We start from the raw sequence: 55063 nt of genomic DNA, 5'->3' as shown, positions 1-55063 counted from the left end.
GCCGGGCACGACCTCAGCGACGAGCTGTGGTCGGCCCGGCTGCTCGCCGAGCAGCCGGAGGCGATCACCGCCGCGCACCGGGCGTACTACGAAGCAGGCGCCCAGGTCGCCATCACGTCCAGCTACCAGGCCACCTTCGAGGGCTTCGCGCACCGCGGCATCGGCCGTGAGGAGGCGGCCGGGCTGCTGCGCCGCAGCGTGGAGCTGGCCCGGGAGGCCGCCGGGCTCGCCATGAAGGACGGCGTGCCGGGGCCGCTCTACGTGGCGGCCTCCGCCGGCCCGTACGGCGCGATGCTCGCGGACGGCTCCGAGTACCGCGGCCGCTACGGCCTGAGCGTCGCCGAGCTGGAGCGGTTCCACCGACCGCGGCTTGAGGTGCTGGCGGCGGCGGAACCCGATGTGTTCGCGCTGGAGACGGTGCCGGACGCCGAGGAGGGGCAGGCCCTGGTGCGCGCGGTGCGCGGCCTCGGAGTGCCGGCGTGGCTGTCGTACAGCATCGAGGGCGACCGGACGCGGGCCGGGCAGCCGCTCGCGGAGGCGTTCGCGCTCGCCTCCGAGGCGGAGGAGATCGTGGCCGTCGGGGTCAACTGCTGCGTACCGGAGGACGCGGACGCGGCGGTGGAGCTGGCGGCGCGGGTGACCGGCAAGCCGGTCGTGGTCTATCCGAACAGCGGTGAGGAGTGGGACGCGCAGGCACGCGCCTGGCGCGGGCGGGCGACGTTCACTCCGGAGCGGGTGACGGCGTGGACGGCGGGTGGCGCGCGCCTCATCGGTGGCTGCTGCCGCGTGGGCCCCGACTCCGTCTCCGCCCTCGCCGGTCTCGTCTCGCCCTGACTCCCCTCTGATGTGCTGCGGCCCCGCCCCGTAAGTGGCGGGGCCGTTTCGTGCGTGTGACGGATCAAGGTCGTTATGCAGACGCAACCCCCACGGCGGAGACAGCGGACACGGCCGGTGGCAGGATCCATCCCAACTCGCCGTCGGCAGGTCACTGTTGATTTTCAACGCTTCCCTGGAGGACCGGTGTCAGCTCGCTCGTCGCTGCCTGTCATAGCCGTCGTCGCGGCCGTCGCCCTGGCGGCCGGCTGCACCAGCACGAAGTCCGAGGGGAACCAGGGTTCCGGGTTGCAGCTGGTGTCCAAGGGGTTGCTCAAGACCTGCACGCACCTGCCGTACCCGCCCTTCCAGGTGAAGAAGGGCAACAAGATCGTCGGATTCGACGTGGACCTCATGGACCTGGTGGCCAAGGACCTGAAGGTCCAGCAGGAGATCGTCAACACGCCCTTCGAAGGCATCGAGACCGGCCAGGACTTCAATATTCGCAAGTGCGACCTGGCCGCGGCGGGCATGACGATCACGCCGGAGCGCAAGAAGGTCATGGACTTCTCCGATCCGTACTTCAACGCCACCCAGGCGCTGATCACGAAGAAGGGCAAGCCCTACAAGAAGGTCGAGGACCTCAAGGGCCGCAAGCTCGGCTACCAGAAGGCCACCACCGGCGGCATCTACGCCAAGAAGCACGCGGGCAAGGACGTGGACCTCGTGGAGTACGAGGACCTCGGTCTGCTGCTGACCGCCGTGAAGACCGGCAAGGTGGACGCCGGCATCAACGACAACGGTGCGCTGTTCGACTACGTCAAGTCCAACCCCGACACCGAGGTGACCGCGGAGTTCGACACGGGTGAGCACTACGGCATCGGCATGGGCAAGGGCAACGACGCGCTGCGCAAGCAGATCAACGCCGCTCTGAAGAAGGCCAAGGCCGACGGCAGCTACGACAGGATCTACAAGAAGTGGTTCGGCACCACGCCGCAGAGCTGACCCGCGCCGTCCACCCCTGAGGAGCTCTGCACGCATGTCGCTGTCCAAACGGCAACGGACCCGGGTGATCCGTGGGTCGCAGTACGCCCTGCTGGCCGCCATCGTGGTGGTCGTCGCGCTGGTCGCCGACTGGGGACAGCTGCGGCGGGCGTTCTTCGACGTCGGCATCGCGCGTCAGCTGTTCCCCGACATCCTCACCACCGCGCTGGTCAACACGGTCCTCTACACGCTGCTCGGCTTCGGTTTCGGGCTGCTGCTCGGGCTGCTCCTGGCGCTGATGCGGCTGTCGTCGGTGCCCCCGTACCGCTGGATCGCCGTCACGTACATCGAGTTCTTCCGTGGCGTGCCCGCCCTTCTGGTCTTCATCGCGCTCGGCTTCGGTGTGCCGCTCGCCTTCGAAGTGGCGCTGGACCAGTACGTCACCGTGATGCTCTCCCTGGGGCTCGTCGGCGCCGCCTACATGGCGGAGACCATCAGGGCGGGCATCCTGGCCGTGCCCAAGGGGCAGTCGGAGGCGGCCCGTTCGCTCGGCATGTCGCACGGCCGGGCGATGGTCTCCATCGTCATCCCGCAGGCGTTCCGCATCGTCCTGCCGCCGCTGACCAATGAGCTGATCCTGCTGACCAAGGACTCCTCGCTGGTGTACCTCCTGGGGCTCTCGCTCGGCCAGTACGAGCTGGCCAACTTCGGCCGGGACGCGCTCAACGAGTACAAGAGCCTGACGCCGATCCTGGTCGCGGGCCTGCTCTATCTCGTGATCACCCTCCCGCTCGGGCATCTCGTCCGGCGGCTCGAGGCCCGAACGGCGAAGGCCAGGTGACCGGCATGACGACCGACAGAACGACGACGGGCGGGGCGCCGGTGGCCGGGGACGCGACCGCGATCCAGGTCACCGGGCTGCACAAGTCCTTCGGCGACCTCGAAGTGCTCAAGGGCATCGACTTCACGGTGCGGAGCGGCGAGGTGGTGTGCGTCATCGGGCCGTCCGGCTCGGGCAAGTCGACGTTGCTGCGCTGCGTGAACCTCCTGGAGGAGCCGACCTCGGGGACGGTCACGGTGGCCGGTACCGAGGTCACCGGCCCGGACGTGGACATCGACCGGGTGCGGCGCCGGATCGGGATGGTCTTCCAGTCCTTCAACCTCTTCCCGCACCTGACCGCCCTGGAGAACCTGACGATCGCCCAGCGGCGGGTGCTGCGCCGGGACAAGGCCGGGGCGGAGCGGACCGCGCGGGCGAACCTGGCGCGCGTCGGGCTGAGCGACAAGGAGCGCTCCTACCCGGCGCAGCTCTCCGGGGGCCAGCAGCAGCGGGTGGCGATCGCCCGCGCCCTGTCCATGGACCCCGAGCTGATGCTCTTCGATGAGCCGACCTCGGCGCTGGACCCGGAGCTGGTGGGCGACGTGCTCGCCGTCATGCGGTCGCTGGCCGACGAGGGCATGACGATGCTGGTCGTCACGCACGAGATGAGCTTCGCCCGGGAGGTCGCCGACCGGGTGGTCTTCATGGACGGCGGAGTGATCGTCGAGGAGGGCCCGCCGGACCGGGTGGTGGGCGCCCCGCAGCACGAGCGCACCCGCACCTTCCTGGCGCGCGTACTGGACCCGGCGGCGGCGGAGGTCGGCGAGGTGGCCGACACGGGCCCCGGGGGCAAGCGCGTGGACCGGTAAGCCGTACGGAGCACACAGAGGGGCGGGGCGGCGTGGAGATGCGCGCCGTCCGCCGGGGGTCGACCACCCGCTCTCGGGGCATGGTGAGCGGTGATCGGTCTTCCCCCAGGCTCAGGAGCCGCCGGTGTTCGTCGACATGCCCCTCGAAGACCTGCGCACCTACCGTCCCGAAAGGCCAGAGCCGGCCGGCTTCGACGTCTTCTGGCAGCGCACTCTCCAAGAGACGCGCGCCTGCCCGCTCGACGCCCGCTTCGCCCCGGTCGACGTGGGCCTGGACCTGCTGGACACCTACGACGTGGAGTTCTCCGGCTTCGGCGGGCACCGCATCCGCGGCTGGTTCCTGCTGCCGCGCGGCGCGGGGCGGCCGCTGCCGTGCGTCGTGCGGTACCTCGGCTACGGGGGCGGGCGCAGCCTGCCGCACGACTGGCTGCTCTGGCCGGCCGCCGGGTACGCCACCCTCGTGATGGACCCGCGCGGCCAGACCGGGCCCAACCGGCCCGGCGACACCCCCGACCCGGTCGGATCCGCCAACCCGTCCGTCGGCGGGATGATGACGCGTGGGGTGCTCGACCCCGACGCGTACTACTTCCGCCGGCTCTACACGGACGCCGTACGGGCCGTGGAGGCCGCCCGCGAGCACGCCGGGGTGGACCCGGACCGCATCGTCGTGGAGGGCAACAGCCAGGGCGGCGCGCAGGCGCTGGCGGTGGCGGGGCTGGTGCCAGGGCTCGCGGCGGCGCTGGTCCGGGTGCCGTTCATGGCGCACATCCGGCGCGCCGTCGAGGTGGCCGAGGCCGGCCCGTACACCGAACTGGCCGCGTACTTCGCCGGGGAGCGGCTGCACATCGATGCCGCGCTGGACACCCTGGACCACTTCGACGGGCTGAACTTCGCCGCCCGCGCCGAGGCTCCCGCCCTCTTCGGTACGGGCCTGACGGACACCATCACGCCGGCCTCCACCGGCTTCGCCGCGTATCACCACTACGCGGGACCGAAGGACCTTCGGGTGTGGCGGTTCAACGGCCACGAGGGCGGCGGGGTGCACCATCAGGCGGACGAGATCCTGTTCGTACGGGAGCTGCTCGCGTGACGGGGTGTCAGCGGGCCGCGTATCTGAGGGCGGGAACCGGGCACGTGGAGGGCAGGAACCGGGCACATGAGTGAGGAGTGGTGATGGGCGCGTGGGGAGCGGGGCCGCTCGTGGCCGGCGTGGACAGTTCCACGCAGTCCACGAAGGTGTTGATCGTGGACGCGGCGACGGGAGAGGTGGCGGCACGCGGCCAGGCGCCGCACACCGTCTCCGCCGGGCCCGGCAAGGAGAGCGACCCCGAGGAGTGGTGGGAGGCGCTGGGACGGGCGCTGGCGGCCTGTGGTGACCCCGCCAGGCAGGCGTCCGCGGTCTCCGTGGCGGGCCAGCAGCACGGGCTGGTCACCCTGGACGCGGCCGGCCGCCCGGTGCGCCCCGCGCTGCTGTGGAACGACGTGCGGCCGGCGCCGCAGAGCCGCCGCCTCATCGAGGAGCTGGGCGGCCCCGAGGCGTGGGCCGCGCGGGCGGGCAGCCTGCCCGGGCCGTCGTTCACGGTGGCCAAGTGGGCGTGGCTGCGGGCGCAGGAGCCGGCGGCGGCTCAGGCGGCCGCAGCGGTGCGGCTGCCGCACGACTACGTGACCGAGCGGCTGACGGGCGAGGCCGTCACCGACCGCGGCGACGCCTCGGGGACGGGCTGGTGGTCCTCGGCCACCGAGTCCTACGACGCGGAGGTCCTCGAGCACGTGGGGCTGCGTACGGAGATGCTGCCGCGAGTGGCGCGCCCCGGAGAGGCGGCCGGGACCGTGCGCCCCGAAGGGCTGCCGCTGCCCCATGGGGCGCTGGTCGCGGCCGGTACGGGGGACAACATGGCGGCGGCGCTGGGACTCGGGCTGCGCCCGGGGCGCCCGGTCATCAGCCTCGGCACCTCGGGGACGGTGTACGCGGTGACCACCCGGCGCCCGGCCGACCCGACGGGCACGGTCGCGGGCTTCGCGGACGCGCGCGGCGACTGGCTGCCGCTGGCCTGCACCCTGAACTGCACGCTCGCGGTGGACCGGGTGGCGGCGCTGCTCGGCCTGGACCGGGAGACCGTGGAGCCGGGCGGCTCGGCGGTGGTGCTGCCGTTCCTGGACGGCGAGCGCACGCCGAACCTCCCTCAGGCCACGGGCCTGCTCCACGGGCTGCGGCACGACACCACGGGCGGGCAGGTGCTGCAGGCCGCCTATGACGGCGCGGTGTTCGCGCTGCTGCGGGCGCTGGACCTGGTGGCGGGGCCGGAGACCGCGGCGGACGAGCCGCTGCTGCTCATCGGCGGCGGGGCACGCGGGCGGGCCTGGCGGGACACCGTACGGCGGCTGTCCGGGCGGGCCGTCATCGTGCCGCGGGAAGGGGAACTGGTGGCGCTGGGCGCTGCGGCGCAGGCGGCGGGGCTGCTGCTGGGCGAGGATCCGGCGGCGGTGGCGCGGCGCTGGGGGACGGACCGGGGCGAGCGCTACGAGGCGGTGGAGCGGGACGCGGCAGCGTGGGAGCGGCTGACGGGGACCCTCACGGCGGCGGGCCCGCTCTTCGGGGCGTGAGGCCCGCCGTTCGGGTCGTGAGGTCCGCCCTTCGGGGTCTCCGCGGCGGTCCGCCTCTGGGCGGCGTCCCGCGGCGCCCTTCAGGGTGAGCACCCGGGCGGGCCCCGTAAGCGCCGTCGTGCGCCCCGCGCGGCATTCCCCCGGGCTCGCGCGTTCCGTGCGCCCGAAGAGCTAGCTGTTCCGCTGAGCCTATCCACTCAATTCCCTTTCTACGCCACTCATTTGAGGGATTGTGCGGATAAAATCAGTGCGACTACCTTCTCTGTTCGGCGGATAGGCCGATTTCAACTTCTTCCAGAGATGGGTGGGGCAGCTGTGACGGTTCCGGAAGAAACTCTCTCCGACACCGGAGGCGAAAGCCAAAATACGAACCTGACCAGTCTGGCCACGACCGCGGCGCGCAATCTTGCGACCACCACCAAGACGCAGCCGCAGATGCAGAACATCACCTCCCGGTGGCTGCTGCGCCTGCTGCCCTGGGTGCAGGTGTCCGGCGGCACGTACCGGGTGAACCGCCGCCTGACGTACACCGTCGGCGACGGCCATATCGACTTCGCCGCGGACGGCGGCGAACTGCGCGTCATCCCCGACGAGCTGCGCGAGCTGCCCGCACTGCGGGATTTCACCGACACGGAGGTCCTCAGCGCGCTCGCCGAGCGCTTCGAGAGCCAGGAGTACGCGGCGGGCGAGGTGATCGCCGAGGCGGGCGCGCGGGCCGACCGGGTCGTGCTGATCGCGCACGGCAGGGTGGACCGGATCGGCACGGGCAAGTACGGCGACGAGGCCACGCTCGGCGCGCTGGCCGGCGGCGACCATCTCGGTGACAAGGCGCTCACCACACCGGAGCCGACCTGGGAGTTCACCTACCGTGCCGTGACGCGGGTGACCGTACTGACGCTCGCCGCGAGCGCGCTCGGCGAGGTCACGGGCCGCTCGGAGGCGCTGCGGACGCATCTTGAGGCGGTGCGGGACGAGGCCCCGGCCCCGCACAACGAGAGCGGCGAGGCGGCGCTGGAGATCGCCTCAGGGCACCACGGCGAGCCGGTCCTCGGCAGTACGTTCGTGGACTACGAGCTGGCGCCGCGGGAGTACGAACTGAGCGTCGCGCAGACCGTGCTGCGCACCCACACCCGCGTCGGCGACCTGTACAACGACCCGATGAACCAGGTCGAGGAGCAGCTGCGGCTGACCATCGAGGCGCTGCGCGAGCGGCAAGAGCACGAGATGATCAACAACCGCGAGTTCGGCCTGCTGCACAACGCCGACCCGCGCCAGCGCATCCCCACTCGCAGCGGCCCGCCCACCCCCGACGACCTGGACGAACTGCTCGCGCGGGTATGGAAGGAGCCGTCCTTCCTGCTGGCACACCCCAAGGCCATCACGGCCATCGGTCGCGAGTGCAGCAAGCGTGGCCTGTATCCGACGGCCGTGGACTTCATGGGCCACTCGCTGCCGTCCTGGCGCGGCGTGCCGCTGTTCCCCTGCAGCAAGATCCCGATCAGCGAGGACGGCACCAGCTCCGTCCTCGTGATGCGCACCGGCGAGGAGCGCCAGGGTGTCGTCGGGCTGCACCAGACCGGAATTCCCGATGAATACCAGCCAAGCCTGTCGGTCCGTTTTATGGGCGTCGACGACAAGGCCGTTCTGAACTACCTCGTGAGCGCCTACTACTCCGCGGCCGTCCTGGTCCCGGACGCACTCGGAATTCTCGACGATGTGGCGATCGGCTACTGAACCGCGAATTCCAGCCACGACCGCGGCAATTCAAGCCGCAGCGTGACGCACATCACCGGGGGACCTCTGCCGAATGGCGCCCGGCCCCGCAGGCCGGGCCTTCGGCCGCACGTTTCACACTGGCACAGGAATAGGTGAGCATCTCCATGACCACTTCGCTCGACCCGACGTCCGGCCTCGGCGACTCCGCGAACGACCAGGCCCGGTCGAGCCTCGCCACGGCGGCGGCACGGAATCTGGCGACCACCACGAAGACCGTGCCGCAGATGCAGGGGATCTCCTCCCGCTGGCTGCTGCGCATCCTGCCCTGGGCGGAGGTCTCCGGCGGCACGTACCGGGTGAACCGCCGGCTCACCCACACCCTCGGCGACGGCCGGGTGGAGTTCACCAGCACCGGCAGCGAGGTTCGCGTCATCCCCGTCGAGCTGCGCGAACTGGCGCCGCTGCGCGGGCTGACCGACCAGGCGGCGCTGGAGGCGCTGGCCGGTCGCTTCGAGCAGCAGGACTTCGCACCGGGCGACGTGCTCGCCGAGCGCGGCGGCTCCACCGACCGGGTGCTGCTGATCGCCCACGGCAAGCTGGAGCGGGTGGGGCAGGGCAAGTACGGCGACGACACCGTGCTCGGTGTGCTCGCCGACGGCGACCACGTGGGCGCCACGGCCCTGCTGTCCGGGGACGGCACCTGGGAGCACACCGTCCGCGCCGTCACCCGGGGCACGGCGCTGGTACTGCCCCGCTCCGCCTACGAAGAGGTGGCCGGCCGGTCCGAGGCGCTGCGCAGCCACATCGAGCAGTTCCGCGCCGCACTGATCCCCGCGCAGAACAAGCACGGCGAGGCGGCCATCGATGTGGCGTCCGGCCACGTCGGCGAGCCGCAGCTGCCGGGCACGTACGTGGACTACGAGCTGGCGCCGCGGGAGTACGAACTGAGCGTCGCGCAGACCGTGCTGAAGATCCACAGCCGGGTCGCCGATCTGTACAACGACCCGATGAACCAGCTGGACCAGCAGCTGCGGCTGACGGTCGAGGCGCTGCGCGAGCGGCAAGAGCACGAGATGATCAACAACAAGGAGTTCGGCCTGCTGCACAACGCCGATCTCAAGCAGCGCATCCACACCCGCTCCGGCCCGCCCACCCCGGACGACCTGGACGAGCTGATCGCGCGTCGCCGCAAGACCCAGTTCCTGCTGGCGCACCCGCGCACCATCGCGGCCATCGGCCGGGAGTGGAACGCCCGCGGCATCTACCCGACGGGCGTCGAGTTCGGCGGCCAGGAGGTCCGGGCCTGGCGCGGCATCCCGCTGCTGCCCTGCAACAAGATCCCGATCAACCCGGACCAGACCAGCTCGATCCTGGCCATGCGTGTCGGCCAGGAGAACCAGGGCGTGGTGGGTCTGCACCAGACGGGCATTCCGGACGAGTACCAGCCCGGCCTGTCGGTGCGCTTCATGGGCATCAATGAGCAGGCGATCATCAAGTACCTGGTCAGCGCGTACTTCTCGGCCGCCGTGCTGGTGCCGGACGCGCTGGGCATCCTGGAGGACGTCGAGATCGGGCACTGAGGGGCCCGCCGGTCCCTGCGGAGCGTGCAGCGCCGCGGGGACCGGTCCCCGCTCCGTAGGCGCTCTTCCGCCTCCCCCGTCCCGTGCCTACTCTCAGGGGAATGGGGGACACGGGGAGACATGAGACGCGGCTGCGCCGCGATGCGGTGGGGCTGCGGGAGATCCTCTTCCAGAGCGTGACGGCGATGGCCCCTGCGGCGGCCATCGCCGCGTCCATTCCGGCGGGCGCCGCCTTCGCGGGCGGCAGCCTGCCGCTGTCCGTGCTGATCGCGCTGGTGGCCTGCCTGTTCACGGCCTCCTCGGTGGCGGAGCTGGCCCACCGGATGCCGGCCGCGGGATCGGTGGCCACGTACAGCGCGCAGGGCCTGCACCCGGCGATCGGCTTCCTGGTGGCCTGGGGCTATGTCTTCGTCGAGGCGCTGGTGCCGGCCCTGCTCCTGCTCCAGCTGGGCTTCACGGTCGCGGGCACGCTGCACCAGGAGTGGGCCGCGTATCCGGCGGACCTGTGGTGGCCGTGGGTGCTGGCGGGCGCGGTGATCATCGCGTTGGCGGGCTACCGCGGCATTCGCGCCTCCGCCCGCCTCGGCACCGTCCTCGGCCTCTTCGAGGTCCTGGTCTTCCTGGTGTTCGCGGCGCTGCTGATCATCGGGGCCGGTGACGCCAACACCCTGAGCGTCTTCGGTACGTCGCACACGCCGGACGCGTACGGCGGCGTCGGCGGGGTGATCGCGGGCTCGGTCTACACGGTACTGGCGTTCGCCGGGTTCGAGGCGGCGGCGCCGCTGGCCGAGGAGGCCAAAGACCCGCGCCGCAACATGCGTCGCGCGGTCCTGGGCGCCGCGCTCTCCATCGGCCTCGTCTACCTGATCACCACGTACGCCATGGCGGTGTTCTACGGGCCCGACGCCTTCGCGAAGTTCTCCGCCTCCGGGCCGGGCTCCTGGGACGGCGTGGCGCGCGCCTCCTTCGGGGCGTTCTGGATCCTGGTCTTCCTGGCGGTGGCCAACTCCACCGTGGCCAACGCCAACGCCTGCGCGAACGTCTCGACGCGTACGGCCTTCGCGCTGGGCCGCATCGGCAGCTTCCCGCGCGCCTTCGCCCGGCTGCACCCGGTCCGCCGCTCCCCCGTGTACGGCGTGCTCGCGCAGTTCGTCATCGCGCTGGCGGCGGCGCTGGGGCTGGGCTTCGCGTACGACCCGGTGACCGCGTTCGTACTGCTGGCCACGGTCATCGTGACGGTCGTGATCTCCGTCTACATCGTCACCAACCTGGCCTGCGTGGGGTATTTCCTGCGGCGCCGGCGCGCGGAGTTCAGGTGGCTGCGCCATCTGCTCTTCCCACTGCTCGGCATCGCCGCGTTCGTGCCTGCGCTGCTCACCGCCGCCGGGCTGCCGGTGTTCTTCTTCGTCAGCGAGCTCACCGCGCCGGTCTCGTACGCGGGGCCCATCGTCGGCGGCTGGATGGCGCTGGGGGCCGTGGCCCTCGCCGTCCTGTGGCGCCGGCATCCGGACCGGATCGCGGCGACCGGACATGTCCACCTCGATGAGGAGCCCGTATGACCGACCCGCGGATCTGCACCGTCCGGCCCGGACCCGAGGACTACGCCTGGACCTTCGGGGGCGCCGCGCCGGTGGCCAGGGTGGCGCCCGGCACCGTTCTGGACGTCTTCACCGAGGACTGCTTCGGCGGCCGGGTGCGCTCGGACAAGGACCTGGTGTCCGAGGTCTGCGAGTTCCCCTTCCTCAACCCGCAGACCGGGCCGTTCTACGTGGAGGGGGCGGAGCCGGGCGACACGCTGGCGGTGCACTTCGTGTCGATCACGCCGCGCCGGGACTGGGCCGCGTCCTCGACGGTGCCGCTGTTCGGCGCGCTGACCTCGACGCACGCGACGGCCTCGCTGCAGCCTCCGCTGCCCGAGGCGGTGTGGATCTGGGAGCTGGACCGGGAGCGCGGGCTGTGCCGGTTCAGCGCGCGGGACAGCGACCTGACGCTGGACCTGCCGATGGACCCGATGCACGGCACGGTGGGCGTGGCGCCCGCGAACCTGGAGGTGCGCTCGGCGCTCGTACCGGACGCGCACGGCGGCAACATGGACACGCCCGAGATGCGCGCGGGCGTCACCTGCTACCTCGGCGTCAACGTCGAGGGCGCGCTGCTCAGTCTGGGTGACGGGCACGCGCGTCAGGGCGAGGGCGAGACGTGCGGCGTGGCCGTGGAGACGGCGATGCACACCGTGGCGGTCGTGGAGCTGCTCAAGGGAGTGGCGACGCCCTGGCCGCGGCTGGAGTCCGACACGCACCTCATCTCCACCGGTTCGGCCCGCCCCTTGGAGGACGCCTTCCGCATCTCGCAGCTGGACCTGGTGCAGTGGCTGGCGCGCGACTTCGGGCTGAGCGAACTGGACGCCTACCAGGTCGTCACGCAGGCCGTGGAGGCGCCGCTCGCCAACGTCTGCGACAGCAACTACACCTGCGTGGCCAAGCTGCGGAAGGAGTGGCTGCCGGCGGCGACGGTGTACGGCGGGCTGCATGCGGAGTTGCGGGAGCGGGCCGCGCAACTGCGCTGAGCGGGGCGGGAGTACCGTCCAGAAGATTTTCCGCCGTTCTTGGTCGAGCCATGAGCGGACCGGGCAGAACGTTGGCAGAGGCCGTGCGGTTCCGGACGATGGCGGGACCGCATGCGCCTTTCGTCACGCCGCGGCCCGCAGGCCGTGGCAGGTTCGCGAGCATCCCCCTCCCCCCATGAACACCGGCAGGAGATCGCATGCAGCACGACATCCCCCGGCCGTCCCGCCGCCGCCTGCTCACCGGAGCAGCGGCGGCGGCCGCCGCCCTCGTCCCCCTCGGCACCGGCCTGGCGCAGGCCGCCCCCCACCGCTCCCGCGCCGCCGCCTACCCGGACATCCACTGGACCCCCGCCGCTGCCGCCAACTACACCGCGGCGAACCGCCCGGCGCAGTACGGCATCGACATGGTGATCATCCATGTCACGCAGGAGACGTACGCCGACACGGTCAAGATCTTCCAGAACCCCGACGCCCAGGTCTCCGCGCACTACTGCGTGCGCTCGGCAGACGGGTACATCGGCCAGTTCGTCCGCGAGGACGACGTCGCCTGGCACGCGGGCAACTGGAGCTACAACACCCGCAGCGTCGGCATCGAGCACGAGGGCTGGGTGGACCAGCCGAAGTGGTTCACGGACGCCATGTACGAGCAGTCCGCGCAGCTCACGGCCGCGGTCTGCGCACGGTACGGCATACCGAGAGACCGCAAGCACATCATCGGCCACGTCGAGGTGCCCGGGACCGACCACACGGACCCGGGCCCTTACTGGGACTGGGCGCGCTACATGAGCCTGGTGAAGGCCGCCTCCTGAGGGGCGGGCGGCCGCCGTTCCCCCGGGGCGGCGGCCGCCAGCAGAGCGGCGCGCACCGGTACCACGGCGCTTCTGCGTGTGCTCGGCCCGCCAGTGGTGTACTTCGTTGGCCCAAGGAACAGTCGGCGTGACAACTGGGGTGATCGTGAAGCAGCGATTCGGTCGTGTCCGCGCGGTACTGACGGTTCTGCTGGCGGCCGGTGCACTGGCCGGCGGAGGGGTGGCGGGCGGCGGGAGCGCCGCCGTCTCGGCGGACGTGCTCCGTAAGGGCCGGGCGGCCCCGGCGGCGTCCGGGGTGACGTACACACAGTTCTCGATGGCGGTGCCGCGCGGCACCGTACGCGGTCACCTGCTGACCGTGGACCTGGCGAGACCGGACGTCTCGGTCGATCTGCTGTACGCGGGCGCGGTCGGCGCCCGCAAGGCGGTGTCCGCGATGGCCGACGCGCAGGGCGCGGTGGCCGGGGTCAACGGGGACTTCTTCAACATAACGGAGGGTCAGCACCCGGGTGTCGAGCCGACGGGCGCGTCCGACGGGCCCGCGATCGCGTCCGGGCGGTGGCTGAAGTCGGCGGTGCCGGACGGGCAGCGGTTCGGGCCCGCGTTACCGCCCGGCACGACGGCCGAGGACGTCATCGCGGTGGGGCCGGACCGGCGGGCCCGGCTGGACCGGCTGTCGCTGCGCGGCTCGGTGGCCACGCCGGACGGCCGGCTGCCGCTGCGCGGGCTGAACCTGTACGCGCTGCCGGTCGACGGCATCGGCGCGTACACCCCGGAGTGGGGCACCACCTCACGGGTGCGCGCCACGTGCGGCACGGACACCGACCGGGCGGCGCCGTGCAGTGCGGACACCACCGAGGTCACGGTGCGCGGCGGCCGGGTCGAGAAGGTCGCGGACGCGCCGGGGCGCGGCGGCGTGCCCGAGGGCTCGACGGTACTGGTCGGGCGCGAGGAGGGCGCGCGGCAGCTGCGGAAGCTGTCGGTGGGCGAGCGGGTGCGCGTCACCGACCGGCTGGTGGGGCAGCGGCCGGGTCCCGCGCGGTTCGCGGTGGGCGGCTTCCCGGTCCTGCGGGACGGTGCGCCGCTGCCGGGCCTGGACACGGTCGCGTCGGCGGTCCGTACCGCGGCGGGCGTCGGCGGGAACGGGCGGGTGCTGTATCTGCTGGCGCTGGACGGCACGAAGGGGAACGCCGGGCTGACGATCGACGAACTCGCCGGGCTGATGACGCGGATCGGCGCCCGGGACGCGGTGAACCTGGACGGCGGCGGGTCCTCGACGCTGGTCCTGCGCGATCCGGGGAGCGGCGCGGCGACCGTACGCAACCATCCTTCGGGCGGCGCGGAGCGACCGGTGCCGAACGGGATCGGGGTCTTCGCGCGGCAGCCGTGAGGGGCCCTGGGAGGGCCGTATCGGGCCCTGGGGGCCCTGGCGGGCCCTGGGGCGCTCCTCTCAGGGTCGTACGCTGCTGACGAGGTCCGCGGCGCCGGAGAGGCCGTTGCTGATGTCGGGCGCGAGACTGCTGCCGGCGAGGAAGAAGCCGAGGAGCACGCACACGAGGGCGTGCGAGAGCTTCAGCTGTCCGCTGCGCAGAAAGACGACGGCCAGCACGACGAGCAGCAGGACGACTGAGATCGAAATAGCCATGGCGAACCTCCCTCGATGGCCCGAACGGGCCGTCACCGGCGCCAGTTTGGCGTATTTCGCGGCCTTGACCCGCCTATCAGGCGTCCGCCGAACGGGTGATCACTGCGGGTCACCGGACGGCTGCCGGGGTCGCCGCGTACCACTGCCGCGCCGACCGCCGCGTACCGCTCAGGACGCCTGCTGCGCCAGCGTCTCCCACCCCACCGTGCGGTCGCACCACCGTTCGAGCAGTACCCGGTCGTGGCCGACGGCCAGGAGGCCGGCCCCGGACTCCGCGCGGTACTCCTCCACCACCGCGACCAGCGCGGCCGTCGTGGAGGCGTCCAGCATCGCGGTCATCTCGTCGCAGATCAGCCAGCGTGGCCGCAGGATCAGCGCGCGGGCGAGGCAGGCACGCTGCAGCTGGCCGTCGCTGACCTCGTGCGGGCGGCGGCCGAGCAGTTCGGCGCCGAGGCCGACGCGCGGTACCAGCTCCGCGAGCCGCTCGGCCGCCTCGCCGCGGCGGCCGGCCGCGCGCAGCGGCTCGGCGATCAGGTCGGCGAGCCGCAGCCGGGGGTCGGCGGCGAGCCGGGGCTGCTGGAAGACGACGCCGAAGGCGGTGCGCAGCTCGCGCGGGGCGCGGTGCCGCCAGCCAGGCGCCCTCCGTCCGTCCACGACGACGCTCCCCCGGTCGGGCCGGTGCAGCAGGGCCGCGACCTTGGCGAGGGTGGACTTGCCGCAGCCGCTGGGGCCGAGCAGCCCGACCGCCTCACCGGGTGCGACGCGCAGGGAGACGCCGCGCACGACGGGCCGGATCCGGTCGTACCCGGCGGTGACGTCCATGAGGTCAAGCATCGGCGGCCTCCCGAGTGGCCGGGGCGCCCGTCGGTACGTGGTGGCAGGCCACCCCGTCGACCGGCTCGGGCACGACGTCGCACGCCGCCGTCGCGTAAGGACAGCGGGCGGCGAACGCACAGCCTTCGGGGAGCGCGCCGAGCTCGGGCGGCTGGCCGGGGATGGGCATGAAGGCGCGTTCCGGGAGCGCGTCGAGCAGGCCGCGCGCATACGGATGCCGGGGGCCCGGCGCCCCGAAGAAGTCCGCCGCACCGGCGAGTTCGACGATCCGGCCCGCGTACATGACGGCGACCCGGTCGGCGATCCGCTCGGCCGCCGCGAGGTCGTGCGTGATCATCAGCAGCGCGCGCCCGTCGTCCGCGTGCCGACGCAGCTCGTCCACCGTACGGTCCACCAGGTGGCGGTCCAGCCCGGTGGTCGGCTCGTCGGCGATCAGCAGCGGCGCCTCGCCGACCAGCGCGAGCGCGGTCGCCGCGCGCTGGGCGAGGCCGCCGGAGAGCTGGTGCGGGTACCGGTCGAGGTGGTCGGCGGGGAAGGCCGCGCGCTCGGCTGCCCCCTCTGCAGCCGAGCGCAGTTCGTGGCGGGGGACGTCCGTCAGCTCCCGGACGGTCTCCTCCAGCTGGGCCCGTACGGTGCGGACGGGCGTGAGGTGCGCGGCGGGGCTCTGCGGGACCAGCCCGGCCCGCCGGCCGCGGACGCTGCGGGCGAGCTCCTTCTCGGTGGCAGTGAGCAGCTCGATGCCGGGCAGCGGGGCGCCGCCGGGCGCCGTCCCGGCGAGCCGCGCCGAGCCGGCGGTCTCCGCGTTGCCGGGCAGCAGGCCGAGCAGCGCTGAGGCCAGTACGGACTTGCCGCAGCCGCTCTCGCCGACCAGCGCCAGGCACTCGCCCGGCGCGAGGTCGAAGGACGCGTCGGTGACGGCGGCGACGTGCCGGCCGCCGCGCATCCGGAAGCGTACGGACAGGCCGCGTACCGAGAGGACGGGGGGTGCTTCCGTAGTGGTCACAGCATCAGCTCCGATCGGCGGCGCGGGTCGATCCGCTCCCGCCAGGCGCCCGCGAGGCCGGCGACGGCGAGGGTGGGAACGATGAGGAACAGGCCGGGGAAGAGCGTGGGCCACCAGTCGCCCGCCAGCAGGGAGCCGCGCGCGGAGTTGACCATGATGCCCAGGCTCGCCTCGTGGGCGGGCAGGCCGAGGCCGAGGAAGGACAGCGCGGACTCGTGCCAGATGGCGTGCGGCACCATCAGGACGGCGGCGAGCCCGGCCCGCGGGAGCACGCCGGGCAGCAGATGCCGTACGGTCACCCGCCACCGCGAGGCGCCCCCGGAGACCGCGGCGTCGACGAACGGGCGGCCGCGCAGCGAGAGCACCTCGGCCCGCACGATGCGCGCGGTGGACAGCCAGTGGGTGAGCCCCACCGAGATGATCACCGGCCAGACGCCGGGCCGGAACATCGCCACGACGAAGATGCCCAGCAGCAGGTGCGGCACGGACGAGAACAGGTCCACGACCCGCATCACGGCCCGGTCCGCCCAGCCACCGAGCGCGCCCGCCAGCGCGCCGACGGCGGTGCCGATGACTGTGGCGGTGAGCGCGGCGACCACGCCGACCAGGAGGGAGACGCGCAGCCCGTAGACGCAGCGCAGCAGCAGGTCCCGGCCGACCTCGTCGGTCCCGAAGGGGTGCGCGAGGGACGGGGCTTGCAGCTTGGCGGCGAGGTCGACGGCCTGCGCGTCCATGGGGACGAGCGGCGGCACAAGGAGGACGGCGAGCAGTACGGCGGCCATGATGACGGCCGAAGCGCCCACCCTCAGGGTGCGGTTGCCGCGGTCCCGGGCGGTGCCGGGCCGCGCGGGGTGCCAGGTGAGGTCAGCCATCGAACGCCACCCTCGGGTCGGCGAGTCCGTACAGCAGGTCCGAGAGCAGGTTGCCGGCCAGTACCGCGGCCGTGGCCAGTACGGTCAGCGCGGCCAGCAGCGGGAAGTCGACGCTGGTGGCGGCCTGGACGGTGGCCGCCGCGATGCCCGGCCAGCTGAAGACGGTCTCCACCAGCAGGGCGCCGGTGATCAGTTCGGGCACCCGGGAGCCGATCAGGGTGAGCACCGGCAGGAGGCCGCTGCGCAGCGCGTGGTGCAGCAGGACGGTCCGCTCGCGCAGGCCCCGGGAGCGCGCGCCGCGCACCGGGTCCTCGGCGAGCGCATCGCCGACGCCCTGGCGTACGTACAGCACGAACCACGGGAGCTGCGAGACGGCCAGCACGAGGGCGGGCAGGATCACATGGCGGGCGACCTGGCCGGCGGTGGCGGTGCCGCTCCCGGTGTCGGTGAGGCCGCCGGCCGGCAGCACCCCGAACTTCAGCGCGCACAGCCAGATGGCGAGCAGGCCGAGCCAGAAGGGCGGCGCGGCCTCCAGGGTGTACGCGGCGCCGGTCACCGTGCGGTCGAGCAGGCCGCCGCGCCTACGGGCCGCGAGCACGCCCAGTACGGTGCCGAGCAGGACGGCGAGCACGAAGGCGAGCGCGCACAACAGGACGGACCAGCCGATGCGTTCGCCGATGACCTGGGAGACCGGGGCGCGCAACGAGGCGGAGTCGCCGAGGTCGCCGGTGAGGGCGCCGGTCAGCCAGTCCCACCAGCGGGCGACCAGGGGCCGGTCGACGCCGAGGTTGTGGCGGATCTGGTCGAGGTTCTCCTGCGACGCGGTCAGCCCCGCGGTCCCCGCGTACGCCTTGACCGGGTCGAAGGGCGAGGCCGCCGCGATGGCGAACACCCCGAAGGTGACGGCCAGGAGGACCGGGACGGCGAGCAGGGCCCGCCGTCCGGTCATCCGCGCCATCGGCCCCCAGGGCAGGGACGTCAGCGCTCTCACTTCTTCGGCTGCCAGTCCTCGACGTTCCACCAGGGCCCGGAGGCCAGACCGTGGTCGTGCGGCTCCACCTGAGTGGTCAGCCGCTGCTCCCCCGGGACCTGCCACTTGTCGTTCACCACGTACAGGTGGTCGATGTGGGTCAGGAAGATGTATGCGGGGTCCTTCTGCAGCGCGCGCTGGACGGTGTCGTACCCGGCCTTGCGGCGGTCGTGGTCGTCGGTGCGGCGGGCGTCGACGAGCGCCCGGTCGACGGTGCCGTTCTTGTATCGCGACATGTTGTTGAAGCCGTCACCCGCGAGCGAGGAGTGCAGCAGCAGGTACTGGTCGAAGTCCGGGTCGGCGGGGCTGCCGCCGCCCGCGAGCACCGCGTCGTGCTTCATCCGCGGCTCGATGACCTCCCAGGTGCCGGACTCGACCTTGGCCTCGATGCCGGCCTTCTTGGCGTCGGAGGCGAAGGCGAGTGCGTGCTCCTGGCGCAGCTTGTCACCGGAGAGGTACCAGAGGGTGAAGGAGGCGCGCTGCTTCCCCTTCGTGCGGATGCCGTCGGCGCCCTTCTTCCAGCCCGCGTCGTCGAGGATACGCCCGGCCTTCTTCAGGTCGTGCGCCCGCTCGGTCCCCTTGGCGAACCACGGGCTGTCGGTGGGCACGGGCCCGTAGGCGGGCTTGCCCGCGCCGTTGAGGATGCCCTTGACCATGGCGTCGCGGTCCACGGCGAGGTCCAGGGCGCGGCGCACTGCCTTGGCGCCGGTGACCGGGTTCGCGCTGGGCAGCGTGACGTTGCGGTAGTCGAAGGTCTTGGCCGTGTACGTCTTCTTGTCCTGCGCGGACTTGAAGGTGGCGGCGAGGTTCGGCGGCAGGATCGCGCCGTCGAGGTCGCCGGAGCGCAGCCGGGTGGCGCGCACGTCGTCGTCCTTGATGATCGCCATGGTGAAGTTCTTCACCTTCGGCGCGCCGCCCCAGTAGTGCGGGTTGGCCTTGAAGCTGAGCTTCTCGCCCTTGGACCAGTGGGTGAGGACGTACGGCCCTGTGCCGACCGGGTGGGTGGTGAAGGACCCGTTGTTCACGTCCTGCGCGCCGGCGACGTGCTGCGGGGCGATGGGCAGGACGGTGCGCTCGGCGAACGGCGCGTAAGGGTACTTGAGGTGGAAGACGACCGTGCGGTCGTCCTTCTTCTCGATGCCGTCGATCGCGTCGAGCTCGGCCTTGGAGGCGTTGTTGGTCTTCTCGTCGAGGATGGTCCGGTAGGTGAAGACCACGTCGTCGGCCGTGAAGGGCTTGCCGTCGCTGAACTCCACACCCTTGCGCAGCGTGTAGGTATACGTCCGGCCGTCGTCGGAAACCTCGGGGAGCTTCGTGGCGAGCGCGGGCTTGAGCCGCAGATCCGCATCGTGGGTGAGCAGCCCGTCGAAGATCTTGGAGTTGCCGTCCTTGCCGTAGCCCAGCAGCGGGCTGAGGCTGTCCGGCTCGTACGCGATGCCGACCACGGCGGAGTCCTCGGCGCCCGCGGCACCCTTGCCGTCGGACGGCGTGGAGCAGGCCGCGGCACCGAGGGCCAGCGTCGTCGCCAGGGCCGTCGCGGCCGCTCCTCGTATCGACCGGGCGGACATGCACCACTCTCCTCTTGCTTCATGCCGTCTCATGCCATGGCAAAGTTTTTGCGAATGGCTTGCAATTAAACAGCACGTAAGAGAGTGCGCGCAGTCGCGGTCCTTACACGCGGAAGCCCGGCCGCACGCCGGGAAGCCCGGCCTCAGTCGCCGAAGCCGCCGCCGAATCCGCCGCCGCCCCCGAAGCCCCCGCCGTCCCCGAAGCCGCCCCCGAAGTCGCCGCTGCTGAAGTCGCCGCCCGAGTAGTCCCCACCACCGCCGTCCCCGTAGTACCCACCGTCGCCCCACCCGTAGGCGGCCGGGCCCATCATCGAGGAGCCGAGCATGGTGCCCAGGAAGAGGCCGGGCAACAGCCCGCCGCCGAGCATCCCGTAGTAGCCGCCCACCCAGGGCGTGTAGACCGGCCCCGCGTCCCAGTACGGGCGGTCCTCCCCGTAAGGCGTGCGCACCGTACGGGTCATCGGCTCCTGACCGTCCGCCAGCCGCGCCTGATCGGCCGCGCAGACCGGGACCATGCGCTCAGCGCCCCCGGGTGGCGCCCAGCGCATGTCGGCGACGGACGGGCCGTGCCGCGGGTCGAAGAAGCACGGCGGCCGGCGCTCCGGCAGCGGCCTGCCCTCCCGCCGGGCCGCCAGCGTGGCGAGCGCGAACCGGCCGCCCTCCAGCACCTCGGTCACCTTCCGCACGTCCTGGGGGTGCCGCGCCTGCGCCATCGTCTGCTTGGCGCTCTCGTACGCGTCCAGGGCCTGTGCGTAGTCGGCGCGCATCAGGTCGTCGGCGCCCGGCTCGCCGGGCCGGAAGTCCAGCCGGTCCAGCTCCTCCCCGTAGGCGGTGATGTCCTCGTCCACCACGACCCGCAGCGCGTCCAGCGCGGCCTGCTCGTCGGCCTCGCGCCGGCGCTTGGCCCGGCGGGAGATCGTGTACGCGCCGCCCGCCCCGAGGACGACGAGCGCCCCGAGCCCGACCAGCGCGCCCGTGCTGACGCCGCTGCCGCCCGCGCCGTGCCAGGACTTCGGCGTGCCGTCCGCCACCTGCTTGTCGGCCTGCGCGACGAAGTCCTTCAGCTGCGCGGTCGCGTCACCCGGGTGTGCCCGCTGGGCGGCACCCACGAGGTGGCGTACCGACTCCTGGGACATCACGCCCCCGTCGGCGCGCGCGTCGAAGCGGTCGCCCAGCTGGACCGCGTACACGCCCCGGATGCCGACCCGGGTGCGCAGGTCCTCGAAGAGCGTCGCGGGCGGGTAATCGGAGGTCGCGGGCAGCACGGCCACGAAGACCGGCTTCCCGGCCTCCTCGATGTCGCTCGCCATGGCGTCGGCCTGCCCGTTCGGCAGCCGCCCCGCGGCCCGCGGGTCGACGTACACGGGCCCCTTGGAGAGCGCGTCGGCCGCCGCGTCCAGGCCCTTGTCGTCGCGCGCCACGGAGGCGACGACGGCCCCCGCAGGCGCCCCGTACGCGGCCGGTGCCACCGGAGCCGCGACGGGCGCCACCGCGAGCAGCAGCGCCGCACCGGCGGCCGACAGGGCCGGCACCGTCCGGAAGGCGGGTCGTCGGGGTGCGACCTTCATGCGTACGACGCTACCCGAACTTCACTTTTCCGACATGCTCGGTGGGGCGCCGCCCGGCCAGTGGGGCGCCGCGCGCCCGGTGAGGCAGGCACAAAAGTGGAACGGTCAACCATCGAGCGCGAGGGCATTCTTGGCCGCCTCGATCGACTCCTCGGGGGCGGGCCCGGCGGGGTTCTCCGTGGCCAGCGCCTGATTACGGGTGACGAAGGGGCGCAGCCGCGCCTCGTAGCGGTCGAACGCGGCACGGTGGCCAGCCTCCGCCGCCCGGCCGAGCTCGGCGGCGAGCACGTAGGCACCCACCAAGGCCAGGCTCGTGCCCTGGCCGGACAGCGGGGAGGGGCAGTAACCGGCGTCCCCGACGAGCGCCACCCGGCCGGCGGTCCAGCGGTCCAGATGGATCTGCGCCATCGCGTCGAAGTAGAAGTCGGGCGCCTGCCGCATAGCCGTCAGCAGCCTCGGCGTCTCCCAGCCCAAGTGGCCCAGCCGCTCCTGAAGGAGCGCCTTCTGCCCCTCGGGGTCGCGGTGGTCATGTGCGAGCGGCCCGGAGGTGAAGCCGAGCGTGGCCCTGAGCTCACTGTTGCCGCGCGCCGGGTAGACGCAGTACGTCGCGTCGCCTTCCTGGAGCCACACCTGCCAGTCGTCGAGCTCCAGGAAGTTGCCGGTACTGAACACGCCCACGTAGGCGCCGAGATGGCGGAGGAATTCCGGCTCGGCACCGAAGGCCAGCCTGCGCACCGTGGAGTGCAGCCCGTCCGCACCGACCACGAGGTCGAAGGTGCGGCTGCGACCGCCTTCGAAGCCGACACGTACACCGTCGGGCCGCTCCTGGAGAGAGGCGATGGAGTCCCCGAAGAGGTACTCGACGCCGTCGCGCGCCCGCTCGTACAGCAACCCGGTGAGGTCGTCGCGCAGCAGCTCGATGTCGTCGCTGTCGAGCCGGCCGCTGCTGTAGGCCATCTCGGTGGAGCGCCACAGCTCCTCCCCCGCGCCATCGAGCATCGACATCCCGCGCATCCGAGTGCGCAGCCGGCGCGCGTCCGTCAGCAGGTCCATCCGGTCCAGGACGTCCAGCGCGACGCCACGGACGTCGATCGCCTGCCCGCCCGGACGCAGGCCCGGGGCACGCTCGACGACGGTCGGCTCGTAGCCGTGGTGGCGCAGCCAGTAGGCGGTGGCGAGGCCGGCGAGGCCGGCTCCTGAGACGAGCACGGTCCTGGCTCTCATGGGGTCCCCCTCATGCAGTACGTACGGTGTACGCGCTGAATGTACGCCGTACGCGGCACCGGGGAAAGCCGCTCCACAGGGGCTTATTTCCCGTCTGTTCTAGAACAGAAAGCGTCCGGGGAACCCTCCTGGCTGCTAGCCTCTGTCCTAGTACAGCCGAGGGAGGGGCGCGATGACCGCGGAAAATCTTCCGCCGTACCTGCGCATCGCCGGGGAGATCCGGCGGCGCATCGAGGACGGCGAGCTGGTCGCCGGTGACCGGGTGCCGTCCACCCGGCGGATCGCCGAGGAGTGGCACGTCGCGCTGGCGACGGCCACCAAGGCGCTGACCGCGCTGCGTCAAGAGGGCCTCGTGGAGGCCCGGCCGCGGGCCGGCACGGTGGTGGCACCGTCCCGGCGTCCCGCAGGCCTCTCTCGCGGCACCCGTGCGGCGGCCCCCTCCGACCATGAGCTGACCCGCGCCCGCATCGTGCGCACGGCCGTCGAGGTCGCCGACGCGGAAGGGCTGGCGGCCGTGTCGATGCGCGGCGTCGCGGCCCGCCTGGGGGCCGCGGCGATGAGCCCCTACCGGTACGTGAACGGCAAGGACGAACTGGTCCTGCTGATGGCGGACAGCGTGCTCGGCGACATCGAGTACCCCGCCGAGCCGCCCGCCTGCCGGCGGACGCGCCTGGAGACGGGCGCCAGGGCCCTCTGGGCGCTGCACCGCGCCCACCCCTGGCTGGCGCAGCTCGCCCCGCTCACGCGCCCGTTGGCGCTGCCGAACCTGATGGCGTACTCGGAGTGGATGCTCGCCGGCCTGGACGGCCTCGGGCTCGACGGGACCGCCATGCTGAATATCAACGTGCTGCTCTACAGCCACGTCCAGGGGCTCGCCGTCCACCTCGAACGGGAAGCGCACGCCGAAAGCGTGAGCGGCCTCTCCCAGGAGCAGTGGCTGGAGGCGCAGGAAGATGCCTTCGGGAAGATCGCCGCTTCGGGCCGGTACCCGATGTTCGCCCGGCTCCGGGAGTCCTTCGGCGCCGACGGTTATGACCTGGACCTCGACGGGCTCTTCGAAAGCGGCCTCCAAGCCCTGCTCGACGGCCTGGTCGCACCCCGCCTCAGCTGACCTGCGACGCCGGCCGACGGCCCCCACAGCCGTCGGCCGGCATCCGGTGTGCCCGCCGGCTCCTACGGAGCCGTGAGGTCCACCAGTTCGGCGAGGGACGCGCGGTGGCGGCCGGGCGCACCGAGGGCGATCTCGTCGCTCTTGGCGCGCTTGAGGAAGACGTGCACCGGGTGTTCCCACGTCATGCCGATGCCGCCGTGCAGCTGAAGGCACTCCTCTGCCGCGCGGACCGCGACCGGGGCGCAGTACGCCTGAGCGACGGCCACCGCCACCGGGGCGTCCGCGCTGTCGGTGGCCAGCGCGTCCGCCGCGTTGCGCGCCGCCGCCCGCGCCGACACCACCTCCAGCCAGAGCGCGGCCATGCGGTGCTTGAGCGCCTGGAACGAGCCGACCGGGCGGCCGAACTGGTGGCGCTGCTTGGTGTACTCGACGAGCTCGGTCAGGCACCACTCGGCGATGCCGAGCTGTTCGGAGGCGAGCAGTCCGGCCCCCGTGAGCAGGGCCTTCCGCACGGCCCCGCCCGCCCGGTCGGTACCGGCCAGCCGGCGGCCCGCCGCGCCGTCGAAGGTGACGCGGGCCAGCGGACGGGTGAGGTCCAGCGGGGTGACCGTCTCGATGTGCAGCCCCGGCGCATCGGTGTCCACGGCGTACAGCTCGATGCCGTCCGCCGCGCGCACCGGTACGAGCAGCACGTCGGCGGCTGCCGCGTCGGCGACCGAGGGGACGGTGCCGAGCAGGGCGCCGTCGACCCCGGCCCGTACGGGCGGCTCCAGCGGCCCGGCGGGCGCGGTCGGCAGCGGCAGCGCGAGTACGCCGATCCGCTCGCCTCCGGCCAGCGCGGCGAGCAGCCGCGCGACGTCGTCCCGGCCGGTGTCGCAGCCGAGCAGGGCGGTGACCGCCAACACGGCGCTCGTCAGGTACGGCACGGGCGTCACGGCCCGGCCCAGCTCTTCCAGGACGACGGCCGCCTCCCGGGGGCCCGCGCCCTGGCCGCCGAGCTTCTCGGGGACCAGCAGCCCGGCCGCCCCGATGTCGGCGGCGAGCGAGCGCCAGAGGGCGGCGTCGTGCGTGCGGCCCGACTCCAGCTCGGCGAGGACCCCGGCCGGGCCGCCGCGGTCGGCCAGCAGGGACCGTACGGCGGCGCGCAGGTCGTCCTCGGGCTCGGAGTAGAGCAGGTCCGGACCCTCGGGCAGCTCGGACGCCGTGGCGTCCGGCAGAGTCTGCTGGTCGGTCATCGGGGCAGGTCCTTCCACGCGACGTCCTTGTCGGTGCGCGGCTCGGACGGCAGGCCGAGCACGCGTTCGGCGACGATGTTGAGGAGCACTTCGGAGGTGCCGCCCTCGATGCTGTTCCCCTTGGCGCGCAGGTAGCGGTAGCCCGCCTCGCGCCCGGTGAAGCTCAGTACGTCGGAGCCGGTGTGCGTCCAGCTGTCGTACGTGAGGCCGTCCGCGGCGAGGAACTCCACCTCCCAGCCGCTGATCTCCTGGGCGAGGCGCGCGAACGACAGCTTCATGCCGCTGCCTTCGGGGCCGGGCTGGCCCTGGATGAGCTGCTGGCGCAGCCGTTCACCGGTGAGGCGGGCCACCTCGGCGTCCACCCACAGGCGCAGCAGCCGCTGGTGCAGGTCGTGGGTGCGCAGTTCGGGGCGGTCCCGCCAGTCGGCGGCGGCGACGCCGATCATGCCGCCTTCACGGGGGATGCGGGCGCCGCCGATGGCGACCCGCTCGTTCATGAGGGTGGTCTGCGCGACCTTCCAGCCCGCGCCGACCTCGCCGAGCCGGCGGCTGTCGGGAATCCGCACGCCCGTCAGGAAGACCTCGTTGAACTCCGCCTCGCCGGTGATCTGGCGCAGCGGCCGCACCTCGACACCGGGGTCGGTCATGTCGCAGAGGAAGTACGTGATGCCGCGGTGCTTGGGCGCGTCCGGGTCCGTGCGGGCGATGAGGATCGCCCAGCGGGCCTTGTGCGCGCCGGACGTCCAGACCTTCTGGCCGTCCACGACCCAGCTGTCACCATCGCGCACAGCACGGGTGGCGAGCCCCGCGAGGTCGGAGCCGGCGCCGGGCTCGCTGAAGAGCTGGCACCAGACCTCCTCGCCGGTCCACAGGGGCGGCAGGAAGCGCTGCTTCTGTTCCTCGGTGCCGTACCGCAGGATGGTGGGCGCTGCCATGCCCAGGCCGATGCCGATCCGTCCCGGGTCGTTGTCGGGCGCCCCGGCGGCCGTCAGCTCCTCGTCGACGACGGCCTGCAGGGCGCGGGGCACGCCCAGGCCGCCGAGCCCTTCGGGGAAGTGCACCCAGGCGAGGCCGGCGGCGAAGCGGGCGCGCAGGAAGTCCAGGCGCTCCGTGGTGGCGGGCGGATGGGCGGCGAGCAGCTCGGCGGTGCGCCGGCGCAGCTCCTCGGCGTCGACCGGGCGTGCGGTGGGCTCTGCGGTCATCGGGCACTTGCCTCTCCGGGGAGGACGACCAGGCGTCCGGTGGTGACGCCGTCGGCGACCCGCTGCACCGCGTCGGCGGCGCCGTCGAGCGGCACCCGGCCGCCGATCAGCGGCTTGATGACGCCCTGCGCCGCGAGCTTGGTCAGCTCCTCGTGGCAGGCGCCGATGGCGGCCGGCTCCTTGCTGGCGTACAGGCCCCAATGGAGGCCGAGGATCGCGTAGTTCTTCACCAGCGCGTGGTTGAGGGCGGGGCTGGGGATCGTGCCGCTGGCGAAGCCGACGACGATGATGCGGCCCTCGAAGGCCACGCACTTGGCGGACTGGGCGTACGCGTCGCCGCCCACCGGGTCGTAGATCACGTCGGCGCCGCGGCCGCCGGTGGCCTCCTTCACGGCCTTGATGACGTCCTCGGCGCGCCGGTCGATGACCACGTCGCAGCCGAGTTCCCGGGCGACCGCGGCCTTCTCGGGGCCGCCGACGACCCCGATGACGCGGGCGCCGGCGGCCCGGCCGAGCTGGACGGCGGCGCTGCCGACGCCGCCCGCCGCCGCGTGCACCAGCAACGTCTCGCCGGCCTGGAGGTGCGCGCGGCGGTGCAGCGCGAACCAGCCGGTCTGGTAACCGATGTGCAGGGCTGCGGCCTCGGCGTCGTCCAGCGCGTCCGGCGCCGGGAGGACGGACTTGGCGTCCACCACGGCCAGTTCGGCGAACCCGCCGTCCGGCAGCGGCGGCTGCGCCAGTACGCGGGTGCCGACGGCGACGTCGGCGCCGTCACCGGCGGCGATCACCTCGCCGCAGATCTCCACGCCCGGCGTGAACGGCAGCGGCGGGCGTACCTGGTACTGGCCGCGGCAGAGCAGCGCGTCGGGGAAGTTGACGTTCGCGGCCTTCACCCGGAGGAGCAGCTGTCCGGGGCCCGGCTGTGGGTCCGGGACCTCGTCCAGCCGCATCACCTCGCGTGGCTCGCCGTTCGCGTGTACCCGCCATGCCTTCACTGAGCTTCCCCTCACGACGTCGGTGGCCTCGGTGCCATCGGCATACTAAGCGGTCGGTATGCGTGAGGGAACAGGTATCGGAGGGGCAATCGGGAACGGTGGTCAGCCCGCCGTGCGCCGCACCTTCACGGTGTTGTCGATCCGGACGACCTGCTGTCCGTCCGGGGCGGTCTGGGTGCGCTCGTGCTCCTCGCAGACGAGCACCTCCCACTCCCCCTCCGCCAGCCGCAGGTCGGCCAGCACCTCTTGGGCCGCGGGGAGGTGGACTTCGGGGTGCGCGTCGGGCTCCCACGGGGGCGGTCCGGAGTGGCTGACCACGAGGAGCACCCCGCCCGGCGCCACCGCACCGGCGGCGGTCCGCAGCACTTCCTCCCGCGGCAGGGCGCCGAAGGTGTGCAGGAAGTGCGCCGAGACCAGGTCGAAGGTGCCTTCGGGGAAGGTCTCGCCCAGGGTGTGGCGCTGCCAGTCGATGCGGTCCGCGACGCCTTCGGCCGCCGCGTGCCCGGCGGCCCGGTCCAGCGCCACACGGGAGACGTCGACGGCGGTGACCCGCCAGCCCTGCCGGGCCAGCCAGATCGCGTCGCCGCCTTCCCCGCAGCCCAGGTCCAGGGCCCGCCCCGGGGTCAGGCCCGCGACCTCCCGGACCAGTGCCGTATTGGGCTCGCCGCTCCAGATCCGGTCGCTCTCGGCGTACCGGGCGTTCCAGAACTCCTCGTCCGAGATCTGCGTATCGGTCATCGGCACACGCTCCTTCGTTGCGGGTTCTCGCTGCTTCCCTGCCGATGTTCGGACCGCGCCGACGACTTGACAAAGTTTCTTGCCGAAACGGCAAATAGAGCCATGGCAGACGACGACCTCGCCGACGTGCTCACCGCCGTCGGCCCCCGGCTCCGCGCGCTGCGCCGGGACCGCGGCACCACCCTGACCGCGCTGAGCGAGACCACCGGCATCTCCGTCAGCACGCTCTCCCGCCTGGAGTCCGGGCAGCGCAGGCCCACCCTGGAGCTGCTGCTGCCGCTGGCCAAGGCGCACGGCGTCCCGCTGGACGAGCTGGTCGGCGCGCCGCCCACCGGCGATCCCCGCATCCACCCGCGCCCGATCGTCAAGAACGGCCACACCTTCGTGCCGCTCACCCGCCACCTCGGAGGCCTGCACGCCTACAAGCTGATCCTGCCCGCGGGCCGGTCCGACGCCCCGCGGCCCGAGCAGCGGAGCCACGAGGGCTACGAATGGCTCTACGTGCTCTCCGGCCGGCTGCGGCTGGCGCTGGCCGAGCACGACCTCGTGCTCGGCGCGGGCGAGGCCGCCGAGTTCGACACGCGCACCCCGCACGGCTTCGCCAGCGCGGGCCCCGAACCGGTGGAGTACCTCTGCCTGTTCGGCCCCCAGGGCGAGCGGGTGCACGTACGGGCGCGGCCCACGGGCCACTCCTGAGCGGCGCGCTCCTTCAGGTGCGGCCCTCGCGCTCCTGGGCGTCCTTCAGGGCGGCCGAGCGGGCGGCCCAGCCGGCCCGTACGACGGGGAAGCCGGCCGCTTCGACCGCGTCGCAGACCAGTTCGTCGTCGTCCACGACCACGCGGACCTCACGGCCGCGCGCCAGCTTGCGCAGCAGTTCCAGCTTGGTGTGGCGGGCCGGGCGGCGGTCACCGGAGGGACGCATCCAGACGCGGCCCTCGGGGAGGCCATGTCGCGTCAGCCACTCCAGGGTGTCGGCGCGGCACCGCTCGGGCCGCCCGGTCAGGTACACGATCTCGCACTCCGCGGCGCTCTCCAGGGCCAGCGCGATGCCTTCGGGGAGCGGCGGGTCTTCGGGGGCCGCGGCGAAGAACCCGTCCCAGTCGCGCGGCCGCTGCTCCAGGAAGTGCTGCCGGTGCGCCGTGCCCGCAAGGGTGTTGTCGAGGTCGAAGACCGCCAGGGGTGCCGTTCCCATGTGTCATCCCGTCGCTGTGCGTGCGGTCGCCGCCGTGACGCCGGCCGGTTCGCCGCCGGCCGTCACCCGGATGCGGCCGGTGTCGATGCCGTGGGCGAGTGAGAGCCGATCGTAGATCACCTCGGCGCAGGCCGCCGCGTCCAGCTCCAGTACGACGTCGGGTGCCGGGGCCGGCCCGTCCGTGTAGCCGTGATCCGCCTGTGCGCCCGTCTCCGCGCCCAGCGTGACGTGGAACGTCCCCTCGTCCAGCCGGACTTCCACGACCCGTACAGGGGCGCCCTGCGGCCGTTGCGCGGCGAAGTGCCGGGCGAGCCGGGGCATGAGCGGTACGGCGAACCAGTGGGCCCGGACCGCGTCGGTCGGCCGCGGCGCGCCGAGGTCCGCCGCGCCCCAGTCGGCCAGCGCGGTGAGGACGGGGAGCAGAGCGCGGCCGCGCGGGGTGAGTTCGTAGACGAACGCCGCGGCGGGCGGGTCGAGTCTGCGGCGGACGGCCAGGCCGTCGCGCTCCATGTCCTTCAAGCGCCCGGCGAGCATGTCCGTGCTGACGCCCGGCAGGTCGGCGTGCAGGTCCGTGTAGCGCCGGGCCCCGGCCAGCAGCTCCCGGACGATCAGCAGGGTCCAGCGGTCGCCCACGGCGTCCAGGGCGCGGGCGACGGCGCAGTACTGGTCATAACTTCGGCGCGGCATGATCCCAGCATAGACAAGAGGTTGGACTTTCCAAGTCCGCACTTGGTAAAACCAAGGAGAACCATCGATGCGCCGCGCCGCGGCGAGCGAGGGACCGGGAGGCCGCCGCATGGAGTTCAAGCAGTCGAGCAAGATGGCCGACGTCTGTTACGAGATCCGCGGGCCGGTGATCGAGCACGCCGACGCGCTGGAGGAGGCCGGGCACAGCGTGCTGCGGCTGAACACCGGTAATCCCGCGCTCTTCGGCTTCGAGGCGCCCGAGGAGATCCTGCAGGACGTGGTGCGCAACCTGTCGCGGGCGCACGGCTACACGGAGTCCCGCGGCATCCTCTCGGCGCGCCGGGCCGTCGCCCAGCACTACCAGTCGCTCGGCCTCACCGAGGTCGGCGTGGACGACGTCTACCTGGGGAACGGCGTCTCGGAGCTGGTCTCGATGGCGGTCCAGGCGCTGCTGGACGACGGCGACGAGGTACTGATCCCCGCCCCGGACTTCCCGCTGTGGACCGCGGTGACGACGCTCGCGGGCGGCAAGGCGGTGCACTACCTGTGCGACGAGTCCGCCGACTGGCTGCCGGACCTGGACGACATGGCCGCGAAGATCACCGACCGGACGCGGGCGATGGTCATCATCAACCCCAACAACCCGACCGGTGCCGTCTACCCGCGCGAGCTGCTGGAAGGCATGCTCGACCTGGCCCGGCGGCACGGCCTGATGGTCTTCGCCGACGAGATCTACGACCGCATCCTGTACGACGGCGAGGTGCACCACAACGCCGCGGTGCTCGCCCCCGACCTGGTCTGCCTCACCTTCAGCGGGCTCTCCAAGGCGTACCGCGTGGCCGGCTTCCGGTCCGGCTGGCTGGTGGTCTCCGGACCCACGCAGCACGCCGCCGACTACCTGGAGGGGCTCGGCACGCTGGCCTCGATGCGGCTGTGCCCGAACGCCCCGGCGCAGTACGCCATCCAGGCGGCGCTCGGCGGCCGGCAGTCGATCAATGACCTGGTGCTCCCCGGCGGCCGGCTGCGCGAGCAGCGCGACCGGGCGTGGGAACGCCTGAACGAGATCCCGGGCGTGTCGTGCGTGAAGCCCAAGGGCGCGATCTACGCCTTCCCGCGCCTGGACCCGGCCGTGCACAAGATCCACGACGACGAGAAGTTCGTGCTCGACCTGCTGCTGCGGGAGAAGATCCAGGTGGTGCAGGGCACCGGCTTCAACTGGCCGCGCCCTGATCACTTCCGTATCCTGACACTCCCGTACGCCGACGACCTCGACGCCGCCATCAGCCGCATCGGACGCTTCCTGGCGGGGTATCGGCAGTGAGAGACTCCCCGTGCGGGCGCGCCGTCGTGCTCCGGCGCGACGCCCCGCGGGCCGTGCGCGGCACGTGCTCTGCCGGGCGCTGATGCGCCCTTGAGTGCGCCGCTCGCACCCGCTTAGGTGGGAGCCTGCGTCCGGCCGCCCGGCCGGCCATGGAGGGAGTGGAAGTCCATGTCCGTACAGCGCGCGGTCTCGGAAGCGGAGCTGGCAGCCCATCTGCACGGCATCTGCTTCAAGACCGGGCCCCCGCAGCGCCTCGGGGTCGAGATCGAGTATCTCGTCCACGACGCGCGCAACCCCCGATGTCCCCTGCCGCGCGAACGCGTCCGCAGCGCGATGACCGCCCTGCGCGCGCTCCCCCTGCGGTCCCTCCTGACCTTCGAGCCGGGCGGGCAGCTGGAGCTCAGCTCGCTCCCCGCCGCCTCCCTCACCGACTGCATCACGGCCGTCTCGGCGGACCTGGCGCTGGTGCGCACCGCGCTGCGTGCCATGGACCTGAGCCTGGCGGGCCACGGCCACAACCCCTGGCACCCACCGCACCGCATCCTCGACGAGCCCCGCTACGACGCGATGGAGGCGTACTTCGACCGCTGGGGGCCGGCCGGGCGCTCCATGATGTGCGGCACCGCCTCCGTACAGGTCTGCCTGGACGCCGGGCACGAGGAGCCGGGGCCGCTCGGGCACGGCCGGCGCTGGCGCCTGGCCCACCTCCTCGGTGCCGTGCTCTGCGCGGCCTTCGCCAACTCCCCCACCAGCGAGGGGTGCCCGACGGGCTACCGCTCCACGCGCCAGGCCATCTGGACCCAGCTCGACCCGGCCCGCACCCTCGCCCCCGCTGACGGCCCGGATCCCCGCGCGGCGTGGACGGCATACGCGCTGGACGCGCCCGTGATGTGCCTGCGGGCGACGGACGGGCCGTGGGACGCGCCCGAGGGCCTGTCCTTCCGTGACTGGGTCCGCACGAAAGCGCCACGGGCGCCCACGATGGAGGACTTCGCGTACCACGTCACCACGCTCTTCCCGCCGGTCCGGCCGCGCGGCCACCTCGAACTGCGCATGATCGACGCGCAGCCGGGCGACGGCTGGATCGTGCCGCTCGCCGTGACCGCGGCCCTGTTCGACGACCCCGAGGCCGCGGAGACCGCGTACCGCGCCGTCAAGCCGCTCGCCGAGACCGCGGGCGACCGCCCCGCGCCGCGCAACCCGCTGTGGCGGCGCGCCGCCCGGCACGGGCTGACCGACCCGGAGCTGGCCGCCGCCGCGACGGCCTGCTTCGCGGCGGCCCGTGAGGCGCTGCCCCGGCTCGGCGCAGGGCCCGACGTGCTCGCCGCCGTCGAGGAGTTCATCGAGCGCTATGTGGCGCAGGGCCGCTGCCCGGCCGACGACCTCCTGGACGCGGCGTACGCGGCGCCCGAGTACGCCCCCGCGCCCACGGAGAGCCCGGCGGCCCGGCGCGCCGCCGACGCCCAGGAAGCGGCGCTCGCCGCGGAGTACGCCCGCACCGTCGAGCGCATCCCAGGGAAGGACAGCCAGTGATCCACGATCCCGAAAAGCTCCGGGACCGCGCGGCGTCGGCGCTGCTCGCCGCCCGCGCCCGTACGCAGGCGCTGACCACGTGCGTCGACGAGCCCGACCTGACCGCCCAGCACTCGCCCCTGATGTCGCCCCTGGTGTGGGACCTCGCCCACATAGGCAACCAGGAGGAGCAGTGGCTGATGCGGGCGGTCGGCGGGCTGGAGGCGCTGCGCCCGGAGATCGACTCGGTCTACGACGCGTTCGAGCACCCCCGGGCCGAGCGGCCCTCGCTGCCGCTGTTGGCCCCCGCCGAGGCGCACAACTATGTCGACGAAGTACGCGGCCGGGTGCTGGACGTCCTGGAGAAGACCCCGCTGCACGGCGACCGGCTGTTGGAGCAGGCGTTCGCGTTCGGCATGGTCGCGCAGCACGAGCAGCAGCACGACGAGACGATGCTCATCACCCACCAGCTGCGGCGCGGCCCGGCCGCGCTCACCGCTCCCCCGCCGCCGGACACCGCCGAGGGCGTGGTGGGCCCCGAGGTGCTGGTGCCGGGCGGCCACTTCACGATGGGCACCTCCCGCGAGCCGTGGGCGCTGGACAACGAACGCCCCGCGCACCACCGGCTGCTGCCCGCCTTCCGGATCGACACGATGCCGGTGAGCAACGCCGCGTATCAGTGGTTCATCGAGGACGGCGGCTACCGGGAGTCGCGCTGGTGGGCACCCGAGGGCTGGCGGATGGTGTGCGAGAACAACCTCGAAGCGCCGCTGTTCTGGCGGCGGGAGGGCAGCGGTTGGGTCCGCCGCAGCTTCGGCGTCACCGAGCCGGTCGCTCCTGAAGAACCGGTTCTGCATGTGAGCTGGTACGAGGCGGACGCGTACGCGCGCTGGGCCGGGCGCCGGCTGCCCTCGGAGGCCGAGTGGGAGAAGGCCGCCCGCTGGGACCCGCGTACCGGGTACAGCCACCGCTACCCCTGGGGCGACGAGGACCCCGGCCCCGAGCACGCCAACCTGGGCCAGCGCCATCTGCGCCCGGCCCCCGTGGGCAGCTACCCCGAGGGCCAGTCGCCGCTGGGCGTCCGGCAGCTCATCGGGGACGTGTGGGAGTGGACCTCCGGGGACTTCCTGCCGTACCCGGGCTTCCAGGCGTTCCCCTACCGCGAGTACTCCGAGGTGTTCTTCGGCGGCGCGTACAAGGTGCTGCGCGGCGGGTCGTTCGCGGTGGCCCCGGTGGCCTGCCGCGGCACGTTCCGCAATTGGGACCTGCCGGTCCGCCGGCAGATCTTCGCCGGCTTCCGCACCGCCCGCGACGCGGGCCCGGAGGACGCGTGAGGGCCCGGGACCGCAGAGGGAGGCGCGCCTGATGTGCCGTCACCTCGCCTACCTCGGCCCCGACGTCCCGCTCGGCGACCTCCTCACCGCGCCCGAGCACAGCCTCTACCGGCAGTCCTGGGCGCCCCGCCGCCAGAAGTACGGCACGGTCAACGCGGACGGCTTCGGCGTCGGCTGGTACGCGCCCGGCGACCCCGTGCCGGCCCGCTACCGCCGCGCAGGGCCCATCTGGGCGGACGCCTGCCTGCCCGACCTCGCCCGGGTCGTCCGCAGCGACGCCGTGCTGGCCGCCGTACGCGACGCCACCCTCGCCTGCCCGGACGGCGAGGCCGCGGCGGCGCCGTTCGCCGGCGGCCGGTGGCTCTTCAGCCACAACGGCGCGGTCAGCGGCTGGCCCGGCTCGCTCGGCGCGCCGGCCGCCGGGCTGCCCTCCGAGGCGCTGCTCGGCCTGGAGGCGCGCTGCGACGCCGCGTTCCTCTGGGCGCTGGTGAAGCACCGCCTGGAGCAGGGCGCCGACGCCTCCGAGGCGCTGTCCGAGACGGTGACCGAGGTGGCCGCCGCGGCCCCCGGCTCCCGGCTGAACCTGCTGCTCACCGACGGCGTCACGATCACCGCCACCACCTGGGGCGACACGCTCTTCCACCGCCCCTTGCCGGGCCCCGCGCCCGGCATGCTGGTCGCCTCCGAACCCTCCGACGACGGGGACGACTGGACCGAGGTCCCCGACCGCACCCTGCTGGCCGCCACCCGTACCGATGTCCTGCTCACCCCGCTCAAGGAGCCCGTCGCGTGAGTCCCCTCGCCATCACTCGTACGCTGCCCCCCGATACCACCACCGCCGCCCTTCGTACCGACGTCGCCCAGGGCCTGACCAGCAGTCCCAAGACCCTGCCGCCGAAGTGGTTCTACGACGCCCGGGGCAGCGACCTCTTCGAGGACATCACCGCACTGCCCGAGTACTACCCGACCCGCGCCGAGCGGGAGATCCTGCTGGCCCGCGCCGGGCAGATCGCCACCGCCACCGGGGCCCGCACCCTGATCGAGCTGGGCTCCGGCTCCTCGGAGAAGACCCGGCACCTGCTGGACGCGCTCACCCGGCTGCACACCTACGTGCCCGTCGACGTCAGTGAGAGCGCGCTGGCCGCGGCGGGCGAGGCGCTGCTCGCCGAGCACCCCGGCCTCACCGTGCACGCGCTGGTGGCCGACTTCCAGGGCGGCCTGGAGCTGCCCGACGCGCCCGGGCCGCGGCTGCTGGCCTTCCTCGGCGGCACCATCGGCAATCTGCTCCCCGCCGAGCGGACCGGCTTCCTGCAGTCCGTGCGCGACCTGCTGGAGCCCGGCGACGCGCTGCTGCTCGGCACGGACCTGGTCAAGGACGAGGGGACGCTGCTGGCCGCGTACGACGACAGCCAGGGCGTCACGGCGGAGTTCAACAAGAACGTGCTCACCGTCATCAACCGCGAGCTGGCCGCCGACTTCGACCCGGCGCAGTTCGCGCACCGCGCAGTGTGGGACGCCGAGCGGGAGTGGATCGAGATGCGGCTGCGGTCCTTGAAGGACCAGACCGTGAAGATCCCGGCGCTGGACCTCGCGGTGCACTTCGCGGAAGGCGAGGAGGTGCGCACGGAGGTCTCCGCGAAGTTCCGCAAGGAGGGCGTGCGCGCCGAACTGGACGCCGCCGGGCTGGACTTGCGCGACTGGTGGACGGACGGGGCGGCCCGCTTCGCGCTGTCACTGGCCGTACGGCGGTAACGCTTCTCAGGCCCGTACGGGCAGGTGCTTGAGCCCGTTCTGGAAGTTGGAGACCAGCCGGACCGGCTCCCCGGCGAGTTCGAGGCCGGGCAGCCGGTCCAGCACGTGCCGCAGCACGGCCCGCATCTGTACCCGGGCGAGGTGCGAGCCGAGGCAGAAGTGCGGACCGAAGCCGAAGCTGACGTGGTCGTTCGGGCTGCGCGTGATGTCGAAGCGGTCGGGGTCGGCGAAGACGGCCCCGTCGCGGTTGGCGGAGGCGTGGTACACCACGACCTTCTCGCCCGCCCGGATGCGCCGACCGCCCAGCTCCACGTCGCGTACTGCGGTCCGCCGGAAGTCCATCACCGGCGGCCAGTAGCGCAGCATCTCCTCGACGGCCGCGGGGATCAACTCACGCTCTCTCCGGAGCCGTTCGAACTGCTCCCGATGGCACAGCAGCGTGTACAGCCCGCCCGGAATGCCGTTGCGCAGCGTTTCGTTCCCGGCCACCGCGAAGAGGAAGAACATGTTCTCGAACTCCTCGCGGGTCAGGCCGCCCTCCCTCATGTGGGCCATCACCGTGCCGGGCCGCGGCTGTTCGGCGAGCGCGTGGGCGTACGCGAACATGTCGGCGAGCGCTTCACGGGAGCGCGGGTTCACCGGGCGGCCGTCGGGGCGGATCAGGGTACGCGGACGGCGGTCCAGCGCGGCCCGCCCCATGGGGCTCAGCGTCGCGGGGTCTGCCGTGCTCAACTCCGCGTACTCGCTGTCCTGGTAGCCGATGACGCGGCTCGACCAGTCGAAGAGCAGCCGCCGGTCCTCGTCCGGCACGCCCATGACGTGCGCCAGCGTCCACACCGGCAGGTCGGCCGCGACCTCGACGAAGTCCGCTGAGCCCGCCTCGGCGACCTGCCCCACGAGCTCGGCGGCGCGCGCGTCGATGACGGCCTCCAACTCCCGTACGGCGCGCGGAGTGAAGGCCGCGGCGACGACCTTGCGGATACGGGAGTGGTCCGGCGGGTCCTGGTTCAGCATCATTGCCCGGACGAACGCGAGGTCCCGCGCACTGTCGGGATCCCGGATCTGGGTCGCACCCGCGTACGAGGAGAACACCTCCGGGGTACGCAGGACATGCTTCACGTCCGCGTGCCGCAGCACCGCCCAGTAGCCGGGGCCGGCCGGCCAGCCGCCCACCGCGGGCTCCTCGATCCAGCCGACCGGGCTGGTCAGACGCAGTTCGCGGAAGAGCGCGTAGGGGACGCCGGTGGCGTAGGTCTGGGGCGTGAACACCTCGGCAGCCGTCACGCACCCGACCGTACGGTAATCCGCACTATCAGGGGAATCACCCGTACGGGACGCTTGATGGCGCGCGGGGCTGCGCAGCCTCTCGCCGTGTACCGATCGCATCGCGCGGGACTGGCCCTGGCGGCCGCCGCGTTCGTGGCAGGGGTGGGCTGGGCGCCGTCGGCGGCCGCGCACGGCGACAACTGTTCCTATGCCGGGACGAAGCCGCCGGTGACGGCTCCGACCGGGGTGCCCGGGCTGCCGGACGGCTGGCACTGGCCCTGTACGTCGCCGACACCCCGGCCGCCCGCGCCGAAGCCGCCGCCCCCGAAGCCACCACCACCGCCGCGGCCCACGCCGCCCGCACCGGCACCGCCGGCCACGACGGCGCCGCCACCCCGGCCGGCACCGCCACCGCCCGCGCCGGCACCGCCGCCCGCGCCGCGGCCGAAGCCGCCCTCCACACCGCCACCGACCTCCGAGGCGCCGAAGCCGACGCCGTCCCTGACGCCCCGGTCGTACGCGGTCACCGGCCAGAAGGCGCGGGCCGGCCGCTCGCTGGTCACGACGATGCTGCTGATCATGGCCCCGGCCGTGCTGGCCGCCGCCGTGCTGCGTCCCAGCTCCTCCGGGTCCGGCGGCCGCCGTTCCTGACCCCTGCTCCTCGTTTCGTACGTCCTCTTGGAGGTCTCCATGTCGGAATGGCTGGTGCTCGGCCTCGCGATCGCCGCGGCCTGCGGCGTCGTGCTGCTCGTCACCGTCCTGAACCAGCGGCGGATCAACGAGGAGGAGGACGACCCGTCCGAGACGCCCGACGTCATCGAGTACATGACGATGATGATCGGGGTGGTCTACGCGATCGTGCTGGGGCTGGCCATCGCGGGCGTGTGGGAGTCGCGGAGCGCGGCGGAGGACACGGTCCGCACGGAGGCGCAGGCGCTGCACGAGGTGAGTGCGCGGGCCCGGGCGTATCCGGAGCCGGTACGCGACCGTATCCGCACCGACGTGAACGCCTATGTCTCGCACGTGGTGCACAAGGAGTGGCCGGTGATGACCCAGGAGGGCGAGCTGACGCCCACCGGGACCGCGCTGCTCCAGAAGGTGCGCGCCGACGTGACCGACTACCACCCGCGCAGCGACTTCGAGAACCAGTCCTACCAGCCGCTGGTCGACCAGGTCGCGGTGGCGGACGGCGCGCGGGCCGCCCGTGGGCAGAGCGCCGGGCCGACGATGCCGCCGGTGGTGTGGTTCGGTCTCCTCGCGGGCGCGGCGGTCACGGTCAGCCTGATCTTCACGCTGCAGATCCGGCGTTCAGGACGGGAACTGCTGATGGCGGGGGTCTTCACCGCCCTGATCGCCTTCCTGCTCTTCCTGGTGTGGGATTTCGACGATCCATGGCTGCGCAGTGTCGACGCGGTACAGCCGTTGAAGGATCTACTTCCCTAGGCCGGGGACCGGCCGCACCGCGCCGTTCACGTGGCCGAGCCCGCCGCCGCCCCGGTCACCAGGTCGGGGCCCCAGCGGCGGAGCGCCGCGTCCAGGTCGAGCGGGAGGACCCGGCCGCCGCCCTCCTCCGGGCCCGGCCAGTCCTCGCGCGGCACCCGCCACATCACCTCGAACTCGTTGCCGTCCGGGTCCTTGGCGTACAGGGACTTGGAGACGAGGTGGTCGCTGGCGCCGACGAGCGCGTCGGCGGCCCGCAGCCGGGCGGCCGTGTCGGCGAGCTCGCCGAGCGTGCCGACCTCCCAGGCCAGGTGGTACAGGCCCACCCGGCCGTGCTCGGGCCCCGGCGCCTGGCCACCGACGGCGAACAGGCCGAGGTCATGGTCGTTCTGAGTGTCCTCGGCACGCAGGAAGGCGGCCCGCGCGGGGATCTCGGTCTCCACACTGAAGCCGAGGACGTCCGTGTAGAAGGCGACGGAACGGTCCAGCTCGCGGACGTAGAGCACCGCGTGGTTCAGACGGCGTACGGGCATGACTGCCTCCCTTGTCGGTCTGGTTACCAGTCTCGCGCGGCGGGCCCCGGGGCCCGCCGCTCACTCACTTGCGCAGCAGCAGGACGACGAAGGCCACGACCACGCCGAGGGCGACGGCGGCGATGCCGTAGGCCGCGCGCTCGCGGCGCAGGCCGGGCAGCAGGCGGTCGGCGGCCCAGCGGCCGGGCCCGGTGAGGGTGAGCGCGGCGGCGGCCACGGTGAGCAGCAGCTCGTACTCGACGCCCTTGGGCGCGAAGAAGCCGCCGCCCCACTTCACGGCCAGCGCGTTCACCATCGTGCCGAGGACTGCCGCGCCGGCGAGCGGGGTGAGCAGGCCGAGCGCGAGGCCGAGGCCGCCGAGGGTCTCGGTGAGCCCGGCGACCACGGCCATCGCCTTGCCGGAGGGGTAGCCGCTCATGGTGAAGAACTGGCCGGTGCCCTCCAGCCCCGGCCCGCCGAACCAGCCGAAGAGCTTCTGCGAGCCGTGCGCCGCCATGGTGAGGCCGACGGCGAGCCGCAGGAGCAGCAGGCCCAGGTCGTGGGCGGGCCGGGGCGCCGGCGGGCCGGACACGTCGGAACGGACGACGGTCATGGCGGGGGACGTCATACGTGCTCTCCCAGTCGGATCGGGGGTGCTCGAAAGCCATGTACTTGAAAGTTCAAGCCACGCTCCGACCATACACAGTGCTTGAAACCTGTACAACATCCCCCGGCCCGGTACCGGCCCGTTTCAGCCGCGCGGCACCACCTCTCCCAGCACCTGCGGCAGCGGGTACCAGTCGGCGGTGAGCACGCTGGCGTGCGCCTTGGCCAGCAGCGCCACCCGCTCCCTGGCCTGCAGCTCGGTCGGCCTGGTGCCGTCGATGGCGGGGGCGACGTTGTGCGCGTCGGTCATGATCAGGAGGTAGTGCCGGGTGTCGTACCAGCCGGTGTCGATGCCGCCCGTGTACGCGGTGGCATCGCCGTCGAAGACCACGAACCAGGGGCGCAGCGCGGGGTCGGTGTAGCGGGAGCGGGGGTCACCGGACTCGGCGCCGTGCACGGCGGGGAAGGCGGTGGCGGTGCCCAGCTTGCCCTGGCCCGCGAGGGTGCGCAGGTGGGTGGCGTACTCGCGGTCGGTCCAGAGGCTGTCGGCCGGATTGCCCTCCTCGACCGTGCCGGGTATCAGCTCGATCAGGAACTTGCCGGCGAGCGCCGACCGCTCCGGCCAGCCGTCGGCGCGTACCGCCTCGTCCAGCGTCGCGTGGTCCCCGATCAGGTCGCCGGGCCCGAAGACCGCGTCCCCCAGCTTGCCGCGCACCAGCGCGTCGAACTCGTCCGGGCCGCGGCCCCCCTTGTCGTTGAAGCCGTCCTTCAGCTCCATCTTCAGCAGCACGGGCCGGTGGCCGGGGTGCGCCTCGTGCCAGGCCCGCAGGTCGGCCAGGCACCCGCCGAGGTCCTGGTTGCGGGGCTTGGTGCGCAGCTCGGCGGGGGTGGCGGCGTTCTCGCAGTTGTTGTCGTTGCCGAGCGGATTGCCGTGCGAGACCCGCCAGGACTTCCCCAGCCCGTTGGTCCACACGTCCAGCTCCAGCAGGCCTGCGCCGGAGTCCAGCGCGTCGGCGAAGTAGGGGTACTTCGCCTTCTCGTACGCGTTGTGCACGCCCACCGCCGTGGTCGTGTCGTACGTCGCGCCCGCCCCGGCCGTGGCCCCGGCGGCGGCCGGCCAGGCCACCGCCCCCACCACCAGCGCCGCTCCCGCCACACCCGCCACCATCGCCCCCGCACGCCGATGTCCGCCCATGTGCCCCTGCTTTCTCGTTGGTCAGTCGATCAGCGGGCAGCGTACGGGACTTGAGGGGCGGACAGGCCGTCCCGGTGGCTCTACGATGTCGTCCTGGACACGACAACAACAGACACTCCGGGTGGAGGCTGACATGGCCGGCGGCAGACGAGCAGGGGCGGCGTCCAACCTCGCCGCCGCGGTCCTCACGGGCACGGTCGCGCTGTACATGGCGCTCGTCGCCTTCGGCAACATCACCGACTTCGACACCAACCGCGCGTTCGTCCAACACGTCCTGGCCATGGACACCACCTTCAAGGACCCCGACCTGATGTGGCGGGCCATCACCTCGCGCCCGCTCCAGGACGCCGCGTACATCGCGATCATCGCCTGGGAGGCCGCCGCCGCTGCCGTACTCGTCGTGGCCACCGTGCTGTGGGCGCTGCGGCGGGGCCGGGCCGGCCGGGTCGCCACCCTCGGCCTGCTGATGGTCCTGCTGCTCTTCGGCGCCGGAGTGCCAGCCGAGGCAGACCTGACGGACGGACATCACGCCGCCGCCCGGTGTCCGTACGGTCCGCAGCCCGGCCGGCGGCATGGCCCACCCCCGGCACGCCGCCAGCAGCTCCCGCTGCTCCTCCGAGTCCAGCCAGTCCGGCACGTGTACCGCGCCGGGCGCCACCTCCGTCCGCTCGCGCGGGAACACCTCGCGCGGGAACAGTCCGTCCGCTTCGCCCTCCATGTCTCCATCATCCCTCGGGCCGCGTGGAGTCGGGTATCGGCCAAGTGGCGCCGCGCCCGGCGGCCCGTGGGAGCGGGTCCCGCGCGCTGAGCAGCACGCGGGGGCGGGCCCGCAGGGCGGACCGCACGGGGCGGGTGCGGCGCGGGAGCTGTCCGGAAAGCGGTGGTGGGGGCGGCGGCGCGCACGTCCCGGCGGGTGACGGGGTAGTGACTTGCCGTTGCGCGGGGTGCGTGGCGTCTACACTCCCCGAAGCGGCCCCAATGGGCCGTTATCGGTCTCACCAGCCAGGGATTCAAGGACACTTGTGACATTCCAGCAGGGACTCCACCAGGACACCCGGCCGACGCAGCCGTACGACGTGCTGGTCGTCGGCGGATCGGGTGTGGACACGATCGTCCGGGTCGGCGCACTGCCGGTTCCGCAGGCCGACTCCTTCGCCGTGCCGCCGATCCGGGAATGGGCCGGGCATACGGGCACGGGCGTCGCGCTCGGCTGTGCGGCGCTCGGGCTGTCCACCGCGTTCGTGGACTTCATCGGTGCGGACCACGAGGGCGAGCTGGTCAGGGAGCGGCTGAAGGGCACCGGCGTCGACTTCGATCCGTTGACCTCCCCGCACGGGACCCGCCGCGCGGTCAACCTCGTCTCCCCCGACGGCCGCCGCACGTCCTTCTACGACGGCCGGGACCCGCTCGATCTGCGGATGCCGGCGGACCACTACTTCCCGTATCTCCGCCGGACCCGGCACGTGCATCTGTCGATCATGCACTTCGCGCGGTTCCTCTTCGACGACATCGCGGAGCTGGGCGTACCGGTCTCCACCGACCTGCACGACTGGGACGGGCTGGCCGACCACCACCGGGAGTTCGCGCTCCGCTCGGACCTGGTGTTCCTCAGCGCGGCGGGCGCCGGGGAGCGGATCGGCGCGGTGATGCGGGAGATCCTGCGCGAGGGCCGGGCCGAGGCGGTGATCGCCACGGCGGGCGCGGGCGGCGCGTATCTGCTCACGCCGGACGACTCCACCCCGCGGCACGTCCCGGCGGCCGTGCCGGGGGCGCCGGTGGTGGACAGCAACGGCGCGGGCGACGCATTCGTGTGCGGCTTCCTGCACGGCCGGCTGGCCGGGCACGACCTGGAGGAGTGCGCCCGGCTGGGTACGGTCGCGGGCGCGCACGCCTGTACGTCGGAGGGCACGCACACCGCGCTCATCACGGCGGCCGAACTGCTGGCGGCGGCGGAGGAAGAGGAGGAGCCCGCTACGGAGGTGCGGACCCCTTCGCTCACTCCGTGAGGTTCACTCCTTGATGCCCACCCCGCCGTAGAAGATCGTGTTGTTGATCTCCTCGGCGGTGGGCACCGGGCCGTCCGGGCGCCACAGCGGGACCCGGACGACGCCCGGCTCCTGGAGCCGGAACGGCCCGAAGAGCCGCTGGACCGCGGCCCTGTCGCGGAGGTTGAGCGTGGCGGTGGCGTTCTTGTAGACGTTCAGGACGCCGTCCCGCGCCGCCTCGTCCGTGCGGCCTGCCGCGTACTCCTCGTACGGCTCGCCCGTGGCGTGCGAGAGGATCAGCCGGCTGCCGGCGGGCAGTGCGCCGGCGAGCGCCGCGACCACGCCGGCCGGGTCCTCGTCGTCGCGCAGGAAGTGCAGTACGGCGACGAGCAGCACGGCCACCGGCCGGTCGAAGTCGATCAGCGAGCGGACCGCCGGGTCGGCGAGCAGCGTCTTCGGGTGGCGGACGTCGCCGAGGACGAAGCCGGTGCCCGGCGTGTTGGTGAGCCGGGCGCCCGCGTGGGTGGCCACGATCGGGTCGTTGTCGGCGTAGACCACCCGCGCGTCCGGGGCGGCCGCGCGGGCCACTTCGTGGGTGTTGGGCGAGGTGGGGATGCCGGTGCCGAGGTCGAGGAACTGCCGGATGCCGGCGCCCGCCGCGTCCCGTACGGCGCGCTGCATGAAGGCGCGGTTGGCGCGGGCGCTGTCGCGGACCTGCGGGTGGGCGCGGATGACCTTGTCGGCGGCCTCGCGGTCGGTCTCGTAGTTGTCCCAGCCGCCGAGGTAGTAGTCGTACATCCGCGCGGGATGCGGCCTGCTGGTGTCGATCTCGTCCGCCGTGAAGCCCTGTTCCGGCGGCAGGCTGTGGCCCGTCAGGGGGCTGTGCTCCACCGGGACGTCCGGGTCCGCGGGGAAGTCCTGGCCCGCCGGGCAGGTCCGGTCGCTCATGCCGTCCTCCGGTTCCCGCAGCCGCCGGGCGCCGCGTGCAGCAGGAAGTCCGCCTCGCCGGCCTTCGCGCCCCGGATGAAGCTCTCGATCTCGCCGTGGGTGTAGATCAGTGCCGGGCCGTTGGGGTCGGTGGACTGGCGCAGCGCCACCCGGCCGTCCTTGAGTCTCATCGCCTCGACGCACTCGCCGCCGTTGCCGCCGCTCCACGGCTTGTGCCAGCCCTCGCTGCCCAGCTCGCTGGCGGGCATGCCGTTGTAGATGCGTATGCGATCCATGGTTCAGATCTCCTTGCGAAAGCCACTCAGAAGGGCTGCGGTGCGGTGTGCGGGCGCGGCCTGCGCGCACATCCGGTCCAGCGCCTCCAGGAACTGCGAGACGTCGCCGCGCTGATCGAAGTACACGGCGCCGACCAGGCTCTCCGCGTACGCGATGTCGGGCAGCTCCGGGATGGGGAACCGGAAGATGTGGAACGGCCCGTACATGGCGGGGTGCGGGCCGGTGGCGAAGGGGATGACCTGCAGCCGTACGTTGGGCAGTTCGGTGGCCTCGATCAGCCGGTCGAGCTGCTCGCGCATGACGCCCGCGCCGCCGACCGGGCGGCGCAGCACGGTCTCGTCCAGCACGGCCCACAGCATGGGCGCGTTGTCGCGGCGGAGCAGCGACTGGCGTTCCATGCGCAGGTCGACGGAACGGTCGATCTCCTCGGCGGCGGTGTGCGGCATCCCGGCGCGCAGCACGGCGCGCGCGTAGCCCTCGGTCTGCAGCAGGCCGGGTACGTAGTGCGGCTGGTAGGCGCGGATGAGGTTGGCGGCGCTCTCCAGGCTGACGTACGCGCTGAACCAGTCGGGCAGTACGTCCCGGAAGCGGTGCCACCAGCCGGGGCGGTTGGCCTCCCGGGCGAGGGCGATGAAGGTCTCGCTCTCCTCCGCGTCGGTGACGCCGTAGGTGGCGAGCAGCTTCTCCACGTACGGGATCTTCAGCCCGACCTCGGCCTTCTCCATGCGGCGTACGGTCGCGTGCGTGACGTCCAGCGCCTCGGCGGCCTGTTCGAAGGAGAGTCCGGCCTTCTCGCGAAGGTCCTGCAGCCTCTTGCCGAGGACTACCCGCAGGACGGTCGGCGCCCCGCCCGACCGTGCGTCCACCACTTGTGATCTCCTCCAACTGAGTTACGTGCTCAGCAGTGTGTCATGCCATCAGAAGCGCGAACAGACTGTCATGGCGATTCTGCAATTTACAGAATGGTCCTTGCCAAGCTTGTTCAACATCGCACATAGTTGCGGAGTGCCTTCCTCCCACCACGCGGAATCGTTAAGGGGATGCGGCGGCGTGGCCGTCCAAGTCCTCAGCGACGCCTTCCAATTGCCGGCTCTGCGCACCTCCGTTCCGGAGGCCCGCCGAAGAGTCACGACCGCGCTGCGGGAATGGGGCGCCACCGAGCAGCTGCGCGACGACGCCGAGCTGGTGGTCTCGGAGCTGTTCACCAATGCCGTGCGGCACACCGACAGCGAGCGGGTCTCCTGCGAGCTGACCCTCGACGGGGCGCGGCTGCGCGTGGCGGTCACCGACCAGGGGCACAGCGACTCCCGGCCGCAGGCCCAGCCGCGCAGCACGGACCGGGAGTGCGGGCGCGGCCTGCTGCTGGTCGGCGCGGTCTCCGAGGACTGGGGCGAACGGCCCGCCGACGCCGGCCGGGGCCGGGTCGTATGGGCGGACCTCGCGTACTAGCGGGCGGCCTGTGCCGGGACGGCCGCCTGGGCGAGCGCGGCCGCGTCGGCCTCCAGCAGCGCCAGCTCGGGCCGCTTCGCCGTGACGTGGTCGCCGGAGGACTCGCCGCGCAGCCGCCGCCCGATCCACGGCACGAGGTGTTCGCGCGCCCAGTGGATGGTCTCGCGACGGGCGTCGGCCGCGCTGCGCGTCTCCGGCGGCCAGGGCTGGTCCGGCTCGGCCGGCACGTCCAGGCCGAGCACCTGGGCCGCGCGCAGCGCCACCCGGGTGTGCCCGTCGGGCGAGAGGTGCAGCCGGTCGTCGCTCCAGGCGCGGCGGTCCTGCACGGACTTCAGCGACCACAGGTCCAGGACCGGGCAGTCGTACTGGTCGGCGATGGCCCGGACATGGGCGGTGTACGTGGCGATCTTGCCGCGCAGGTGCTTGAGCACGGGGATGTCACGGGTGTCGAAGCCGGTGCACAGCAGGACCGTGCCGACCGACTCCTTGAGGTCCGCGACGGCGGCGGCGTAGCGCTCGGCAACGTCGTCCGGGTCGGAGCCGGGCCGCAGGATGTCGTTGCCGCCGGCGCAGAACGTCACCAGGTCCGGCCCGAGCTCCTTCGCGCGCGGGACCTGCTCGGCGACGATCGGGTCCAGGAGGCGGCCTCGTACGGCGAGGTTGGCGTACCGGAAGTCGTGCTCCGGGCGGCGGTCGGAGAGCAGGACCGCGAGCCGGTCCGCCCACCCGATGAACGTGCCGTCCGGACCGGGGTCGCCGACGCCCTCGGTGAAGCTGTCCCCGACGGCCGCGTACGACCCGAACAGGTCACTTTCGCTGCTGCTTATCTTCTTCGAATCCTCTGCCACGTCAGGACATACTTCACCTTCAGGAGTGACCTACGCCACCGTAACCATGGGTTGACGACAGGTGATGATCGCCACTCAGTCAAATTCTGCCCAAGTCGGAATACGAGTGGACAGCAGCCCCGCGCCGAGACGGACGCCGAGCGCCCCCACCGCAACCCCATACGGTCACGATCAGTGGCCGGACGAGCTAGTTGCCTATTGCACCAGTGCCGTATGGTCGAAACAGCCCGCTCGCCGACGAGCAGCGTCGGCGGCCGACGTAAAAGGAGCGCGCCCGTGACGACGCAGCAGCCGCCCCAGGTCCGGTCGACCGAGCCCCTGCTCACAGAGGTGCGCAACTTCCGGGACGTCGGCGGACTGCCGACGGTCGACGGGCGGCGGGTGCGGCAGGGACGGCTCTTCCGCAGCGGTCACCTGGCGCACGCCACGGAGGCGGACGCCGCCTTCCTCGGCACGCTCGGCCTGCACACGATCTTCGACTTCCGTAACGCCGCCGACATCAAGCTCGAGGGCCCGGACGTCACCCTGCCCGGCGTGCGGCACGTCAACATCCCGCTCACCGACCCGGCCGACGGCGCGGAGTTCTGGGCGATGGTGCGCGACGGCGAGCTGGACCAGCTGCGCGCGGCGCTGGGCGACGGGCAGGCGGCGGGCCGGATGGCGCGCACGTACCGGCACATCGTCTCGACCCGCACCGCCGACCACAGCCGGGTGCTGCACTCCATAGCCGAGGAGAGCGTGCCGGCGCTGATGCACTGTGCGGCCGGCAAGGACCGCGCGGGCCTGTCCATCGCGGTCACGCTGCTCGCGGTGGGCGTGGAGCGGGAGGCCATCGAGGCGGACTACCTGGAGTCCAACGACCCGCGCCGGCGGTACAAGGTGCGCCGCTCCGACCGCTCGCAGGCCGGCATGTCCGAGGAGGTCATGGCGCTGCTCGCGCCGCTCTTCGACGCCCGCGCCGAGTACCTGCACGCGGCCTTCGACACCATCGAGTCCACCTGGGGCTCGACGGAGACGTACCTCACCGAGGGCCTGAAGCTCACCCCGGAGACCCGCGGCCGACTCCGCGAACGGCTGCTGGAGGACTGACGGCCGCGCGGCAGCGCTCTCGAAGGGCCGGTACCCATGAGGGGCCGGCCCTTCAGCGTGTGTCGGGGCGGGCCACCCAGCCCGCGGCGAGGACCAGGCCGGTGTCCCGCTGCACGGCCAGGAAGCCGAAGGGACGGTCGAAACGCGCCTCGACCTGCCGGGTCCGGTACGGCGGGGTCATCGGCGCGCCACCGGGGGCCGCGGCGATGGCGGTGACCGCGGCGGCGCGGAAGCCCAGGGCGCCGAAGGTCGCGGTGGCGGACTGGCGGGCCGCGGAGACCGCCAGCGGGTACGCGCTGATGCCGGGGAAGTGACCGCGTGCGGCGTTCTGCGCGCTCTCCAGTCCGAACAGCGCCGCCCGGCCGAGCAGATCGTGCTCGGCATCGACGGTGAAGGCGACGGAACGGACCGCGAGGGTCGGCTCCGTGTCCCAGCTCGGCACGGTGGTGACGCGGAGACCCGGGCCGACCGCGTCGCCCTCGGGCAGCGCGTCTCCGTACGTGGTGGCGTACGCGCCGTCCAGGGCCGCGATCCCGGCGTCCAGCACCTCGCCCGCGGGGCGGTCCTCGGGGCCGAGCAGGAGGTGCACGTCGAGCCCGTTGTCGCCCTCGACGCGCAGCCGGGCGAGCGGGCCCCACGGCGTGGTGTGCAGCGCGAGGAGACCGGCCGGGGAGCCGAAGCGGACCAGGCCGGCCAGCCGGCGCCCGCGCCACGGTCCGGCCTGCGGCGCGAGCGAGGTCTCGGTGAACGGCCGGGTCCAGGTCGTCCGGGCCACCAGCGCGGAGGCCAGCACGAAGAGCGTGTCCGGGTCGACGACCGGCGGCATCTTGCCGATCATGCCGTCGGTGCGCCGCGCGGCCCAGGCGTTCAGCTCCGCCAGGTCCGTCTCGATGTCCCCGGTGAGCTCGCCGTGGGTGTCCAGGGGCAGCCCGGCACGCCACTCCGGGCGCAGCTCCAGTGTGCGGCGGGCCCACAGGCCGACCGCCGCCCGGACGCCGGGCGCGGCGTCCAGCGCGGCGAGGAGCTCCCGGCCCGCCGCGGCGGCGGATTCGGCGGGCACTCCCAGGGCGGCGGCCAGCTCGGCGCGGGCCGGGCCGTGGGCCGGGCCCGTGAGCAGCGCCAGCAGCGGCCAGACGCCGGCCGCGGTGAGGACGGTGCCGCGCTCCGCGCCACCGCCGTCGCCGGCCGCGGCCCGCGCCCAGCGCGCCGTCATCGCGTTCACGGCCCGTACCGTCGTCGGTGCCACCACCGCTTGCCCCCGTAGTCAGCTCATCTGTTGGCCATCGCCTGCTTGACCAGTGTCCGCCCGAAGTCCCAGATCAGGCCGCCGCCCGTGTGGGCGTCGTCCATGACGGCGGTGAAGGCCGCGACGAAGCGGTCCACCTCCTCGGCGCCGATGATCAACGGCGGGATCAGCTTAATGACTTCGAGGTGGTCGCCGGAGACCTGGGTGAGGATGCGGTGCCGCTGCAGCAGCGGCACCACGACCATCTGCGCGAAGAGCCCCTTGCGCGCCGCCTGGAGCATCGTCCAGCGGCCGCGCAGCCCCAGCGATCTGGGCCGGCCGAACTCGATCCCGACCATCAGGCCGCGGCCCCGCACGTCGTGCAGCAGCTCGTACTTCGGGATCAGCTCGGCGAGGCGGGTGCGCAGCAGGTCACCGGTGGTCCGCGCACCCGCCACGATGCCCTCGTCCTCCATGACCGTCAGGACCGCCAGCCCGGCGGCCATGGCCTGCGCGTTGGAGCCGAAGCTCGCCGAGTGCACCAGGACCCGGTCCATCGAGGAGTAGACCTTCTTGAAGACCGACTCCTTGCCGAGCGTGGCGCCGACCGGTACGTAGCCGCCGGAGAGCGCCTTGGCCACGCAGACCAGGTCCGGCTCGACGCCGGGCTCGTGCTGGTACGCGAAGAAGTCGCCGGTGCGGCCGAGCCCGGTCTGCACCTCGTCCGCGATGAGCAGCGCCTTGTGCTTGTGCAGCAGCTCCTGCGCGGCGCGCAGGAAGCCGGGCGGGGCCGGGTGCACGCCCTTGCCCTGGATCGGCTCCACGACGAAGCCCGCCACGTCGCCGCGCTTCAGCTCCCGCTCCAGCGCGTCCAGGTCGCCCAGCTCGATGGCGGTGTCCGGCAGCAGCGGCGCGAAGCCGTCGCGGAAGCCGTCCTCGCCGTTGACCGAGAGCGAGCCCGTGGTCAGGCCGTGGAAGGCGTGCGTGCAGTACAGGATGCGCGGGCGGCCCGTCGCGTACCGGGCGAACTTCAGGGCCGTCTCGACGGCTTCGGTGCCGCTGTTCCCGAAGAAGACCCGGTCCAGGTGCGGCGCGTACCGGAGCAGTTTTTCGGCGAGCAGGCCCGGCAGCGGCGGGCAGTCGAAGCGGGTGAGGTCGGCGAGCCCGGCGTCCAGCACGTCGTGCAGCGCCTGCCGGACGACGGGGTGGTGCCGGCCGAGGCCCATCACGCCGAAGCCGGCGAGCATGTCCAGGTAGTCCCGGCCCTGGTCGTCCCAGAAGTACGCACCCTCGGCCCGCTCGTACACCTTGTCGAAGCCGATGGTGTGCAGCATCCGCGGCAGCTGGTGGTTGAGGTACTTGGCGTGCAGGTCGTAGCGTTCGGCGCCGCGCTCGGCGAGCAGCTTGGTGAGGTCGAATCCGGTCATGCGTCGTTGTTCTCCTTGACGGCCGCGACGGCCGCCGCGCGGTCGTCCGTACGGGGCAGGCTCTCGGCGATGCGGCCCGCGATCTCCGCCGGGGTCAGCCCGATGTCGGCCAGCACCTCGCCCCGCTTGGCGTGCGCGAGGAACTGTTCGGGGATGCCGAAGGTGCGCAGCGGCAGGTCGATGTCGGCGTCGCGCAGCGCCTGGCCGACCGCGGCGCCGACGCCGCCGGTGCGGCTGCTGTCCTCCACGACGGCCACCGCGGCGTGCCGCGCGGCCAGCCGCGGGATCTCCGGGTCGACCGGCTTGACCCACCGCGGGTCGATCACCGTGGCGTCGATGCCGCGCGCCGCGAGCAGTTCGGCCGCCGCCAGGCAGACCGGCGCCATCACGCCGACCGCGACCAGCAGTACGTCCTCCCGCTCGCCGCGGGCGAGGACGTCCACTCCCCCGACGCGTTCTCGCGCGGGAACGGGCTCGCCGACGGACTCCTTCGGGTAGCGCACGACGGTCGGCGCGTCGTCGACGTCGACGGCCTCGCGCAGCTGGGCGCGGAGCTGGTCGGCGTCGCGCGGCGCGGCGATCCGCAGGCCCGGCACGACCTGGAGGATCGACATGTCCCACATGCCGTTGTGGCTGGGCCCGTCGGTGCCGGTGACGCCGGCCCGGTCCAGTACGAAGGTCACGCCGCACTTGTGCAGCGCGACGTCCATCAGGATCTGGTCGAAGGCGCGGTTGAGGAAGGTGGCGTAGACGGCGAAGACCGGGTGCAGGCCGCCGGTGGCGAGCCCGGCCGCCGAGACCGCGGCGTGCTGTTCTGCGATGCCCACGTCCCAGACCCGGTCCGGATACGCGGCGGCGAACTTGCCCAGCCCGACGGGCTGCAGCATCGCCGCGGTGACCGCCACCACGTCCGGCCGCTCGGCGCCGATGCGGACCATCTCGTCGCCGAAGACGGAGGTCCAGGACGGCGGGCCGGGCGGCGCGACCGGCGCGCAGGTGAGCGGGTCCATCACGCCGACGGTATGAAAGCGGTCGGCCTCGTCCTCCAGCGCCGGCCGGTAGCCGCGGCCCTTCTCGGTGAGGCAGTGCACCAGGACGGGGCCGTGGAAGCGGGCGGCGCGGCGCAGCGCGGACTCCACCGCCTCGATGTCGTGGCCGTCGATCGGGCCGACGTATTTCAGGCCCAGGTCCTCGAACATGCCCTGGGGCGCGAAGGCGTCCTTGAAGCCCTTCTTCGCGCCGTGCAGCGACTCGTACAGTGGCCTGCCGACGACCGGCGTGCGGTGCAGGACGTCCTTGCCCCAGGTCAGGAAGCGTTCGTAGCCGTCGGTGGTGCGGAGCGTGGCGAGGTGGTCGGCCAGGCCGCCGATGGTGGGCGCGTAGGAGCGTTCGTTGTCGTTGACGACGATGATCAGCGGCCGGTCGTCGGCCGCCGCGATGTTGTTGAGCGCTTCCCAGGCCATGCCTCCGGTGAGCGCGCCGTCACCGGTGACCGCGACGACGTGGTCGCTCCTGCCCAGTACCTGGTTGGCCTTGGCCAGCCCGTCGGCCCAGCCGAGCACCGTGGAGGCGTGGCTGTTCTCGATGACGTCGTGGACGGATTCCTCGCGCGAGGGGTACCCGGACAGGCCGCCCTTGCCGCGCAGCTTGGAGAAGTCCTGCCGGCCGGTCAGGATCTTGTGGACGTACGACTGGTGCCCGGTGTCCCACAGGATGCGATCGGCGGGCGAGTCGAACACCCGGTGCAGGGCGATGGTCAGCTCGACCACGCCCAGGTTGGGGCCGAGGTGGCCGCCGGTGCGGGCGACCGCCTGGATGAGGAACTGGCGGATCTCCGCGGCCAGTTCGCCGAGGCGGTCCGTCGGCACCTCCTTGAGGTCCTGCGGTTCCCGGATGTATTCGAGCATCGACATGCTGGGTCCCCCCTCCTCTGTGTTCTTGCCGGCGGAGCCGTCGGGGTCGTCGGCCGACGGCTCCGCCGGGGGTCGGTTCAGCCGACGGTGACGTCGGGGGCGCCGGTGGCCGCTCCCTCGGCTGCCATGCGTGCGGCGATCTTCATGGCTTCGTCGATGAGGGTCTCCACGATCTTCGACTCCGGCACGGTCTTGATGACCTCGCCCTTCACGAAGATCTGCCCCTTGCCATTGCCCGAGGCCACACCCAGGTCCGCCTCGCGGGCCTCACCCGGGCCGTTGACCACACAGCCCATCACCGCGACGCGGAGCGGCACCTCCATGCCGTCCAGCCCCGCCGTGACCTCCTCGGCCAGCTTGTACACATCCACCTGCGCCCGCCCGCACGAGGGGCAGGACACGATCTCCAGGCGGCGCTGCCGCAGGTTCAGTGACTCCAGGATGGAGATGCCGACCTTGACCTCCTCCGCGGGCGGGGCGGAGAGGGAGACGCGGATGGTGTCGCCGATGCCCTCGCTCAGCAGCGCGCCGAAGGCGACGGCGGACTTGATGGTGCCCTGGAAGGCCGGGCCCGCCTCGGTCACGCCCAGGTGCAGCGGGTAGTCGCACTGCGCGGCCAGCTGCCGGTAGGCGTTGACCATCACGACCGGGTCGTTGTGCTTCACGGAGATCTTGATGTCGCGGAAGCCGTGCTCCTCGAAGAGCGACGCCTCCCACAGGGCCGACTCCACCAGCGCCTCGGGCGTGGCCTTGCCGTACTTCTGCAGCAGCCGCCGGTCCAGCGAACCCGCGTTCACCCCGATCCGGATCGGCGTCCCCGCGTCATTGGCCGCCTTCGCGATCTCCTTGACCTTGTCATCGAACTGCTTGATGTTGCCCGGATTCACCCGCACCGCCGCACACCCCGCGTCGATCGCCGCGAAGACGTACTTGGGCTGGAAGTGAATATCCGCGATCACCGGGATCTGCGACTTCTTCGCAATGACCGGCAGCGCGTCCGCGTCGTCCTGCGTCGGGCACGCCACCCGCACGATCTGGCAGCCGGACGCCGTCAGCTCCGCAATCTGCTGCAGCGTCGACCCGATGTCGGCGGTCCGCGTCGTCGTCATCGACTGTACGGAGACGGGCGCTCCCCCGCCCACGGCCACCGGCCCGACCTGGATCCGGCGCGAGACGCGCCGGACGGCCAGGGGCCGGGCCGGTACCTCGGGGAGCCCCAACGTGACAGGCTCACCAATGGTCATGACGTCACCCGTGGTTTCCGGCGACGGTCTCGCGGGCGGCGCGCAGCGACTCCTTCAGGGAGCCCATGGTCGCCAGGACGGCGGTCGGCTCGTAGCCGCAGTGCGCCATGCAGTTGGCGCAGCGCGGATCCTTGCCGCGGCCGTACTTGTCCCAGTCGGTCTCCTCGATCAGCTCCCGGTACGTGGGGACGTACCCGTCGCTCATCAGGTAGCAGGGGCGCTGCCAGCCGAACAGGGAGTAGTTCGGGATCGCCCAGGCGGTGCAGGGGAAGTCCGCCTTGCCCTCCAGGAAGTCCAGGAAGAGCGGGCTGTGGTTGAGCCGCCAGCGGCGCCGGTTGCCGCCCGCGAACGCCTTCTTGAACAGCTCCCTGGTCTGCTCGACACCGAGGAAGTGCTCCTGGTCGGGGGCCTTCTCGTAGGCGTAGGCGGGCGAGAGCATCATCTCGTCGACCTTGAGGTCGTCGTTGAGGAAGTTGAGCACCTCGATGATGGTCTGCGGGGTGTCGGTGTTGAAGAAGGTGGAGTTCGTGGTGACCCGGAAGCCGCGGCGCTTGGCCTCCTTGATGGCCTCCACTGCCTCGTCGAAGACGCCTTCCTTGGCCACGGACTCGTCGTGACGCTCGCGCATCCCGTCGATGTGCACCGCGAAGGCGAAGTACGGCGAGGGAGTGAACTTGTCCATCTTCTTGCGCATCAGCATGGCGTTGGTGCACAGGAAGACGTACTTCTTCTTGGCGACCAGCTGGCGCACGATCTCATCGATCTGAGGGTGCATCAGAGGCTCGCCGCCCGCGATGGAGACCATCGGAGCGCCGGACTCCAGTACGGCGCCGACCGCCTGCGCGACCGGCATCCGCTGCTTCAGCACCCCGGCCGGGTGCTGGATCTTTCCGCAGCCCTCGCACGCGAGGTTGCATGCGTAAAGCGGCTCCAGTTCGACGATGAGCGGGAACTTCTCACGCCGCCGGAGCATTTTCTGTTCAAAGAGATAGGTCCCGACCCTGATGGTCTGACGGAGCGGCATGGCCATCTGGCTCACCTCCTGGGGAGCAGCAAAGAACGGTGCCATTCAAAGAAAACGGGAAGGACGGCACGCAAGACGCGGAAGGCCGATATTCCCCCGCGTATCGTGCCAATGCGGACGAGTTCATGCTCTGGAGCGTCCACGACCACTCGGACGGCGGCAATGGGGCGGGGTCCGGCCCGCAGCGCGCTGCCGAGCGTCGCGGCGGACTCCATGTCCACGGCGACCGCCCCGGCGGCGTGCAGCGCGGTCCGCTCGGCGCCGCGCACGACGTGGTCGCTGCCGAGCAGCAGCCCCGAGTGCACGGTCAGGCCGCGTTCCTTCAGGGCCGCGACCAGCGGCGCATTGTCGCGGCAGACGGCCTCGGCGCGGTCCGGCTGGTGCTCGCGGGTGGCGTCCGCGACGACCACGTCACCGGGGCGCATGCCCGGCGCGAGCCCGGCGCAGAAGCCACTGGCAACGACCGGCGAGGCAGCGGCGGGCGAGCCGGCGCCGAGCGCGGCGCCGATGGCCCGCTCCGCCGCCTGCGGGCCCATGCCCGTGCGGAGCACCGTGCCGGCCGGGCCGCCGCGCAGCGCGAAGCGCTCGATGCCGAGCGCGCAGGCGACCAGCAGCGGTGGCGGCGGGCCCGGGGACGGGCCGTCCGAGTCGGTCATCTAGGACCTCACGGCCGCTCCGGCCGGACCGCCGCCCAGATAGCGGCCCAGGGCCGTGAGCGGGAAGACCTGCCGGTAGAGGTGGTAGTTGATCGAGAAGTCCCAGGGGAAGCCGGTACCGGTGAAGTACGGCTCGTCCCAGGACCCGTCGGGGCGCTGCGTGGCGGCCAGCCACTGCACGCCGCGCGCCACGGCCCCGCTCTCCCGCTCGCCGGCCGCGAGCAGCGCCATCAGCGCCCAGCCGGTCTGCGAGGCGGTCGAGGCGCCGCGCCCGATCCAGTCGCGGTCCTTGTAGGAGCGCTGGTCCTCGCCCCAGCCCCCGTCGTCGTTCTGCACGCTCTCGAGCCAGGAGACCGCGCGGCGGATCGCGGGGTGC

The 55063-nt window shown here is 72.7% G+C and carries 53 protein-coding genes and 2 pseudogenes (2 of these 55 running past the window's edge); 24 read left to right on the top strand and 31 right to left on the bottom strand.

The features are described 5' to 3' along the window. The 12 genes from mmuM to ACZ4MH_RS09355 all read left to right on the top strand — a co-directional run. On the top strand, nt 1-834 hold the 3' portion of the coding sequence (mmuM, locus tag ACZ4MH_RS09410) for a homocysteine S-methyltransferase (RefSeq protein WP_351588694.1). 87 nt of this gene lie to the left of the window's left edge; the window shows 834 of its 921 coding nt (coding positions 88-921); its start codon lies beyond the left edge, outside the window; its stop codon occupies nt 832-834. Nucleotides 835-1020: 186 nt separating this feature from the next. After that, a complete protein-coding gene (locus tag ACZ4MH_RS09405; protein WP_351588691.1) occupies nt 1021-1818 on the top strand; it encodes a basic amino acid ABC transporter substrate-binding protein in 798 nt (265 codons plus the stop codon). Nucleotides 1819-1852: 34 nt separating this feature from the next. Next, the gene (locus ACZ4MH_RS09400; protein ID WP_351588688.1) at nt 1853-2638 is read left to right on the top strand and encodes an amino acid ABC transporter permease; all 786 of its coding nucleotides are present in this window, start codon (nt 1853-1855) and stop codon (nt 2636-2638) included. A 5-nt stretch (nt 2639-2643) separates the two neighbouring features. Then, nucleotides 2644-3486, top strand: a complete 843-nt coding sequence (locus ACZ4MH_RS09395) for an amino acid ABC transporter ATP-binding protein (protein WP_351588685.1) — start codon at nt 2644-2646, stop codon at nt 3484-3486. A gap of 124 nt (nt 3487-3610) precedes the next feature. Then, on the top strand, nt 3611-4576 hold the full coding sequence (locus ACZ4MH_RS09390; protein ID WP_351588682.1) for an acetylxylan esterase: 966 nt from the start codon (nt 3611-3613) through the stop codon (nt 4574-4576). Nucleotides 4577-4659: 83 nt separating this feature from the next. Then, complete coding sequence (xylB, locus tag ACZ4MH_RS09385) at nt 4660-6090, top strand: xylulokinase (protein WP_351588679.1); 1431 nt, start codon at nt 4660-4662, stop codon at nt 6088-6090. A 300-nt stretch (nt 6091-6390) separates the two neighbouring features. Next, on the top strand, nt 6391-7824 hold the full coding sequence (locus ACZ4MH_RS09380) for a family 2B encapsulin nanocompartment shell protein (protein WP_351588676.1): 1434 nt from the start codon (nt 6391-6393) through the stop codon (nt 7822-7824). 146 nt (nt 7825-7970) lie between these two features. Then, a complete protein-coding gene (locus ACZ4MH_RS09375; RefSeq protein ID WP_351588673.1) occupies nt 7971-9386 on the top strand; it encodes a family 2B encapsulin nanocompartment shell protein in 1416 nt (471 codons plus the stop codon). A gap of 101 nt (nt 9387-9487) precedes the next feature. Continuing rightward, complete coding sequence (locus tag ACZ4MH_RS09370; RefSeq protein ID WP_351588670.1) at nt 9488-10945, top strand: APC family permease; 1458 nt, start codon at nt 9488-9490, stop codon at nt 10943-10945. Then, entirely contained in the window at nt 10942-11952 is a 1011-nt protein-coding gene (locus tag ACZ4MH_RS09365) for an acetamidase/formamidase family protein (protein ID WP_351588667.1), read from the top strand. Before ACZ4MH_RS09370 ends, ACZ4MH_RS09365 begins: the two co-directional genes overlap by 4 nt. 197 nt (nt 11953-12149) lie before the next feature. Further along, nucleotides 12150-12761 (top strand): N-acetylmuramoyl-L-alanine amidase, encoded by a 612-nt coding sequence (locus ACZ4MH_RS09360; RefSeq protein ID WP_351588665.1) that lies wholly within the window; start codon nt 12150-12152, stop codon nt 12759-12761. 127 nt (nt 12762-12888) lie between these two features. Then, nucleotides 12889-14151, top strand: coding sequence for a phosphodiester glycosidase family protein (locus ACZ4MH_RS09355; protein WP_351588662.1), 1263 nt, complete (start codon nt 12889-12891; stop codon nt 14149-14151). 60 nt (nt 14152-14211) lie between these two features. Here ACZ4MH_RS09355 and ACZ4MH_RS09350 read toward each other — a convergent pair whose 3' ends face one another. The 8 genes from ACZ4MH_RS09350 to ACZ4MH_RS09315 all read right to left on the bottom strand — a co-directional run bounded on the left by ACZ4MH_RS09350 (nt 14212) and on the right by ACZ4MH_RS09315 (nt 22505). Continuing rightward, nucleotides 14212-14406: a hypothetical protein gene (locus tag ACZ4MH_RS09350; protein ID WP_351588659.1), complete on the bottom strand. Its 195-nt coding sequence runs from the start codon at nt 14404-14406 to the stop codon at nt 14212-14214. Nucleotides 14407-14574: 168 nt separating this feature from the next. After that, complete coding sequence (locus tag ACZ4MH_RS09345; protein ID WP_467754436.1) at nt 14575-15240, bottom strand: ABC transporter ATP-binding protein; 666 nt, start codon at nt 15238-15240, stop codon at nt 14575-14577. Continuing rightward, nucleotides 15233-16183 carry an ABC transporter ATP-binding protein gene (locus ACZ4MH_RS09340; RefSeq protein WP_351600759.1) on the bottom strand — a complete coding sequence of 317 codons (951 nt, stop codon included), beginning with the start codon at nt 16181-16183 and terminating at the stop codon, nt 15233-15235. The genes ACZ4MH_RS09345 and ACZ4MH_RS09340 overlap by 8 nt, the downstream gene beginning before the upstream one ends. A 56-nt stretch (nt 16184-16239) precedes the next feature. Continuing rightward, a complete protein-coding gene (locus ACZ4MH_RS09335; protein WP_351600753.1) occupies nt 16240-17115 on the bottom strand; it encodes an ABC transporter permease in 876 nt (291 codons plus the stop codon). Continuing rightward, nucleotides 17108-18064 carry an ABC transporter permease gene (locus ACZ4MH_RS09330; protein WP_351600750.1) on the bottom strand — a complete coding sequence of 319 codons (957 nt, stop codon included), beginning with the start codon at nt 18062-18064 and terminating at the stop codon, nt 17108-17110. The genes ACZ4MH_RS09335 and ACZ4MH_RS09330 overlap by 8 nt, the downstream gene beginning before the upstream one ends. Nucleotides 18065-18102: 38 nt before the next feature. Beyond that, nucleotides 18103-19713 (bottom strand): ABC transporter substrate-binding protein, encoded by a 1611-nt coding sequence (locus tag ACZ4MH_RS09325; RefSeq protein WP_351600747.1) that lies wholly within the window; start codon nt 19711-19713, stop codon nt 18103-18105. 143 nt (nt 19714-19856) lie between these two features. Next, nucleotides 19857-21281: a hypothetical protein gene (locus ACZ4MH_RS09320; protein ID WP_351600744.1), complete on the bottom strand. Its 1425-nt coding sequence runs from the start codon at nt 21279-21281 to the stop codon at nt 19857-19859. A gap of 105 nt (nt 21282-21386) precedes the next feature. Beyond that, nucleotides 21387-22505 carry an FAD-dependent monooxygenase gene (locus ACZ4MH_RS09315; RefSeq protein WP_351600742.1) on the bottom strand — a complete coding sequence of 373 codons (1119 nt, stop codon included), beginning with the start codon at nt 22503-22505 and terminating at the stop codon, nt 21387-21389. A 172-nt stretch (nt 22506-22677) separates the two neighbouring features. Here ACZ4MH_RS09315 and ACZ4MH_RS09310 point away from each other — a divergent pair, with 172 nt between their 5' ends. Continuing rightward, nucleotides 22678-23616, top strand: a complete 939-nt coding sequence (locus ACZ4MH_RS09310; protein ID WP_351600740.1) for a TetR/AcrR family transcriptional regulator C-terminal domain-containing protein — start codon at nt 22678-22680, stop codon at nt 23614-23616. A gap of 62 nt (nt 23617-23678) precedes the next feature. On the opposite strand, the gene ACZ4MH_RS09305 is transcribed toward ACZ4MH_RS09310, so the two are convergent. The 4 genes from ACZ4MH_RS09305 to ACZ4MH_RS09290 all read right to left on the bottom strand — a co-directional run bounded on the left by ACZ4MH_RS09305 (nt 23679) and on the right by ACZ4MH_RS09290 (nt 27786). Next, the gene (locus tag ACZ4MH_RS09305; RefSeq protein ID WP_351600738.1) at nt 23679-24851 is read right to left on the bottom strand and encodes an acyl-CoA dehydrogenase family protein; all 1173 of its coding nucleotides are present in this window, start codon (nt 24849-24851) and stop codon (nt 23679-23681) included. Next, complete coding sequence (locus ACZ4MH_RS09300; RefSeq protein WP_351600735.1) at nt 24848-26053, bottom strand: acyl-CoA dehydrogenase family protein; 1206 nt, start codon at nt 26051-26053, stop codon at nt 24848-24850. Before ACZ4MH_RS09300 ends, ACZ4MH_RS09305 begins: the two co-directional genes overlap by 4 nt. Next, nucleotides 26050-27048 (bottom strand): NADPH:quinone oxidoreductase family protein, encoded by a 999-nt coding sequence (locus ACZ4MH_RS09295; protein ID WP_467754435.1) that lies wholly within the window; start codon nt 27046-27048, stop codon nt 26050-26052. The genes ACZ4MH_RS09300 and ACZ4MH_RS09295 overlap by 4 nt, the downstream gene beginning before the upstream one ends. Nucleotides 27049-27150: 102 nt before the next feature. Further along, on the bottom strand, nt 27151-27786 hold the full coding sequence (locus tag ACZ4MH_RS09290; RefSeq protein WP_351588642.1) for an SAM-dependent methyltransferase: 636 nt from the start codon (nt 27784-27786) through the stop codon (nt 27151-27153). Between the two features lie 102 nt (nt 27787-27888). Between ACZ4MH_RS09290 and ACZ4MH_RS09285 the strand changes: the two genes are divergently transcribed. Further along, nucleotides 27889-28482, top strand: a complete 594-nt coding sequence (locus ACZ4MH_RS09285; protein ID WP_351588640.1) for a helix-turn-helix domain-containing protein — start codon at nt 27889-27891, stop codon at nt 28480-28482. Nucleotides 28483-28495: 13 nt separating this feature from the next. Here the strand turns inward: ACZ4MH_RS09285 and ACZ4MH_RS09280 are convergent, their stop codons facing one another. Both ACZ4MH_RS09280 and ACZ4MH_RS09275 read right to left on the bottom strand, forming a co-directional pair. Continuing rightward, on the bottom strand, nt 28496-28978 hold the full coding sequence (locus ACZ4MH_RS09280; protein ID WP_351588638.1) for a phosphatase domain-containing protein: 483 nt from the start codon (nt 28976-28978) through the stop codon (nt 28496-28498). A 3-nt stretch (nt 28979-28981) separates the two neighbouring features. Then, nucleotides 28982-29668, bottom strand: a complete 687-nt coding sequence (locus ACZ4MH_RS09275) for a winged helix-turn-helix transcriptional regulator (protein WP_351588652.1) — start codon at nt 29666-29668, stop codon at nt 28982-28984. Between the two features lie 106 nt (nt 29669-29774). Here ACZ4MH_RS09275 and ACZ4MH_RS09270 point away from each other — a divergent pair, with 106 nt between their 5' ends. The 5 genes from ACZ4MH_RS09270 (at nt 29775) to egtD (ending at nt 35584) form a co-directional block, all read left to right on the top strand. Then, a complete protein-coding gene (locus ACZ4MH_RS09270; RefSeq protein ID WP_351588650.1) occupies nt 29775-30986 on the top strand; it encodes a pyridoxal phosphate-dependent aminotransferase in 1212 nt (403 codons plus the stop codon). Between the two features lie 168 nt (nt 30987-31154). Continuing rightward, nucleotides 31155-32519 carry an ergothioneine biosynthesis glutamate--cysteine ligase EgtA gene (gene egtA / locus ACZ4MH_RS09265; RefSeq protein ID WP_351588636.1) on the top strand — a complete coding sequence of 455 codons (1365 nt, stop codon included), beginning with the start codon at nt 31155-31157 and terminating at the stop codon, nt 32517-32519. After that, nucleotides 32516-33832 carry an ergothioneine biosynthesis protein EgtB gene (gene egtB / locus ACZ4MH_RS09260; protein ID WP_351588634.1) on the top strand — a complete coding sequence of 439 codons (1317 nt, stop codon included), beginning with the start codon at nt 32516-32518 and terminating at the stop codon, nt 33830-33832. The genes egtA and egtB overlap by 4 nt, the downstream gene beginning before the upstream one ends. A 31-nt stretch (nt 33833-33863) precedes the next feature. Next, nucleotides 33864-34625, top strand: a complete 762-nt coding sequence (egtC, locus tag ACZ4MH_RS09255) for an ergothioneine biosynthesis protein EgtC (protein WP_351588632.1) — start codon at nt 33864-33866, stop codon at nt 34623-34625. Next, on the top strand, nt 34622-35584 hold the full coding sequence (egtD, locus tag ACZ4MH_RS09250; protein ID WP_351588630.1) for an L-histidine N(alpha)-methyltransferase: 963 nt from the start codon (nt 34622-34624) through the stop codon (nt 35582-35584). The genes egtC and egtD overlap by 4 nt, the downstream gene beginning before the upstream one ends. A gap of 6 nt (nt 35585-35590) precedes the next feature. Here the strand turns inward: egtD and ACZ4MH_RS09245 are convergent, their stop codons facing one another. Both ACZ4MH_RS09245 and ACZ4MH_RS09240 read right to left on the bottom strand, forming a co-directional pair. Continuing rightward, nucleotides 35591-36868 (bottom strand): cytochrome P450, encoded by a 1278-nt coding sequence (locus tag ACZ4MH_RS09245; protein WP_467754434.1) that lies wholly within the window; start codon nt 36866-36868, stop codon nt 35591-35593. A 188-nt stretch (nt 36869-37056) separates the two neighbouring features. After that, a complete protein-coding gene (locus tag ACZ4MH_RS09240; protein WP_467754433.1) occupies nt 37057-37542 on the bottom strand; it encodes a hypothetical protein in 486 nt (161 codons plus the stop codon). On the opposite strand from ACZ4MH_RS09240, the gene ACZ4MH_RS09235 reads away from it, so the two are divergent. Next, entirely contained in the window at nt 37541-38293 is a 753-nt protein-coding gene (locus ACZ4MH_RS09235; protein WP_351588624.1) for a bestrophin-like domain, read from the top strand. The genes ACZ4MH_RS09240 and ACZ4MH_RS09235 overlap by 2 nt on opposite strands. A gap of 26 nt (nt 38294-38319) precedes the next feature. Here the strand turns inward: ACZ4MH_RS09235 and ACZ4MH_RS09230 are convergent, their stop codons facing one another. The 3 genes from ACZ4MH_RS09230 to ACZ4MH_RS09220 all read right to left on the bottom strand — a co-directional run bounded on the left by ACZ4MH_RS09230 (nt 38320) and on the right by ACZ4MH_RS09220 (nt 40603). Then, on the bottom strand, nt 38320-38823 hold the full coding sequence (locus ACZ4MH_RS09230; protein WP_351588622.1) for a VOC family protein: 504 nt from the start codon (nt 38821-38823) through the stop codon (nt 38320-38322). 64 nt (nt 38824-38887) lie between these two features. After that, nucleotides 38888-39430 (bottom strand): DoxX family protein, encoded by a 543-nt coding sequence (locus tag ACZ4MH_RS09225; RefSeq protein WP_467754432.1) that lies wholly within the window; start codon nt 39428-39430, stop codon nt 38888-38890. A gap of 123 nt (nt 39431-39553) precedes the next feature. Further along, nucleotides 39554-40603, bottom strand: a complete 1050-nt coding sequence (locus tag ACZ4MH_RS09220; RefSeq protein WP_351588620.1) for a phosphatidylinositol-specific phospholipase C domain-containing protein — start codon at nt 40601-40603, stop codon at nt 39554-39556. 133 nt (nt 40604-40736) lie between these two features. Here ACZ4MH_RS09220 and ACZ4MH_RS09215 point away from each other — a divergent pair. After that, nucleotides 40737-41096 (top strand): annotated as a pseudogene (locus ACZ4MH_RS09215) (DUF2165 family protein); the annotation flags it as partial. Here the strand turns inward: ACZ4MH_RS09215 and ACZ4MH_RS09210 are convergent. Then, nucleotides 41097-41321: pseudogene (locus ACZ4MH_RS09210) on the bottom strand (hypothetical protein); the annotation flags it as partial. A 304-nt stretch (nt 41322-41625) separates the two neighbouring features. On the opposite strand from ACZ4MH_RS09210, the gene ACZ4MH_RS09205 reads away from it, so the two are divergent. Beyond that, complete coding sequence (locus ACZ4MH_RS09205) at nt 41626-42609, top strand: carbohydrate kinase family protein (RefSeq protein WP_467754431.1); 984 nt, start codon at nt 41626-41628, stop codon at nt 42607-42609. Between the two features lie 3 nt (nt 42610-42612). On the opposite strand, the gene ACZ4MH_RS09200 is transcribed toward ACZ4MH_RS09205, so the two are convergent. The 3 genes from ACZ4MH_RS09200 to ACZ4MH_RS09190 all read right to left on the bottom strand — a co-directional run bounded on the left by ACZ4MH_RS09200 (nt 42613) and on the right by ACZ4MH_RS09190 (nt 44681). Continuing rightward, entirely contained in the window at nt 42613-43386 is a 774-nt protein-coding gene (locus tag ACZ4MH_RS09200; RefSeq protein ID WP_467754442.1) for an SAM-dependent methyltransferase, read from the bottom strand. Nucleotides 43387-43532: 146 nt separating this feature from the next. Beyond that, a complete protein-coding gene (locus ACZ4MH_RS09195; protein WP_351599886.1) occupies nt 43533-43811 on the bottom strand; it encodes a DUF397 domain-containing protein in 279 nt (92 codons plus the stop codon). A gap of 3 nt (nt 43812-43814) precedes the next feature. Next, nucleotides 43815-44681 (bottom strand): helix-turn-helix domain-containing protein, encoded by an 867-nt coding sequence (locus ACZ4MH_RS09190; protein WP_351599888.1) that lies wholly within the window; start codon nt 44679-44681, stop codon nt 43815-43817. A gap of 181 nt (nt 44682-44862) precedes the next feature. On the opposite strand from ACZ4MH_RS09190, the gene ACZ4MH_RS09185 reads away from it, so the two are divergent. Further along, entirely contained in the window at nt 44863-45261 is a 399-nt protein-coding gene (locus ACZ4MH_RS09185; protein ID WP_351599890.1) for an ATP-binding protein, read from the top strand. On the opposite strand, the gene ACZ4MH_RS09180 is transcribed toward ACZ4MH_RS09185, so the two are convergent. Beyond that, a complete protein-coding gene (locus ACZ4MH_RS09180; protein ID WP_351599892.1) occupies nt 45258-46109 on the bottom strand; it encodes an SGNH/GDSL hydrolase family protein in 852 nt (283 codons plus the stop codon). The two genes, ACZ4MH_RS09185 and ACZ4MH_RS09180, sit on opposite strands and share 4 nt — an antisense overlap. A 276-nt stretch (nt 46110-46385) precedes the next feature. On the opposite strand from ACZ4MH_RS09180, the gene ACZ4MH_RS09175 reads away from it, so the two are divergent. Then, nucleotides 46386-47198: a tyrosine-protein phosphatase gene (locus ACZ4MH_RS09175; protein ID WP_351599894.1), complete on the top strand. Its 813-nt coding sequence runs from the start codon at nt 46386-46388 to the stop codon at nt 47196-47198. Nucleotides 47199-47250: 52 nt separating this feature from the next. On the opposite strand, the gene ACZ4MH_RS09170 is transcribed toward ACZ4MH_RS09175, so the two are convergent. The 7 genes from ACZ4MH_RS09170 to shc form a co-directional block, all read right to left on the bottom strand. Then, the gene (locus ACZ4MH_RS09170; RefSeq protein ID WP_351599908.1) at nt 47251-48411 is read right to left on the bottom strand and encodes a serpin family protein; all 1161 of its coding nucleotides are present in this window, start codon (nt 48409-48411) and stop codon (nt 47251-47253) included. 56 nt (nt 48412-48467) lie between these two features. Then, nucleotides 48468-49850, bottom strand: a complete 1383-nt coding sequence (locus ACZ4MH_RS09165; RefSeq protein WP_351599896.1) for an aspartate aminotransferase family protein — start codon at nt 49848-49850, stop codon at nt 48468-48470. Beyond that, entirely contained in the window at nt 49847-51763 is a 1917-nt protein-coding gene (gene dxs, locus ACZ4MH_RS09160) for a 1-deoxy-D-xylulose-5-phosphate synthase (RefSeq protein WP_351599898.1), read from the bottom strand. Before dxs ends, ACZ4MH_RS09165 begins: the two co-directional genes overlap by 4 nt. Nucleotides 51764-51840: 77 nt before the next feature. Continuing rightward, nucleotides 51841-53007: a flavodoxin-dependent (E)-4-hydroxy-3-methylbut-2-enyl-diphosphate synthase gene (ispG, locus tag ACZ4MH_RS09155; RefSeq protein ID WP_351599900.1), complete on the bottom strand. Its 1167-nt coding sequence runs from the start codon at nt 53005-53007 to the stop codon at nt 51841-51843. A gap of 4 nt (nt 53008-53011) precedes the next feature. Continuing rightward, a complete protein-coding gene (gene hpnH, locus ACZ4MH_RS09150) occupies nt 53012-54037 on the bottom strand; it encodes an adenosyl-hopene transferase HpnH (RefSeq protein ID WP_351599902.1) in 1026 nt (341 codons plus the stop codon). A 5-nt stretch (nt 54038-54042) separates the two neighbouring features. Next, the gene (locus tag ACZ4MH_RS09145; RefSeq protein ID WP_467754430.1) at nt 54043-54687 is read right to left on the bottom strand and encodes a phosphorylase family protein; all 645 of its coding nucleotides are present in this window, start codon (nt 54685-54687) and stop codon (nt 54043-54045) included. Continuing rightward, nucleotides 54688-55063, bottom strand: the 3' end of a protein-coding gene (gene shc, locus ACZ4MH_RS09140; protein ID WP_351598725.1) for a squalene--hopene cyclase. It continues 1643 nt past the right edge of the window; the window shows 376 of its 2019 coding nt (coding positions 1644-2019); its start codon lies beyond the right edge, outside the window; the stop codon is at nt 54688-54690.

Source organism: Streptomyces sp. NPDC026301 (genome assembly GCF_055567935.1).
The sequence above is the reverse complement of the archived record's forward strand: the minus strand, read 5'-3'. Positions and strand labels throughout refer to the sequence as shown.

What these genes read in the sequence shown, in the direction of transcription:
- ACZ4MH_RS09325 (WP_351600747.1), bottom strand. Translation starts at nt 19,713, where the DNA reads ATGTCCGCCCGGTCGATACGAGGAGCGGCCGCGACGGCCCTGGCGACG.
- ACZ4MH_RS09330 (WP_351600750.1), bottom strand. Translation starts at nt 18,064, where the DNA reads ATGACCGGACGGCGGGCCCTGCTCGCCGTCCCGGTCCTCCTGGCCGTC.
- ACZ4MH_RS09270 (WP_351588650.1), top strand. Translation starts at nt 29,775, where the DNA reads ATGGAGTTCAAGCAGTCGAGCAAGATGGCCGACGTCTGTTACGAGATC.
- ACZ4MH_RS09305 (WP_351600738.1), bottom strand. Translation starts at nt 24,851, where the DNA reads ATGACCGACCAGCAGACTCTGCCGGACGCCACGGCGTCCGAGCTGCCC.
- ACZ4MH_RS09195 (WP_351599886.1), bottom strand. Translation starts at nt 43,811, where the DNA reads ATGGATCGCATACGCATCTACAACGGCATGCCCGCCAGCGAGCTGGGC.
- ACZ4MH_RS09230 (WP_351588622.1), bottom strand. Translation starts at nt 38,823, where the DNA reads ATGCCCGTACGCCGTCTGAACCACGCGGTGCTCTACGTCCGCGAGCTG.
- ACZ4MH_RS09370 (WP_351588670.1), top strand. Translation starts at nt 9,488, where the DNA reads ATGGGGGACACGGGGAGACATGAGACGCGGCTGCGCCGCGATGCGGTG.
- ACZ4MH_RS09395 (WP_351588685.1), top strand. Translation starts at nt 2,644, where the DNA reads ATGACGACCGACAGAACGACGACGGGCGGGGCGCCGGTGGCCGGGGAC.
- ACZ4MH_RS09225 (WP_467754432.1), bottom strand. Translation starts at nt 39,430, where the DNA reads ATGACGTCCCCCGCCATGACCGTCGTCCGTTCCGACGTGTCCGGCCCG.
- ACZ4MH_RS09380 (WP_351588676.1), top strand. Translation starts at nt 6,391, where the DNA reads ATGGGTGGGGCAGCTGTGACGGTTCCGGAAGAAACTCTCTCCGACACC.
- ACZ4MH_RS09400 (WP_351588688.1), top strand. Translation starts at nt 1,853, where the DNA reads ATGTCGCTGTCCAAACGGCAACGGACCCGGGTGATCCGTGGGTCGCAG.
- ACZ4MH_RS09340 (WP_351600759.1), bottom strand. Translation starts at nt 16,183, where the DNA reads ATGCGCGGCGGCCGGCACGTCGCCGCCGTCACCGACGCGTCCTTCGAC.
- ACZ4MH_RS09335 (WP_351600753.1), bottom strand. Translation starts at nt 17,115, where the DNA reads ATGGCTGACCTCACCTGGCACCCCGCGCGGCCCGGCACCGCCCGGGAC.
- ACZ4MH_RS09360 (WP_351588665.1), top strand. Translation starts at nt 12,150, where the DNA reads ATGCAGCACGACATCCCCCGGCCGTCCCGCCGCCGCCTGCTCACCGGA.
- ACZ4MH_RS09200 (WP_467754442.1), bottom strand. Translation starts at nt 43,386, where the DNA reads ATGTACGACTACTACCTCGGCGGCTGGGACAACTACGAGACCGACCGC.
- ACZ4MH_RS09320 (WP_351600744.1), bottom strand. Translation starts at nt 21,281, where the DNA reads ATGAAGGTCGCACCCCGACGACCCGCCTTCCGGACGGTGCCGGCCCTG.
- ACZ4MH_RS09145 (WP_467754430.1), bottom strand. Translation starts at nt 54,687, where the DNA reads ATGACCGACTCGGACGGCCCGTCCCCGGGCCCGCCGCCACCGCTGCTG.
- ACZ4MH_RS09300 (WP_351600735.1), bottom strand. Translation starts at nt 26,053, where the DNA reads ATGACCGCAGAGCCCACCGCACGCCCGGTCGACGCCGAGGAGCTGCGC.
- ACZ4MH_RS09375 (WP_351588673.1), top strand. Translation starts at nt 7,971, where the DNA reads ATGACCACTTCGCTCGACCCGACGTCCGGCCTCGGCGACTCCGCGAAC.
- ACZ4MH_RS09220 (WP_351588620.1), bottom strand. Translation starts at nt 40,603, where the DNA reads ATGGGCGGACATCGGCGTGCGGGGGCGATGGTGGCGGGTGTGGCGGGA.
- xylB (WP_351588679.1), top strand. Translation starts at nt 4,660, where the DNA reads ATGGGCGCGTGGGGAGCGGGGCCGCTCGTGGCCGGCGTGGACAGTTCC.
- egtA (WP_351588636.1), top strand. Translation starts at nt 31,155, where the DNA reads ATGTCCGTACAGCGCGCGGTCTCGGAAGCGGAGCTGGCAGCCCATCTG.
- ACZ4MH_RS09315 (WP_351600742.1), bottom strand. Translation starts at nt 22,505, where the DNA reads ATGAGAGCCAGGACCGTGCTCGTCTCAGGAGCCGGCCTCGCCGGCCTC.
- ACZ4MH_RS09165 (WP_351599896.1), bottom strand. Translation starts at nt 49,850, where the DNA reads ATGACCGGATTCGACCTCACCAAGCTGCTCGCCGAGCGCGGCGCCGAA.
- ACZ4MH_RS09350 (WP_351588659.1), bottom strand. Translation starts at nt 14,406, where the DNA reads ATGGCTATTTCGATCTCAGTCGTCCTGCTGCTCGTCGTGCTGGCCGTC.
- ACZ4MH_RS09310 (WP_351600740.1), top strand. Translation starts at nt 22,678, where the DNA reads ATGACCGCGGAAAATCTTCCGCCGTACCTGCGCATCGCCGGGGAGATC.
- ACZ4MH_RS09235 (WP_351588624.1), top strand. Translation starts at nt 37,541, where the DNA reads ATGTCGGAATGGCTGGTGCTCGGCCTCGCGATCGCCGCGGCCTGCGGC.
- ACZ4MH_RS09280 (WP_351588638.1), bottom strand. Translation starts at nt 28,978, where the DNA reads ATGGGAACGGCACCCCTGGCGGTCTTCGACCTCGACAACACCCTTGCG.
- ACZ4MH_RS09345 (WP_467754436.1), bottom strand. Translation starts at nt 15,240, where the DNA reads ATGCTTGACCTCATGGACGTCACCGCCGGGTACGACCGGATCCGGCCC.
- ACZ4MH_RS09170 (WP_351599908.1), bottom strand. Translation starts at nt 48,411, where the DNA reads ATGACGGCGCGCTGGGCGCGGGCCGCGGCCGGCGACGGCGGTGGCGCG.
- hpnH (WP_351599902.1), bottom strand. Translation starts at nt 54,037, where the DNA reads ATGGCCATGCCGCTCCGTCAGACCATCAGGGTCGGGACCTATCTCTTT.
- ACZ4MH_RS09285 (WP_351588640.1), top strand. Translation starts at nt 27,889, where the DNA reads ATGGCAGACGACGACCTCGCCGACGTGCTCACCGCCGTCGGCCCCCGG.
- dxs (WP_351599898.1), bottom strand. Translation starts at nt 51,763, where the DNA reads ATGTCGATGCTCGAATACATCCGGGAACCGCAGGACCTCAAGGAGGTG.
- ispG (WP_351599900.1), bottom strand. Translation starts at nt 53,007, where the DNA reads ATGACCATTGGTGAGCCTGTCACGTTGGGGCTCCCCGAGGTACCGGCC.
- ACZ4MH_RS09290 (WP_351588642.1), bottom strand. Translation starts at nt 27,786, where the DNA reads ATGACCGATACGCAGATCTCGGACGAGGAGTTCTGGAACGCCCGGTAC.
- ACZ4MH_RS09240 (WP_467754433.1), bottom strand. Translation starts at nt 37,542, where the DNA reads ATGGAGACCTCCAAGAGGACGTACGAAACGAGGAGCAGGGGTCAGGAA.
- egtC (WP_351588632.1), top strand. Translation starts at nt 33,864, where the DNA reads ATGTGCCGTCACCTCGCCTACCTCGGCCCCGACGTCCCGCTCGGCGAC.
- ACZ4MH_RS09365 (WP_351588667.1), top strand. Translation starts at nt 10,942, where the DNA reads ATGACCGACCCGCGGATCTGCACCGTCCGGCCCGGACCCGAGGACTAC.